The 56,539-nt window shown below is 70.0% G+C and carries 53 protein-coding genes (2 of these 53 only partly in view); 28 read left to right on the plus strand and 25 right to left on the minus strand.

Annotated features, from left to right (window positions below; translation table 11 throughout):
• The 5 genes from ACMGFI_RS07360 to ACMGFI_RS07380 form a co-directional block, all read right to left on the minus strand.
• A protein-coding gene (locus tag ACMGFI_RS07360) for a hypothetical protein (protein WP_436908525.1) crosses the window boundary here: on the minus strand, positions 1–187 show its 5' end (the start). 1,220 nt of this gene lie to the left of the window's left edge; only the first 187 of its 1,407 coding nucleotides appear in the window; it begins with the start codon at positions 185–187; the stop codon falls past the left edge of the window.
• A gap of 140 nt (positions 188–327) precedes the next feature.
• Positions 328–1,518, minus strand: coding sequence for a mandelate racemase/muconate lactonizing enzyme family protein (locus ACMGFI_RS07365; RefSeq protein ID WP_436908526.1), 1,191 nt, complete (start codon positions 1,516–1,518; stop codon positions 328–330).
• Between the two features lie 167 nt (positions 1,519–1,685).
• Positions 1,686–2,639, minus strand: coding sequence for an electron transfer flavoprotein subunit alpha/FixB family protein (locus tag ACMGFI_RS07370; protein WP_436908527.1), 954 nt, complete (start codon positions 2,637–2,639; stop codon positions 1,686–1,688).
• Positions 2,636–3,472, minus strand: a complete 837-nt coding sequence (locus ACMGFI_RS07375) for an electron transfer flavoprotein subunit beta/FixA family protein (protein WP_436908528.1) — start codon at positions 3,470–3,472, stop codon at positions 2,636–2,638. Before ACMGFI_RS07375 ends, ACMGFI_RS07370 begins: the two co-directional genes overlap by 4 nt.
• A gap of 102 nt (positions 3,473–3,574) precedes the next feature.
• Positions 3,575–4,945, minus strand: coding sequence for a helix-turn-helix transcriptional regulator (locus ACMGFI_RS07380; RefSeq protein ID WP_436908529.1), 1,371 nt, complete (start codon positions 4,943–4,945; stop codon positions 3,575–3,577).
• A 144-nt stretch (positions 4,946–5,089) separates the two neighbouring features.
• Here ACMGFI_RS07380 and ACMGFI_RS07385 point away from each other — a divergent pair, with 144 nt between their 5' ends.
• Complete coding sequence (locus ACMGFI_RS07385; RefSeq protein ID WP_436908530.1) at positions 5,090–6,391, plus strand: DUF7096 domain-containing protein; 1,302 nt, start codon at positions 5,090–5,092, stop codon at positions 6,389–6,391.
• 42 nt (positions 6,392–6,433) lie between these two features.
• Here ACMGFI_RS07385 and ACMGFI_RS07390 read toward each other — a convergent pair whose 3' ends face one another.
• Positions 6,434–7,051 carry a methyltransferase domain-containing protein gene (locus tag ACMGFI_RS07390; protein ID WP_436908532.1) on the minus strand — a complete coding sequence of 206 codons (618 nt, stop codon included), beginning with the start codon at positions 7,049–7,051 and terminating at the stop codon, positions 6,434–6,436.
• 213 nt (positions 7,052–7,264) lie between these two features.
• Between ACMGFI_RS07390 and ahaH the strand changes: the two genes are divergently transcribed.
• Both ahaH and ACMGFI_RS07400 read left to right on the plus strand, forming a co-directional pair.
• A complete protein-coding gene (gene ahaH, locus ACMGFI_RS07395; RefSeq protein WP_436908533.1) occupies positions 7,265–7,597 on the plus strand; it encodes an ATP synthase archaeal subunit H in 333 nt (110 codons plus the stop codon).
• Positions 7,584–9,857: a V-type ATP synthase subunit I gene (locus ACMGFI_RS07400; RefSeq protein WP_436908534.1), complete on the plus strand. Its 2,274-nt coding sequence runs from the start codon at positions 7,584–7,586 to the stop codon at positions 9,855–9,857. The genes ahaH and ACMGFI_RS07400 overlap by 14 nt, the downstream gene beginning before the upstream one ends.
• Before the next feature lie 153 nt (positions 9,858–10,010).
• On the opposite strand, the gene ACMGFI_RS07405 is transcribed toward ACMGFI_RS07400, so the two are convergent.
• The 7 genes from ACMGFI_RS07405 to ACMGFI_RS07435 form a co-directional block, all read right to left on the minus strand.
• Positions 10,011–10,757 (minus strand): hypothetical protein, encoded by a 747-nt coding sequence (locus tag ACMGFI_RS07405; protein WP_436908535.1) that lies wholly within the window; start codon positions 10,755–10,757, stop codon positions 10,011–10,013.
• Positions 10,754–12,619, minus strand: a complete 1,866-nt coding sequence (locus ACMGFI_RS07410; protein WP_436908536.1) for a zinc-ribbon domain-containing protein — start codon at positions 12,617–12,619, stop codon at positions 10,754–10,756. Before ACMGFI_RS07410 ends, ACMGFI_RS07405 begins: the two co-directional genes overlap by 4 nt.
• A gap of 31 nt (positions 12,620–12,650) precedes the next feature.
• Positions 12,651–13,178, minus strand: a complete 528-nt coding sequence (locus ACMGFI_RS07415) for a hypothetical protein (RefSeq protein WP_436908537.1) — start codon at positions 13,176–13,178, stop codon at positions 12,651–12,653.
• 52 nt (positions 13,179–13,230) lie between these two features.
• Complete coding sequence (locus ACMGFI_RS07420; protein WP_436908538.1) at positions 13,231–14,400, minus strand: ATP-binding protein; 1,170 nt, start codon at positions 14,398–14,400, stop codon at positions 13,231–13,233.
• 18 nt (positions 14,401–14,418) lie between these two features.
• Entirely contained in the window at positions 14,419–15,090 is a 672-nt protein-coding gene (locus ACMGFI_RS07425) for a hypothetical protein (RefSeq protein WP_436908540.1), read from the minus strand.
• Between the two features lie 50 nt (positions 15,091–15,140).
• On the minus strand, positions 15,141–15,395 hold the full coding sequence (locus ACMGFI_RS07430) for a hypothetical protein (protein ID WP_436908542.1): 255 nt from the start codon (positions 15,393–15,395) through the stop codon (positions 15,141–15,143).
• A 295-nt stretch (positions 15,396–15,690) separates the two neighbouring features.
• Positions 15,691–15,846, minus strand: coding sequence for a hypothetical protein (locus ACMGFI_RS07435; RefSeq protein WP_436908543.1), 156 nt, complete (start codon positions 15,844–15,846; stop codon positions 15,691–15,693).
• A gap of 251 nt (positions 15,847–16,097) precedes the next feature.
• Here ACMGFI_RS07435 and ACMGFI_RS07440 point away from each other — a divergent pair, with 251 nt between their 5' ends.
• The 4 genes from ACMGFI_RS07440 to ACMGFI_RS07455 are packed head-to-tail and all read left to right on the plus strand — an operon-like array spanning position 16,098 to position 20,658.
• Positions 16,098–17,648 carry a hypothetical protein gene (locus tag ACMGFI_RS07440; protein ID WP_436908545.1) on the plus strand — a complete coding sequence of 517 codons (1,551 nt, stop codon included), beginning with the start codon at positions 16,098–16,100 and terminating at the stop codon, positions 17,646–17,648.
• Position 17,649: 1 nt separating this feature from the next.
• Positions 17,650–18,693, plus strand: coding sequence for an ATP synthase subunit B family protein (locus tag ACMGFI_RS07445; protein WP_436908546.1), 1,044 nt, complete (start codon positions 17,650–17,652; stop codon positions 18,691–18,693).
• The gene (locus tag ACMGFI_RS07450) at positions 18,686–19,930 is read left to right on the plus strand and encodes a hypothetical protein (protein ID WP_436908547.1); all 1,245 of its coding nucleotides are present in this window, start codon (positions 18,686–18,688) and stop codon (positions 19,928–19,930) included. The genes ACMGFI_RS07445 and ACMGFI_RS07450 overlap by 8 nt, the downstream gene beginning before the upstream one ends.
• Before the next feature lie 2 nt (positions 19,931–19,932).
• On the plus strand, positions 19,933–20,658 hold the full coding sequence (locus tag ACMGFI_RS07455; protein ID WP_436908548.1) for a hypothetical protein: 726 nt from the start codon (positions 19,933–19,935) through the stop codon (positions 20,656–20,658).
• Between the two features lies 1 nt (position 20,659).
• Here ACMGFI_RS07455 and ACMGFI_RS07460 read toward each other — a convergent pair whose 3' ends face one another.
• Together ACMGFI_RS07460 and ACMGFI_RS07465 are read right to left on the minus strand one after the other, a co-directional pair.
• Positions 20,660–20,941 (minus strand): hypothetical protein, encoded by a 282-nt coding sequence (locus ACMGFI_RS07460; protein WP_436908550.1) that lies wholly within the window; start codon positions 20,939–20,941, stop codon positions 20,660–20,662.
• 6 nt (positions 20,942–20,947) lie between these two features.
• Entirely contained in the window at positions 20,948–22,939 is a 1,992-nt protein-coding gene (locus ACMGFI_RS07465; RefSeq protein WP_436908552.1) for a hypothetical protein, read from the minus strand.
• A 464-nt stretch (positions 22,940–23,403) separates the two neighbouring features.
• Between ACMGFI_RS07465 and ACMGFI_RS07470 the strand changes: the two genes are divergently transcribed.
• From ACMGFI_RS07470 to hepT, 10 genes are all read left to right on the plus strand, one after another.
• Positions 23,404–23,550, plus strand: a complete 147-nt coding sequence (locus ACMGFI_RS07470; RefSeq protein WP_436908554.1) for a hypothetical protein — start codon at positions 23,404–23,406, stop codon at positions 23,548–23,550.
• The gene (locus ACMGFI_RS07475) at positions 23,547–24,053 is read left to right on the plus strand and encodes a hypothetical protein (protein WP_436908556.1); all 507 of its coding nucleotides are present in this window, start codon (positions 23,547–23,549) and stop codon (positions 24,051–24,053) included. Before ACMGFI_RS07470 ends, ACMGFI_RS07475 begins: the two co-directional genes overlap by 4 nt.
• 406 nt (positions 24,054–24,459) lie before the next feature.
• Positions 24,460–24,723 (plus strand): ATP synthase subunit C-like protein, encoded by a 264-nt coding sequence (locus ACMGFI_RS07480; RefSeq protein ID WP_436908853.1) that lies wholly within the window; start codon positions 24,460–24,462, stop codon positions 24,721–24,723.
• A gap of 25 nt (positions 24,724–24,748) precedes the next feature.
• Entirely contained in the window at positions 24,749–25,330 is a 582-nt protein-coding gene (locus tag ACMGFI_RS07485) for a V-type ATP synthase subunit E (RefSeq protein ID WP_436908558.1), read from the plus strand.
• A complete protein-coding gene (locus ACMGFI_RS07490; protein WP_436908559.1) occupies positions 25,327–26,385 on the plus strand; it encodes a V-type ATP synthase subunit C in 1,059 nt (352 codons plus the stop codon). The genes ACMGFI_RS07485 and ACMGFI_RS07490 overlap by 4 nt, the downstream gene beginning before the upstream one ends.
• A complete protein-coding gene (locus ACMGFI_RS07495; protein ID WP_436908561.1) occupies positions 26,382–26,705 on the plus strand; it encodes a V-type ATP synthase subunit F in 324 nt (107 codons plus the stop codon). Before ACMGFI_RS07490 ends, ACMGFI_RS07495 begins: the two co-directional genes overlap by 4 nt.
• A gap of 1 nt (position 26,706) precedes the next feature.
• Complete coding sequence (locus tag ACMGFI_RS07500; protein ID WP_436908563.1) at positions 26,707–28,485, plus strand: ATP synthase subunit A; 1,779 nt, start codon at positions 26,707–26,709, stop codon at positions 28,483–28,485.
• Positions 28,486–28,487: 2 nt separating this feature from the next.
• On the plus strand, positions 28,488–29,900 hold the full coding sequence (locus ACMGFI_RS07505; protein WP_436908565.1) for an ATP synthase subunit B: 1,413 nt from the start codon (positions 28,488–28,490) through the stop codon (positions 29,898–29,900).
• Positions 29,901–29,998: 98 nt separating this feature from the next.
• Positions 29,999–30,433 carry a type VII toxin-antitoxin system MntA family adenylyltransferase antitoxin gene (mntA, locus tag ACMGFI_RS07510; RefSeq protein ID WP_436908568.1) on the plus strand — a complete coding sequence of 145 codons (435 nt, stop codon included), beginning with the start codon at positions 29,999–30,001 and terminating at the stop codon, positions 30,431–30,433.
• The gene (gene hepT / locus ACMGFI_RS07515) at positions 30,434–30,856 is read left to right on the plus strand and encodes a type VII toxin-antitoxin system HepT family RNase toxin (RefSeq protein WP_436908571.1); all 423 of its coding nucleotides are present in this window, start codon (positions 30,434–30,436) and stop codon (positions 30,854–30,856) included.
• Positions 30,857–31,005: 149 nt separating this feature from the next.
• Here the strand turns inward: hepT and ACMGFI_RS07520 are convergent, their stop codons facing one another.
• Positions 31,006–32,490 (minus strand): 5'-nucleotidase C-terminal domain-containing protein, encoded by a 1,485-nt coding sequence (locus ACMGFI_RS07520; protein WP_436908572.1) that lies wholly within the window; start codon positions 32,488–32,490, stop codon positions 31,006–31,008.
• 218 nt (positions 32,491–32,708) lie between these two features.
• Here ACMGFI_RS07520 and ACMGFI_RS07525 point away from each other — a divergent pair, with 218 nt between their 5' ends.
• The 3 genes from ACMGFI_RS07525 (at position 32,709) to ACMGFI_RS07535 (ending at position 35,986) form a co-directional block, all read left to right on the plus strand.
• Positions 32,709–34,700 (plus strand): bacterio-opsin activator domain-containing protein, encoded by a 1,992-nt coding sequence (locus ACMGFI_RS07525; protein ID WP_436908575.1) that lies wholly within the window; start codon positions 32,709–32,711, stop codon positions 34,698–34,700.
• An 87-nt stretch (positions 34,701–34,787) separates the two neighbouring features.
• Positions 34,788–35,486 carry a V-type ATP synthase subunit D gene (locus ACMGFI_RS07530; RefSeq protein WP_436908577.1) on the plus strand — a complete coding sequence of 233 codons (699 nt, stop codon included), beginning with the start codon at positions 34,788–34,790 and terminating at the stop codon, positions 35,484–35,486.
• A 107-nt stretch (positions 35,487–35,593) separates the two neighbouring features.
• A complete protein-coding gene (locus tag ACMGFI_RS07535) occupies positions 35,594–35,986 on the plus strand; it encodes a DUF6276 family protein (RefSeq protein WP_436908578.1) in 393 nt (130 codons plus the stop codon).
• Between the two features lie 379 nt (positions 35,987–36,365).
• Here ACMGFI_RS07535 and prf1 read toward each other — a convergent pair whose 3' ends face one another.
• The gene (prf1, locus tag ACMGFI_RS07540; RefSeq protein WP_436908580.1) at positions 36,366–37,610 is read right to left on the minus strand and encodes a peptide chain release factor aRF-1; all 1,245 of its coding nucleotides are present in this window, start codon (positions 37,608–37,610) and stop codon (positions 36,366–36,368) included.
• 222 nt (positions 37,611–37,832) lie between these two features.
• On the opposite strand from prf1, the gene ACMGFI_RS07545 reads away from it, so the two are divergent.
• From ACMGFI_RS07545 to ACMGFI_RS07555, 3 genes are all read left to right on the plus strand, one after another.
• Positions 37,833–38,639 (plus strand): MinD/ParA family ATP-binding protein, encoded by an 807-nt coding sequence (locus tag ACMGFI_RS07545; protein WP_436908582.1) that lies wholly within the window; start codon positions 37,833–37,835, stop codon positions 38,637–38,639.
• Between the two features lie 309 nt (positions 38,640–38,948).
• On the plus strand, positions 38,949–40,742 hold the full coding sequence (locus tag ACMGFI_RS07550; RefSeq protein ID WP_436908584.1) for a sensor histidine kinase: 1,794 nt from the start codon (positions 38,949–38,951) through the stop codon (positions 40,740–40,742).
• Positions 40,743–40,868: 126 nt separating this feature from the next.
• Positions 40,869–41,993: a halo transducer protein gene (locus ACMGFI_RS07555; RefSeq protein WP_436908586.1), complete on the plus strand. Its 1,125-nt coding sequence runs from the start codon at positions 40,869–40,871 to the stop codon at positions 41,991–41,993.
• Between the two features lie 109 nt (positions 41,994–42,102).
• Here ACMGFI_RS07555 and ACMGFI_RS07560 read toward each other — a convergent pair whose 3' ends face one another.
• The 8 genes from ACMGFI_RS07560 to ACMGFI_RS07595 form a co-directional block, all read right to left on the minus strand.
• Positions 42,103–43,131 carry an AbrB/MazE/SpoVT family DNA-binding domain-containing protein gene (locus ACMGFI_RS07560; protein WP_436908588.1) on the minus strand — a complete coding sequence of 343 codons (1,029 nt, stop codon included), beginning with the start codon at positions 43,129–43,131 and terminating at the stop codon, positions 42,103–42,105.
• A complete protein-coding gene (gene phoU, locus ACMGFI_RS07565) occupies positions 43,131–43,802 on the minus strand; it encodes a phosphate signaling complex protein PhoU (protein WP_436908590.1) in 672 nt (223 codons plus the stop codon). The genes ACMGFI_RS07560 and phoU overlap by 1 nt, the downstream gene beginning before the upstream one ends.
• A 5-nt stretch (positions 43,803–43,807) precedes the next feature.
• Entirely contained in the window at positions 43,808–44,710 is a 903-nt protein-coding gene (gene pstB / locus ACMGFI_RS07570; RefSeq protein WP_436908591.1) for a phosphate ABC transporter ATP-binding protein PstB, read from the minus strand.
• On the minus strand, positions 44,703–46,352 hold the full coding sequence (gene pstA / locus ACMGFI_RS07575; RefSeq protein ID WP_436908593.1) for a phosphate ABC transporter permease PstA: 1,650 nt from the start codon (positions 46,350–46,352) through the stop codon (positions 44,703–44,705). Before pstA ends, pstB begins: the two co-directional genes overlap by 8 nt.
• Positions 46,352–47,485 carry a phosphate ABC transporter permease subunit PstC gene (gene pstC / locus ACMGFI_RS07580; protein ID WP_436908594.1) on the minus strand — a complete coding sequence of 378 codons (1,134 nt, stop codon included), beginning with the start codon at positions 47,483–47,485 and terminating at the stop codon, positions 46,352–46,354. The genes pstA and pstC overlap by 1 nt, the downstream gene beginning before the upstream one ends.
• 63 nt (positions 47,486–47,548) lie before the next feature.
• Positions 47,549–48,790, minus strand: a complete 1,242-nt coding sequence (locus ACMGFI_RS07585) for a PstS family phosphate ABC transporter substrate-binding protein (RefSeq protein WP_436908596.1) — start codon at positions 48,788–48,790, stop codon at positions 47,549–47,551.
• A gap of 161 nt (positions 48,791–48,951) precedes the next feature.
• Positions 48,952–49,929, minus strand: a complete 978-nt coding sequence (locus tag ACMGFI_RS07590; RefSeq protein WP_436908598.1) for a metallophosphoesterase family protein — start codon at positions 49,927–49,929, stop codon at positions 48,952–48,954.
• Positions 49,926–50,408, minus strand: coding sequence for a DUF7529 family protein (locus tag ACMGFI_RS07595; RefSeq protein ID WP_436908600.1), 483 nt, complete (start codon positions 50,406–50,408; stop codon positions 49,926–49,928). The genes ACMGFI_RS07590 and ACMGFI_RS07595 overlap by 4 nt, the downstream gene beginning before the upstream one ends.
• 146 nt (positions 50,409–50,554) lie before the next feature.
• Here ACMGFI_RS07595 and ACMGFI_RS07600 point away from each other — a divergent pair, with 146 nt between their 5' ends.
• From ACMGFI_RS07600 to ACMGFI_RS07620, 5 genes are all read left to right on the plus strand, one after another.
• Positions 50,555–52,507, plus strand: coding sequence for an ABC transporter substrate-binding protein (locus ACMGFI_RS07600; RefSeq protein WP_436908601.1), 1,953 nt, complete (start codon positions 50,555–50,557; stop codon positions 52,505–52,507).
• A 159-nt stretch (positions 52,508–52,666) separates the two neighbouring features.
• Positions 52,667–53,686: an ABC transporter permease gene (locus tag ACMGFI_RS07605; protein WP_436908603.1), complete on the plus strand. Its 1,020-nt coding sequence runs from the start codon at positions 52,667–52,669 to the stop codon at positions 53,684–53,686.
• Between the two features lies 1 nt (position 53,687).
• On the plus strand, positions 53,688–55,148 hold the full coding sequence (locus ACMGFI_RS07610; RefSeq protein WP_436908604.1) for an ABC transporter permease: 1,461 nt from the start codon (positions 53,688–53,690) through the stop codon (positions 55,146–55,148).
• On the plus strand, positions 55,145–56,326 hold the full coding sequence (locus tag ACMGFI_RS07615) for an ABC transporter ATP-binding protein (RefSeq protein ID WP_436908605.1): 1,182 nt from the start codon (positions 55,145–55,147) through the stop codon (positions 56,324–56,326). The genes ACMGFI_RS07610 and ACMGFI_RS07615 overlap by 4 nt, the downstream gene beginning before the upstream one ends.
• A protein-coding gene (locus tag ACMGFI_RS07620) for an ABC transporter ATP-binding protein (protein ID WP_436908607.1) crosses the window boundary here: on the plus strand, positions 56,323–56,539 show its 5' end (the start). It continues 1,427 nt past the right edge of the window; the window shows 217 of its 1,644 coding nt (coding positions 1–217); its start codon is at positions 56,323–56,325; its stop codon lies beyond the right edge, outside the window. The genes ACMGFI_RS07615 and ACMGFI_RS07620 overlap by 4 nt, the downstream gene beginning before the upstream one ends.

Consider the following 56,539-nt stretch of genomic DNA (forward strand, 5'->3'; position numbering starts at 1 on the left):
CGTGGACCCGGACCGTCGCCGTGCTGTTGGTCACGGCCACGTCGTAGCCCCGGTCGGCGGCCACGTCGGCGAAGCTCGACCCGCAGGCCCGACAGACCGGGTCGGGCTGGGGGCTGGCGACCGCACCAGCGGCGGTCACGGCCGCTAGCACCGCCAGCAAGCCGAGGGCGACGAGGCGCCGGGACATATCGGCCCGGTGGCCCACCGGCGGTAAGTATCTTCTGCGCACCACGCGCTGGAGGCGCGGTCGTCGCCCCGCTCGCCGCTCCGCCTGCCGGTCAGCCCTCGTCGAACTCCGCTGAGCGGATCTCAGCGGGCTCGACGAAGCTACGCCTCGTCGAACACTGTCTCGCCGTCGACCGTGTACTCGGCGACGGTGTCCAGATCGACCGTCACGCCCAGCCCAGGCTCGTCGGGTAGTTCGATCCGGCCCTCGTGGAGGATGTCCTCCTCGATCACGTCGTCCCACCACTCGACGTCGCGGGCGTGGTACTCCAGCGCCAGGAAGTTCGAGGCTGCGGCGCCGACGTGGGCGCTGGCCATCGTCCCGACCGGCGAGGCGACGTTGTGCAGCGCCAGCGGGATGTGGTAGGCCTTCGCCATGTTGGCCATCTTCTTCACCTCGTGCATCCCGCCGTTTTTCGGCACGTCCGGGTGGAAGACGTCGACGCCCTGGTCCTCGATCAGCCGCCGGGCGCCCTCGACGCGGTAGACGTTCTCCCCGGCGGCGATCGTCACCGCCGACTCGTCGGCGGCCTTGATCTGCATGTCGTCGTTCTCCGGCGGGACGGTGTCCTCCAGCCACCACACGTCCGTCGGGTCCAGCTGGTCGGCCAGCCGGCGGACGGTGTCGGTCGTCCAGCTCCAGTGGCAGTCGAAGGCCACGTCCGCGCGGTCGCCGATGCGGTCGGTCACCGTCTCGACGATCTCCGCGCGGTACTCGATGGCCCGCCCGTTGAGGTGTTTGTTCCGCGGGTCCTGGACGTGCTTGCCGGGGCTGTCGAGGTCGAACTTGACGGCGTCCCACCCCTCGTCGAGGACCTCCTCGGCCGCGTCGGCGTAGGCCTCCGGGCGGTAGGCGTCCTCGTCGCCGCCCTCCATCGCGTCGTGGAGGTGCTCGCCGGCGTGGACGTCGCAGTACACTCGCACCTCGTCGCGGTGTTTCCCGCCGAGCAGCTGGTGGGCCGGCACCTCCAGCAGCTTGCCGGCCAGGTCGTGCAGCGCGATATCGATACCCGACAGCGCCGTGACGCCGACGCCGTTCATCCCGCCGAGATACGAGGTCCGCTCGTACAGCTCGGTCAGCCGCGCGTCGATGTCGACCGGGTTCTTCCCGACGAGGTACTCCGTCGCGAAGTCGATGTACGCGTCGGCCGCCGGCCCCAGCACGGCCTCGCCGGTGCCCGTCACCCCCGCGTCGGTGTACACCCGGACCAGCGTCCACTCGAAGGTGGTCCCGATCTTCGTCGTCTGTACGTCCGTGATCGATACGTCCCGCGGGTCCGACGGCGTTGTCATGTCTCCCCATCGCGAACCGCGGTATAAAATGGTCCGTATCGAGGAAGCGTCGACCGTCTCTGCCCCCGCCCGCGGTCCGCGGGGCGCCCGAGCCTCCGTCCGGGATCGGCCGCGGCCGCACCGCTAGCGCGGTGAACCGGCGCCTGCGGCGCCTGCGACGCCGGACGCTACCCGCCGAACTGTTCGGTCAGCGCCGGCACCACGTCGAACAGGTCGTCGACGATGCCGTAGTCGGCGATGTCGAAGATGGGCGCGTTGGGGTCCTTGTTGATCGCGATTATCGTGTCCGCGCCCTTCATCCCGGCCACGTGCTGGACGGCCCCGGAGATCCCGACGGCGATGTACACGTCCGGCGTCACCACCTTCCCGCTCTGACCGACCTGGCGATTTTTGGGGAGCCAGCCGTTGTCGACGACGGGGCGGGAGGCCGAGACGGTGGCGTCCAGCGCCTCCGCGAGGTCGAAGATGATGTCGAGGTTGTCCTCCTCCTCGATGCCCCGGCCCACGGAGACGAGCACGTCGGCCTCCGAGATGTCCACGTCGCCGCCCGCCGCCTCCTCGAAGCCCGTCACCGTCGAGCGCACGGCCGACTCGTCGATGCTCACGTCGAACGGCTCGACCGCCGCGTCGCCGCCCTTCGGCGCCTTGGGCCACTCGGCGGGCCGGAGCGTCACGGCCGCGCGGTCGGCGTCGACCGCGACGGTCGTCTCGACCTTCGAGCCGTACATCTCGCGGGTGACGACCAGGTTCCCGTCGACCGCCAGGTCGACGGCGTCGGTCACCAGCGGCAGGCCCAGCCGCTCGGCGACCGCCGGCGCGTAGTCCAGGCCGTTGACGGTGTGGGGGACGAGGAGGTAGTCCGGGTCGAGTTCGCCCGCCAGTTGCTCGACGGCCTGGACGTACACGTCGTGGTTGAACTCCTCGCCGTGGTCGACGGTGTGGACCCGATCGACGCCCTCGCGGACGAGTTTCTCGCCGAACGACTCAACGTCGCCGCCGACGACCGCCAGGTGCAGTTCCGAATCGGTCGCCTCGGCCACCTCGCGGCCGGCACCGGCGAGTTCGTGGCTCACGTCGCGCAGTTCGCCGCGGCGGTGCTCGGCGACGGCCAGCACCGTCATTGACCGACCCCCCGTTCGCGGAGGACGCCGGCGAGTTCACCCGCCGTCTCGTCGGGGCCGCCCTCGAAGACGGTCGCCTCGCCCTCCGACTCGGGCTCGTAGGTGGCCGTCCGCCGCAGCGGCGTCTCCAGCGCCGTCTCGTCGAGGCCCAGGTCCGCGAGGCCCTTCACGTCCAGCGGCTTGTTCTGGGCCTGGCGGATGCCCCGCAGGCTGGCGTAGCGGGGCTCGTTGATCCCCGTCTGGATCGTCAGCACGGCGGGCAGCTCCACGTCGGTCAGCTCCTCGACGCCGCCCTCCAGTTCGCGGTGGACCGAGACGACGCCGCCGTCGGCGTCCAGATCGAGCTGGTTGACCACGGCGGCCCACTCCGTCCCGAGCTTCTCGGCGAGCGTCACCCCCGTGGCGGCGAAGCTGTCGTCGCCGCTCTGGACGCCCGACAGTATCAGGTCGGGCTCCTCCTCGCGGGCGACGGCCGCCAGCAGGTCGGCCTTCGTCTCGGCGTCGAGCAGGTCGCGCTCGGCGATCGCGTCGTCCCAGACCCGGACGGCCCGGTCGGCGCCCTTCGCCAGCGCCTTCCGGACCGTCTCCTCCGAGCGCTCGGGGCCGACCGTGACGGTGACGACCTCCACGTCGTCATCAGGTTCCACCTGATTGCCCGCCGAGCTCTGCTCGGCGCTGTCGCCCGCCTCGGCGATCTGGACCGCCTCCTCGACGGCGTAGTCGTCCCACTCGTTGAGCTCGTAGGTGAGATACCGTTCGTCCACGTCGAGCCCGTCGATCTCGAACTCGTCGTCGACGACCGCCACGTCCGTGACCGTGACGAGGACTTTCATATCCCGACGGTTGGCCCGGTCGGCGGTTAAACGTTTCCGAGGGGCGGACCGTTGTTCGGCGTTTTCGCCGCGAAAACCCGCCTTACCGGGAGAACGGTCGTCCTACTCGGAGTCGAGGTCGGTCACGTCCTCGTCGGGGAACGAGATGAGGTTCTCCCGGCCGATCCGGAGCTTGTCGATCCGGCCCTCCTCGTCCATCGCGGAGAGCAACTGCGACACCTTCGCGTTCGACCAGCCGGTCTCCTGGACGATGGCCGCCTGCTTCATCCGCCCGCCGTTGGCCTCGATCAGCTGTTCGACGCGCTCCTCGTCGCTGAGCAGTTCCTCGTCGATCCCGTCGTCGCCCTCGTCCTCGTCGCCCTCGGCGGTGTCGTCCGCCGCCGCGTCGGCCCCGGCGGCCGCGGCACCGCCCGCCGCGGCGCCCTCGGCGGCCGCGTCGGCCGACGGCGACGCGTCGCCGGAATCGGCGGCCGCCCCGCCGCCCGTGTCGGTCTCGGCCGCCGCGCTCTCGGCGGCCGTCGCGCCGTCGTCGCGGCCGCCCCCTGCGCCGATGAGTCCGCCGAGGCCCTCGTCGTCGCGCCGCATGTACGCGACGAGGACGGCGGCGCTCGCGCCGCCGAGGACGACGACGACCACGAACGGCAGCGCGGCCGCGATCCCGTCGTCGCCGTCCGGTCCGCCGACGGACGTTCCCGGGCCCGTCGTGGGGCCGTCGGGGGACTGTGTCGCCGTCCCGGTGGGCGGTCGGGCGGTCGTGGCCGTCGGCGTCGGGGTCGGCGCGTCGCCGGAGTAGACGATCCACGGGCCCCGCTGGCCGAAGTCCTGGGGCCCCTCCCACCTGGCGGTGCCGGCCGAGAGGTCCGACGCCGCGGCGGGTCCGCTCGTGGGCGCGCTGCTGATGCCGTACCCGCTCGGCGGGACGACGACGAGCGTCTCGCTCGCCGCCAGCGAGGAGAGCCACGGGCCCGAAGTGGTGTTGAACGCGTCGTCGATGGCGAGCCGGTCGCCGCTCGTCTCCCCGAAGTTCGTCCACGTGAACGTGATCCAGACGGCCCCGGTCCCGTTGTGCAGCGCGTGGTGGCGGCCGACGCTCCGGACGGTCATCTCCCGGCCGGTCGCGCGGCTGGCGTTGTCCGCGGCCGCCCTGAACGAGTCCAGCCGCAGCGGGGACTCGCTTTCGTTGAACCGATCCACCAGGTCGCGGAAGGCCGCTCGCTCGTCCGCGGTCGTGATCGAGTCCGAGACGACGGTCTTCACGCGCCAGCGCGCGTCGCCGTCCGGTGCCACGTCGACCCGCATCTCGATCTCCCCCTCGTCGATCGAGCCGTTGTGCGGGGCGGCGCTCGCGTCGAGTGCCCCGGGCTGGGCGGCGGGACTCGCGACCGCGTCGCCTCCGAACGCCGCGGCCGGGGCGACCCCGACCGGGAGGAGGAGAACGACGGCGACGACGACGGCGAACGACCGCGGGGACATACTCGTCTCATTTCGGCCGGAGCGGAAAACGCTTTTCATTAAAACGTCTCCGGCCCTTTTGAAACGTCTCCGGCCCTCTCCACCTCTCGCGGCGATATCGAGAGTAGATGGGTTTTTGTAACCGGCGACGAAAGTGGACACTCGATGGCTTCGAACCGCCCTGTCCTCCTCGCGGTGATCGCTCTCGCCCTCGTCGTCGCCCCGGCGACACAGGCGGTCGCGGCCGGCCCGCTCGGGGCCGGGTCGGCCGCCCTCGCCGGGGACGCGACCCCGTTCGCCGACGACCGGTCCCCGTCGGGGTCGTCCGTCACGGGCGACGACACCGCCGCGCGGGCCGTCGTCGCGGGGGAGAACACGTCCAGCTACCTCGGGATCAACGACGAGTCGGTCGCGGCTACCGGCTACGACCGGGCCGGACTGAACCTCGGGGGCGCGCTCCAGCGCGACGTGGCCGACCTCCGCAACGAGTACGCGTCGCTCACGTTCGTGCAGCGCTACGAGAACACGACCGGCGACCGCGCGCGTGCGGCGTTGCTCCGCGAGGAGGTCGCCGGGCTCGAGGACCGCGTCCAGGACCTCGAGATCCGGCGCAACCGACTCGTCGACGAGTACAACGCCGGCGACGTCGGCACCCGGGAGTACTTCAGGGAACTCGCGGCGATCGACGCCACCGCCCGCGCCGTCGGCGACCGGCTCGCCCGGATCCGGAGCGCGGCCGGGCTGGAGCTGCCTTCGGACCTGGACACGAAGATGACCAACCTCGAAGGGGACCTGCTCACGCTGCGGGGGCCCGTCCGCGGACAGATCGGGGCCGCCATGGCCGGCGAGCGCGCGCCCGTGCCCGTCTACGCCGTCACGTCCCAGACCGGGATCGTCCTCTCGTCGATCGACGGGTCGCAGTTCCACCGCGAGGCCTACCTCGGACAGAACCGCGAACAGGTCGGTCGCGACCGGTTCATCACCGACGAGTCGCCCAACGGCGTCAGAGCCGCGGTCCAGCGGACGACCCAGCTCTACCCCTGGGCGAGCGCCAACACCCGCACGGGTCCGAACGTCCAGGGAATCGGCAACACCACCATCTACTTCGTCCAGATTCGCCACCCACACGGCACGCTGGGCACGTACCTCGACGGCCGGACGGAGTCGCCGTTCCGCGAGTACCAGGTCCAGTCCCTCGAAGACGCCCCCCGGACGGCCACCACCAACGCCAGCGGGGGCGTCGCCCTGACGGTCAACCGCACGCACGCGACCGGACCGATGCAGATCACCGTCACCGACAACCTGACGGCCGAACCGCTGGCCGCCGACGTGACGATCAACGGCGCCGACGTGGGGTCGACCGGCGCCGACGGCGAACTGTGGACGCTCACGCCCAAGCAGGCCGTCCGCATCGAGGTCACGACCAGCGACGGCCGCACCGTCCGCGAGCGATTCTTCGCGCGCTGAGGCCGCCGGACCCGCGCCCGTCGGAAAGCGCTCGCGACCTCGCTACTCCGGAACCTCGGCGACGGTCGTGATCGCCACCTCGGGGCTGTACGAGGGTCCCATCGTCACGTGGCGGAACTGCTCGAAGCCGGCCTCGCGGAACATCCGGTCGGCCTCCTCGGCGCCGTAGAACAGCATGAACGCGTCGGCGAGCTTCCGGAAGACGGTGTTGGAGGGGTAGTTCGGGCCGACGATGAGGACCTGTCCGCCCGGTTTCGCGATCCGGCGACACTCCGCCAGCGCGGCGACGGGGTCGGGCCAGTACTCGATCGATCCCGACGACCACACCACGTCGAAGGTGTCGTCCTTGAACGGCAGGCGCTCGGCGTCGCCGCGGTAGAAACTGACGGGGTCGCGCTTGCCGAGTTTCGCCCAGGCCTTCTCCATCTGGTGGACGCTCTGGTCCAGGCCGTGGACGTCGTCGGTGTGTTCGAGGATGCCCTCGGTGGCGAAGCCGGTGCCACAGCCCACGTCGAGCACGCGGTCGTCGGGACCGATGTCCAGCAGTCCCAGCGCCTCCGTCCGCATCTCCTCGGTCCAGATGAACGGGTTGACCTGGTCGTACACCTTCGAGAGGTACTTGTAGAAGATCCGGGCGCGCGTCTTGTCCTGGACGGCCATTGGCGGGGGTTGGACCCAGATCGGCATAGTTCCCCCGTTTTCCGACGCCTCGCGGGCGGGTGCCGGTCGAGGCGGCCGCGGGATCGCCGTCCCGTGGGCTGTCGGCGCCGTCGGCGTCCCGCCGTAGCCGGCTGAGCCAGTTTCGCGGCCCTCGACCGGGGACACTTCGCAACTACCAAATAGGCCCTGAACGGATCTCCCCACGATTAGCAAATGCCAAGGCCAGAGGTTCTCGACCGAGTCAAAGACGCCGAACGGGAGGCGGACGAGATCGTCGCCGAGGCCGAGGAGGACGCCGAGGAGACGGTCGCCGAGGCCCGCGAGGAGGCCGAGGAGATCCGCGAGAACGCCCGCGAAGAGGCCGACGCCGAGGCCGAGGAGCGCCTCGAAGCGGCGCGCGAGGAGATCGAGGCCGAGCGCGAACGCATCCTCGAGGAGGGTGCCGAGGAGCGTGAGGCGCTCGAGGCGCGCGCCGAGGAACGCCGGGAGGAGGTCGTCGAGTACGTGGTGACACAGTTCGAGGAGGCGGTGCATGCTCAGACCTAAGCGAATGAGCAAGCTGTCCGTGACGGGCTCGAAGGCCGTCATGGACGACGTCATCGAGACGGTCCACGACCTGCACCTGGTCCACTTCACCGACTACGACGGCCGCTGGGAGGGCTTCGACAACGGCGACCCGATGGAGGGCGGCGACGAGGCCTCCGAGATGCTCGTCACCGTTCGCTCGCTCAAGAGCATCCTCGGCGTCGAGCCCGAGGACGCCGGCCCCAGCCGGATCGTCACCGACGAGACCCTCGAGACGGAGCTCGAGGAGGTCCGCGTCGAGGCCAACGAGCTCGACGACGAGCGGACCGACCTGGAGAGCGAGCTCCGCGAGGTCGAGGAGGAGCTCGACGCGATGGACCCGTTCGCGACGCTGGGCATCGACCTCGACCTCCTGTGGGGCTACGACTCGCTGTCCGTCGCGGTCGGCGAGGGGGACGCCGACAGCGTCGAGCGGGCGCTGGCCGACCTCGACGCGGCGACGGAGACGTTCGCCGAGGGCGGCGTCGTCGCCGCCTTCGCGCACACCGACGAGGACGCCCTCCAGAGCGCGCTCGTCGAGGCCGACTTCACCGCCGTCGAGGTGCCCCGCGAGGAGGGCGACCCCCAGGACGTGCTCGCCGAGCTCGAACACCGCAAGCAGCAACTGGAGTCGAAGCTCGACACGGTCGAAGACCGGCTCGAGGACCTGCGCTACGACGTGGCGGGGTTCCTGCTGGCCGCCGAGGAGAAGCTCGCGATCCGCGCCCGGAAGGCGGAGGCGCCGCTCTCCTTCGCGACGACGGACAACGCCTTCGTCGCGGAGGGGTGGATCCCGACCGAGCGCGTCGAGGAGTTCCGGATCGCCCTCGACGACGCCGTCGGCGACCACGTCGACGTCGAGGAGCTTGAGGTCGCCGAGTACGACCGCCACGGCCACGCCGCGACGACCGAGGGGGTCGACCACACGCCCGAGAAGACCGGCGCCGGCACCGGCGGCGTCGAGGAGGAGCGGGCGGCCGCCGAGACGATCGGCGACGACGACGAGGAGGCCGAACCCCAGGAGGCCCGCGCCGACGGCGGGACGGTCACGATGCGTGACGACGACGACCCGCCCGTCATCCAGGACAACGGGGTGAGCCAGCCGTTCGAACTGCTGACCCAGGCCGTCGGCCGCCCCAACTACTCGGAGTTCGACCCGACGGTCATCCTCTTCCTGACCTTCCCGCTGATGTTCGGGTTCATCATCGGCGACGTCGGGTACGGGCTGATCTACACCGGGATCGGCTACTACATGGTCCGGAACTTCGACTCCGAGGCGTTCAAGAACTTCGGCGTCATCACCGCGATCTGCGGCGTCTCGACGGCGATATTCGGCTTCCTCTACGGCGAGATATTCGGCCTGCATCTGGTCGCCTCGCAGTTCTGGGACGGCGTCGTCGGGCTGAACCACGCGCCCATCGAGAAGGGCCTCTCGCCGGCGACGAGCTACTGGGCCAACACCTGGTTCCTCGTCACCGCCCTGTTCGGCCTGCTGCATCTCAACACGGCGTACGTCCTGGAGTTCGTCGAGAACGTGAGCCTCCACGGCGTCAAGGAGGCCGTCCTCGAGACGGGGTCGTGGATACTGGCGCTGAACGGGCTGTGGATCTTCATCTTCAGCCGCCTGTTCAACGGCGCCAAGCCCGACCTGCTGTTCGAGACGTTCGACGAGGGACACGCGGCGGCCTTCGAACTGGGCTTCGCCGGGTTCCCCGCCGAGATCGGCTGGGTCGGCCTCGGCATGGTCGGCCTGGGCATGGCCCTGCTGGCCGTCGGGCCGGTCCACGAACTCATCGAGATCCACGTCGTGCTGGCCCACACGCTGTCGTACCTGCGGATCGCCGCGGTGCTGCTGGCGAAGGCCGGGATGGCCTTCGCGGTGAACCTCCTGTTCTGGGGGGCCTACGCCAGCCCGACCGAGCACGGCGCCGCGTGGCACTTTGGCCTCACCGGTATGCCGGCCGACCCGGCCGAGACGACCGGCACGGTCATGTTCCACGGCTACGAGGTCTCGCAGATCCTCTTCCCCGGGATGGTCCACATGGGTCCGGCGATGACCGTCTTCGGCGTCTTCGTCCTGATCGCCGGGAACCTCGTCGTGCTACTCCTCGGCGTGACCTCCTCGGGCATCCAGTCGATCCGCCTGGAGTTCTTCGAGTTCTTCGAGAAGTTCTACGAGGGCAACGGCACGCCCTACGAGCCGTTCGGGACCGAGCGGACCTACACCGCCGACGACAGTTAGGCCGTTCGGCTCTCTTCCTGACTTCCGCCTTCGCACCTCCCGTCCGGAACCGTTTCCGCTGTCGACCGCTCGGAGACGTCACTGACCGATAGATCGTCAGGCTACCGCTACCGGCTGTCACGGCGGATCACCCGGTGCTCGCGGCTTTCCCGGTCAGTGGCGTCGGTACAGCTGTTTCGCCCGCTCGGCGATCCGGTCGACCCGCTCGCGCCGCTGGTCGTCCAGTTCGTCACCGGTCGGGGCGACGTCGAGCTGCTCGACCAGCGCGTCGATGTCGTCCCGCACCGTCCCGTACGCGTCGTCGTCGACCGGGTGGTTCGCGACGAAATCCCGGAGCTCGACGGCGCGTCGCCGGCACGACTCGGGCGAGTCGCCGGCCGCGCGCTGGAGGTGCTCGGCCAGCGACACCGCGAGGTATCCCGAGTCGTCGCCGCTCACGTCGCCGTCCCGCGTCTCGATGTCGGTGAGTCGCCGCCGTGCCCTGTCCCGGAGGTCTTCGCTCGTCGCCTCCGCCGAGAGGTCCGACAGCGTCTCCGTGATGGGTTCGACGTGGTCGGTCGGGGCGTCCCGGGCCACGCGCCGGAGCGTGTCGACGGCCGCCAGCCGTTCGTCCGTGAACTTGCCGTCCCGGGCCAGCCGGCAGAACGCCGGTACCACGACGGGGGCGGCGGTCTCGGGGTCCGCCTCGAAGCAGTCGAGCAGCTTCTCGCGCGCGAGCTCCCGCTCGGCCGAACCGGTGGCGTCGAGCCCGACCTCCCGCAGCGTCTCGAGGACCTCGCGTTTCCCCTCCTCGCTCGCGGACGGGAACGACCGGGCGAGCTCCTCGACCGCCGCCTCGCGGTCCCGCGAGTACGGGGAGTCGAGCGCCGTCTCGCGGTGCGTCGCTATCGACTCGTTCATAGCTGGGTCCCGCAGTCGGTACAGAACTGCTGTCCGGCCGGGAGATCCGACCCGCACTCGGGGCAGGCGACGACGTCGTCCGGCCGGCCGCGGTCGCCGCCGCGCCGCCGGTCGTCGTCCTGACCGCCGCCGCGCCGCCCGTCGTCGCCCTGACCGCCGTCGCCCTGGCCGCTCCCGCCCTGAACGATGGTGGTGTCGCCGCCGTCGCTGGCGCCGCTGTCGGGGACGATGACGTTGTCGGAGGTGTCCTCGGCGGCGGCCTCGGCGGTGTCCCCCATGTTGTCCATGGCCGATTCGGTGGTGTCCTGAACCCGGTCCATCGACTCGTCCATCATCTCCCGCATCTCCTCGCGGAACTCCTTCTGGTCCTCGACGCGTTCGCGCTCCGCTTCGGCCTTGTTGGCTTCCTGGCGCGCCTTCGCGAGCTCGTCGCTGTCCTGGGCGCCCAGCGAGTCGAGCTGGTCGGCGCTCAGGTCCTCGGCCTTGTCCATCTTCGCGAGGTCGGTCATGTCCCCGTCGGTCTCGTCCATGCTCGCGAGCGTCTGGGCGTCGACCTCGTCGCGGGCGTCGAGGCGCTCTTTCTCTATCTCGACGTCGTGTTCGTCCCGACGCATCTCGATGTCCTGCTCGCGCTCCTCGACGTCGAGACCGTCCATGTCCTTGCGTTTCTTGATGTCCATCAGGTCCTCCATCTCGGACATGTCCTGGTCGTGCTCTATCTCGCGGCGCTCGACCTCGCTCTCGGTCCGGACGGTCTCTTTCCCCTCCTGGTGTTCGACGTTCTCGCGCTCGGCCCGGTGGCGGTGCCGGCGCTGCATATCGTCCCGTTCGTGGTCGTGTTCGATCTCCTGGGTCTCGAGTTCGTGGTCGGCGGTCTGTTCGGCGGACTCGCGGCGGACCCGCTGGCGCTGGCCGTGGACCTCGCGCTCGGTCTCGCGCTCCGTGTCCTGTTTCTCGACCTCCAGCCGTTCGTCGTCGACGTCGGCCCGCTCGCGCTCGATGGCGACCTCCGTGCGCTCGCTCCGGACCTCGTCGAGGTCGTCGACGTAGTCGAACGACAGCAGTTCGACGAGCTCGAGCCCGTTGCGTTCGAGCGTCCGCCGGAGCCGGTGTTCGATGTCCTGCTGCAGGTCCCGTTTCAGCTCCCGGTTCCCGTAGAGGTCGTCGCGCTCGTACTGGTTGACCGTGGCCTCGAGCTCGTCGCGGATCGCGTCGCCGAGCATCCGGTCGAACGTCTCGCTCGTGACCGCGTCGCGGTCGCTCATGGCCTCGGCGAAGAACAGCTGTGGGTCCGCCACTCCGACCACGAGGTCGACCGTGACGTCGACCAGGAAGTCCGTCGCAGTCCGGAGGTCCGTGACGCCGATGGAGACGGTCGTCGTCCCCTCCTCGACGACGAACACCGCGAGGTCCTGCCCGCGACGGAGGTCGGCGATCTTCTTGCCGAGCGAGTCGAGCGTGTGTTTCCCGGGGCCGAGCGTCGTCTTCAGCTCCCCGTTCTCCAGCAGGAGGGCCTGGTTACCGGTCTCGACTTTCACCTGTCGCTTCTGCCGGAGCCGGTCGAGCAGCCCGTCGCCGCCGAGCGCGTCGCCGCTGACCCGGCGCGCGAACTCGTGGTCGCGCAGTCGCAACACGCCGTCCGAGTCGGTCTTCGCGGCGTCGGCGCCGCCGCCGGTCAGCGAGCTACCGCACTCCGGACAGAAGTCCGCTTCGGCGACGGTACTGGCCCCGCAGCTCGGGCAGACCTCGTCGAGGGCCGTCCCGCAGTCCCCGCAGAAGTTCGCGCCGTCGGGGACGGTCGCCCCGCAGCTCGGACAGGTCACGGCGACCACCCCGTCGCTCGTCGTCGGGCGGTCGAACACTGTACACCGGTCGAACGCGCGGTCTGTGCCGTCATGCTTCGAGTCCCTCCATGTGGTCCCGGCGCCGCGTGAACGCCCTGTCGAGGTCGGCGACCGCCGCTTCGCACTCCCGAAGCCGCGACGCGACGGCGCCGCCGGCCTCGGCGACTTCGGCCCGGAGGTCGTCGGTCGCGTCGTCGACGCGCTCCAGTTCGGCCACCAGCGACGCGTCGTGCTCGACCAGCGCGACGAGGCTCTCCTCTTCCTCGACCGCCAGGTCGCGCACCGACCCGCCTCCGGTCGGCGCCGTCGCGGCACGCTGTCGAACGCGCTCGACGTCCGCCTTCAGGTCGTCGACGGCGGCGACGAGGTCGCGCTCACCCCGCCGGTAGAGCCGCTCGGAAACGTCGTCGAGCGAGCCCTTCGTCTCGCCCAGGTCGCGCCGGATCTTGTCCCGGAGCTTCCGGTCGGTTTCGACGCTCGCCTCCCGGACTCGGTAGTCGTACCCCGGGACCGTCTCCCGGAGGAGCGCCGCCTTCGCCGAGAGGTCGCCATCGTCGATGTCGTCCAGCAGCGTCATGCGTCCGGTTCCGTGTATGTCTCGTGTTCTGTCACATAAATTCTGGGACGGGTCACCCCTCCCAGTCGGTCAGGCTCGACTCCGTCTGTTCGACGGCCGTCCGCAGGTGCGACTGGCGAACCGGCTGGATGTCGCCGCTCTCGCGGGCCTCCGTGAGCGCCTGACGGGCCGCGTTGGCCGCGATCAGTTCCATGTCGCTCGCCGAGTACCCCTCGGTCAGTCCCTCGATGACGTCCCAGTCGATCTCCTCGGTCAACACGGGGCGGTCGCGCAGGTGGACCCGGAGGATGGCGATGCGAGCCGTCCCGTCGGGCGGGGGGACCTCGATGCGCTCGTCGAACCGGCCCGACCGCCGGACCGCGTCGTCGACGGACTCGAGGAGGTTCGTCGCGCCGAAGACGACGACGTCCTCGCCCTGGATCTCGCTCAGTTCGGTGAGGAGCTGGTTGACCATCTGCCGTTCGCTCTGGGACTTTCGGGCGCCCCCCGAGCGGTCGGCGGCGATGGCGTCGATCTCGTCGATAAACACCAGGCAGGGCTGGTTGTCGCGAGCGACCGCGAACAGGTCCGCAACGTTGTCGGCCGCTTCGCCGACGAGCGAGGACGTCAGCTGTGAGGGCGTGACGTCGACGAAGTTGTACCCCAGCTTTCCCGCGAGCGCCCGGGTGATGTACGTCTTGCCCGTGCCGGGCGGACCGTAGAGTAACACCCCGTTGACGACGCCGAGGTCGTACTCCTCGTAGAGCTGGGGCCGTTCGAGCGGGTCGACGACCTTCTCGACGAGCGTCCGCTTGAGCTCCGCCATCCCGCCGACGTCGTCGAAATCGAGGTCCGGCGGCTCCTCGAGATAGGCGCTCGCGTCGACCGCGTCGTCGTCCGCTCGTCCGTCCGGCACCCCCTCCTCGGCGGTGACGGCGGCGCCGGACTCCGGGCGGTCACCGCCGGTCGGGGCGTCGGCACCGGAAGGCGGCGCGTCGCCGGACGCCGCGCGCGCCGAGAGCGCTTCGGCGGCCTCCCGGAGGTTGCCCGCGAGGCGCCGCCGCTCGGTCGCGACCCGCTCGCTGTCCTCCAGCGAGGCCATCTCCTCGAGGAGGTCGGCGCACTGCTCGTAGTAGTCGGCCGCCTCGCCCGCGTTGTCACGCTCGCGGGCCTTCTCTGCGAGTTCGCGGTACCGGTCGTAGTCGTCTTTCAGGATCTCCCTGTGAGTGTCGTCTCCCAACATCAGTCACCGGGCACCGGCTCAGAGGTCCTCGATCGACACTTCTTCCGTCTCGATGTCTCCCAGGTCCTCCTCGATCTCGACGTCGCGCTCGACGCTGATCTGGGACTCGGCCTCGATGTCTATCTGGTCGGTCGACATCTCCGAGGCCCGGATCTCGGCCATGAGGTCCTCCTCCTCGCTGACGTCCATCTCGAGGTCGTCCTCCATCATCGGGATGTCCAGCGCATCCTGGATCTCCTGCATGTCCTCCATCTCGATGCCGAAGGCCGCCATTCGCTCCATGACTTCGCTCTGGATCTCCTGGGCGTCGGCCTCGTCCATCGCCTCGTCGAGGGCGATGTCCTCGCCGTCGTGCATGTCCATGATGTCGCGCATCCCCTGGATGCTGAGGACGGTCCCCAGTTTGATGCTGTTGGCCCGGAACTTCTTCTTCTTGATGGCGTACTTCTTCTTCTCGAACTTGGCCTTCTGGGCGAACTTCTTGCGCTTGAGTTCGCCGACCTCCGCGCCTTCCTGGAGGAGTTTCTTGTACTTGCGCCGGTGTTTGTCCATCTCCTTCTCGAGTTTCTTCGAGCGGTGTTCGAGCTTGGAGATGTCCTTCCGGAGTTCCTTGTCGCTGTACGCGCTCTCGTCGAGCAGCGTCTCGCCCGTGCCGTTGTACCGTTCCCGGATCCAGCTTCGTAGTTCCATGGTCGTGTAGATGTTACCGCGTAGTTATTATGGTTTGGACCGTTTCGATGCTACTCCAGCTCCGGCCTGACCACCGAGAGCGCGCCGACGAGCCCGAGCGCCGCGCCGACGCCCGCCACGACGACGAGCAGCCGTTTCTCGTGGAAGGTCAGATCGAACAGCCGCGCCCCGACCGTCGCCTCCGCGTACACGACCGCCCCGCCCAACAGCAGGCCGCCGACCGACCCGTACGCGACCCGTCGCTCCATCAACCGGTAGCCGACGAGTACCAGCCCGACGCCGACGGCGACGTTCGCCGCAGCCACTACGCCTATCGCCCAGAGTTCGAGCGTCATCTGTCTTTCAGGTCTACCTCTGAACTGACGGTTCTCGGGCGACAACATAAATTTTGGGCCATCGAGAGGAAGGATATTGCCTCCATTGTGGAGATATATCTGTGAGATATGGTCGTATCGTTCACGGCGACCGGTGGAAGCAGAGGCACGCCGAACACGGGGAGTTCGGAGGTGTCAAAGAAAGCGCCTGGGGCGCTGTTCCGGTCGGTCGGGGCGGGGCGTGTCGGCGCCCGGTGACAGGCCCGGAGGTAAACGGTTCGGGGCCTCAGTCCTCACAGAACAGGAACACGAGGATCTGACTCTCCCACTGGGTGACCTCCACGTCTCGGACGGTGTAGTGTTCGTGGAAGCTATCGAGTTGCGACTGGATCTCCTCGACGTTGTTCGCCTCGTAGTCGAATTCGAGTACCTGCGTGTGCATACAGGCGACGACAGGTGCGGACGTGAAGGGTTTTGGGGCGAGCGCGGGCACCGCGACACCGGACGAGCCGGTCGGCCGCTCGCGTGCTTCTGCCCGACTCCGACCACCCCGGCGGGCGTAGCAGTTGGGATCCGGGGAGCACAAGCGGCCGGTGAGGTCGGGGTTCAGTCACGAGCGCGCCCGCGGTGCCGTTTTCATATAGTGAATACACGACCCAGTTCTTTTCAAGGATAAACAATATTTGGTTGCACATGGCGAAACGGGCACCGGGGTTCATCGCAGATGGGTCCCCAGTGGGCGAACAACGGGCACGAACGGAGCTTCTGGCCGGTGCGTTCAACGAAGCGGCCGGCGATTTCTTCGAGCGCGAGGTCGAGTACGAGGAGGCCATCGAAGCGGCGGCCGAGGACCGGGACGACGCCCGGCGCCAGGGAATCGCTGGCGCGGTCGTCGGCGTCCTGATCTGCGTCCTCGGGCTGGTGATGCAGAACACGGCGCTGCTGGTCGGCGGCGTCGTCGTCGCCGCCGCGGTCGGCTGGCTGAAATACAGGGAGTACCAGGACGCCGTCGGGCGCATCGAGTCCAACCGGGCGTCGCTCGAGCAGAACAGTCCCGACGGGACGGTCTCGTTCGTCTCACAGGTGGCGGTCCCGGCCTACCTCGTTCAGTACGGGGCCGAACACATGATCTTCGACGGGCTCAACGCCGCGCCGGAGACGCGGCTCGAACTCGCGCTCATCGACGGCGACGAGCTGATCTCGGCGCGCAACGACTTCGAGGAGGTGACCGCGGTCCTGGAGGACAACCTGTCGGGCGAACAGGTGCTCGACCCGGACGTCGCGCGGAAGATCTCGCCGGGGATCGAGGACCACAAGCGGCTCGAGAAGCCGATCACCGACCAGATCGACCGGATGACGGAGATCGCCCGGGACGTGCAGACCGAGTCCATCCCGGTCAACGTCCACGCCAACGACGACACGGCCCGGAGCATCCGGACGATGGGCCGGGAGGGGCTCTTCCGGTCGAACGGGACGGTCCCGCTCGTCGAGACGAGCCAGTCGATGGCCGAGAGCAGACAGGTCCTCGACGACATCAGGGGCGTCGAGGAGCAGGCGGTCAGCGGCGATATGCTCGACCAGGCCCGGGAGAACCGGGACGCCGTCGTCGAGGCCACCGACGACATCCTCGCGCGGCTCGAGTCCAACGTCGAGACGGTGACCGACCACTTCGACAGGCACGCGACGAGGGTCGACGACAGCACGAAGAAGTACGTCTGCGAGACGTGCCTCGCCGAGGAGATCGAATCGATCGACGGGGAGCTCGACCTCGCCGACGAGATACTCAGCGCGGAGAGCGGGAGCTTCGGCGTCGCGCTGAGCGACGGCGACCTCGACGACGTGCCGGTCGAGGGCGACGGCGAGTTCACCGACCAGGTGCGGGACGACATCGAGGCCGAGATCCCGGTGCTCCAGGAACACCTCCGCAGGGCGTACAACACGCTCCCGGACCTGGGCGTCGGCGGCGACTACTGTGCGACCCACGGGACGGTCGAGACGACCGCCGTTTCGCGGGACGGGCAGCTGTTCGGCGAGGTCTGGCGGAGCCTCTACTACCAGTTCCGCGACCCCATCATGGACAGCGTCGACGACCTCGAGCGCGAGGCCGAGGAGGCGCGTCAGAACAAGGAACAGAAGATGATCGACCTCGCGCAGTACGAGCAGATCAAAGACTCCGTCGAACGGGACTACCAGTCGGTCAAGGCGGACTACCAGGCCGCGAAGGCGATCGAGGAGACCCTCTAAGATGTCGAACAACAGTCAGAACGTGAAGGTCTCGGTCAGCGAATCGAAGATCGGACGCGCTGCGGGCGACGCGGTCGCCAAGGAACTGGACGGCCGGCTCCGGCGTATCGAGAACAACACGGACTCGATCCAGGAGGTGTCCAGCGAGGTCAGGACGCTCCAGCGGAAGGTCGAGCAGCTCGAGGAGCAGATGGCGACCATCGAGCGGACGAAAGCCAGGGCCGAGCGGGAGGCCACCGAGTCGATCCGCGACAAGCTCGAGAGCCAGTACGAGGAGAAACGCCGGAAGTTCGAGGAGAAAAAGCGCAGCATCCTCGAGGACTACCAGTCGAGTATCAAGCGGCTGAAAGACCGGTTCATCAACAGTATCCCGGGGCAGAGCGAGGGGTTCGACCAGGTGAACGAGGAGTTCGAGACGGCGACGGAGCGCCGGGACGCGGTCGTCGAGGAGGCCCGGCGCCTCGGCACGCACGGCGCCGGGGCGGTCCACGAGTACAGGCGCCGACGGCTGTCGGAGTCGCGGTCGGCGTTCACCGACGCTATCGACGATTTCCTGGCCGACCGCCGCGAGACCGCCGACACCATCGACTCCTTGCAGACGCAGATACCCGGCATCAACGGGGACGTACAGGTGAACGTCCCGTTCTGGGTCGTCGGGATCGAACGCAACGGGCAGGAGGAGATCCACGCGCTGCCGATCCAGACGTGGACCGACTCGAACCAGTCGACCACCGAACGGTCGCCGTACGCGGCCCGCCACCGTCCCCACGGCACCCACGACTTCAGCGAGTGGACCGACGCGGTCGAGCGATACGCCAGCCGGGACGAGGTCCGGGACGCGCTCGCCGACCGGGACGCCGTCTTCGAGGACCCGAGCTACCTCCGGAACCAGCCCGGCGTGCGAACGCGGTTCGTGGACGCGCTCGAGAACTACGAGTTCGGCGGGAGGCAGACCGCCGGGTCCGGCCGCGGGGGGGCGTCGCAGTCCGCCCGGGCGGGGGGCGAGCGGTCGGCGGAGACCGCGGAGGTGGTGACCGATGACTGACGAGATACTCGGGGCGATCACGTCGGACAAGGTCGAGACGGACAACACGAACTTCGCGACCCTGAAGGCGGACCAGACCTGCGAGGAGGCGCTGATCCCGCGCGACAACCCGGTCCGCCAGCGCAACTGGCAGGTCACCCTGGAGAAGGGGTCGGTGTACAACCCCCAGGAGGACATCGGCATCTACGCGCAGGAGGTCGACTGCAAGTACGGCGTCCAGGTCGACGGCACCGTCTTCGGGCGCGACACGGTCTCGGTCGAACACGGCGGGGCGGTCCACGGCGCCGCCGGCGACGGGGACGACGAGCCGCCGGTCATCGGCGCTCGGATCCTCGGGTCGGTCGTCGCCGAGGGGTCGATCGAGGTCGTCTCCCCCGACTCGAAACTCGACGACTGGGAGCCGCGGCCGGTGAGCGTCTACGGCGACGTCGTCGGCGGCCACGTCTCCTTCGAGGAGCCGACGGTCGTCTACGGGAACGTCACGGCCGAGCAGATGCTCTGGGTCGACGCCCCGACGGTCGTCTTCGGTGACGTCCGCTCCGAGGGGTCCATCGAGGCGACCGACCTCTTCGCGTTCTCCGTGACCGCCCGCGACGACGTCAACCTCGGCGAGCGCGTCGTCACCGTCAACCCCGTCGTCAGGTCCGCGGAGGGGTCGATCTCGATGGCCGACGACGTCGCGGTCTTCGATTCGGCGACGCTGGCCCGGACGCGGGACGCCCACGGGATCGACGAGGTCGCGCTCGGGCTCTGGGTGCTCGACGACGACGCCGTCTGGGAGGGAGGGCGGCTGGTCCCCGACGACGTCTTCGACCACGGCGACGGCGAGATCGCGACCAGGGCCTGGCGGACCGTCTCCGAACCGGACAGCGAGTACCGGTACATCGAGTCGCTGTTCACCCGTTCGGTCGACCAGTACCGCCGCGACCCGCCGGACATCGACCAGTTCCGCTACGGCGGCCTCGCGAGCATGGCCGACAGCGGTCCGGACGAGGGCGGCGTCACCGTCGAACACAGCGGCGAGGGCGACGTCGTGCTGGGCGACCAGGACAAGGAGATCGACAGCGAGGACCTGACGAAGATCGACAACAGCGTCACCGACGTCACCGAGCGCACGACCGTCCACGACGAGCGCACGACCATCGAGGACAGCGTCCTCAAGGACACCGAGGTCGCCGGCGCCGGGGCGGACGACCCGTCGGACGACGAGGCGACGGAGGCGAAGCGGGGGGACTGACCGTGGGCTACTGCGAGGAACACGACCGCGTGTACCGCGCCGCCGAGTGCCCGGACTGCGCCGACGACGCCGGCCCGACTCACGACCCCGCTACCGGACGAGCGGACGACCGCCGGGCGGACGCCGGCGAGGGGGACGAGTCGTCGAGCGCCGCGGACGCGGGGAACGCCGCCGACGCCGTCAGCGAGGCGCTCGACGACGCGCTCGGCGACGTGGAGATCGACGTGGACGACGCCGACGTCGTGGTGGGCGACCAGACGAAGACGACCGAGCGGACGAGCCGAACCCGCATCGACAACAGCACGCGGGACGTCGACCGGGAGACGACGACCCGCGACGAGCGGACGACCGTCGAGGACAGCGTCCTCAACCGTTCGGAGGTCGAGGGCGCCAGCGTCGAGGACAGCGAACTCAACCGCTCGGAGGTCGAAGACGCGAGCGTCGAGGGCAGCACGCTCAACCGCTCGACCGTCGGCGGGGACGCCGAACGAAACGTCCGGCCCGGCTCGGATCCCGACGGGGAGCCGGCGAGCGACGAGCGCGCGGCGACCGGGAGGGAGTCGCCCGGCGAACGGCGGTCCCGGAGCGAGCGCGGTTCGACGGGCGAGGCCGGTACGGAACGGGAAGCGTCCCGGTCGGGCGACGAGACCCAGTTCTGTATCCACTGTGGCGCCGAACTCCCGGCCGGCCTGGACCACTGCACGAACTGCGGGGACGCCCTGCAGTGACTCACCACTCCCGGTCGTAAGTCGACCCGCGGTCGTCGTCCTCGCCGTGGCGGGTCAGGTGGAACACGGCGCCCCACACGAACGACAGACCGACGACCACCACGAGCGATCCGGTCTGCCGGTGGGAGAGGTGGACGCCGACCGCGGCGAGCGCGTCGCCGACCGCCGCGCCGACCGCCGCCAGCGGCGGGGTGTACGCCCAGATGTACTTCGAGAGGACGGTCCCGACGACCGTGCTCACGAACGCGGCCAGCGCGTGTGACCCTCCGGTTTTCGCCGGCATCGGTATTCAGGTCCCACACTCCAGGGACAGGCCGAGTTCGTCCAGGTACAGTTGCTCGCCCGCGCCCGCCGCCTCCAGTTCGTTGAACGCGCGCTTGACGACCGGCTCGTCGTAGCCGTGTCGCTCGGCCACCTCGGTGAGCAGGACCGACTCGTGGGCGACGTCCTCGACGTACTCCCGGCGCACGGTGGCGACGCAGTCGTCGACGCGCTCGGCGTCGACCGGCGGCGCGAACAGGTCGGCGTTCTCCCGGGCGACGGGGTCGGACTCGTCGTAGACGAGCGAGCCGTCCTGCAGGTCGACCAGGCAGACGCTCACGTACTTGCTGTAGCGCGACCGGGCGACGTCGGCGGTTTCGACCTGCTCGCGCACCCGCTCGCTCCACCCCGTCGGGGAGGCGACCGCGAGCAGATACCCGTGTTCGCCTCTCTCGGCCTCGTAGACGGCCTCGTTGACCACCGAGAGCAGGTCGTCGAGCGTGGCCGGACTCGCGTCGAACCCGTTGGTCGCGTGCGCTCGCAGGTCCGCCAGGACACGCGCCGCGACCACCGTCTCGGTCGCGGTCGCCAGTCCCAGGTACCGCTCGTCCGTGATCTCGTAGCGAGCGACCGCGTTCGTCGGGTAGCGCTTCGGGTCCTCCCCCTCGTCGAGCCACGAACTGAGCCGCGACCGCTCGCTCCGGCGCTCGCTTCGCCCCTCCCAGTAACCGTCCGGTATCTCGACGGTCCCGTCCCGCGTTCGTATCGAGTCCGCCTCGGCCATCGAGATGTCGAACCGCCCCAGGTAATCCATCTCGAGCATCCTGGCCATCGCGGCGGTGACGGCGTGGTCCCCGTCGACCCCTCCGCCGTCGTCCCCGACGGACCGCTCGATCTCGTCGACGCGGGACTCCAGGTCCGCCTGCCTGTCCTCGAGCGCTTCGCGGGCGGTCTCCACCCGTTCACACTCGCGCTCGAGCCTGGCGACCTGCTCGCTGACCGCCGCGCGCTGGTCGCGGAGCTCGTCCAGTTCGTTCTCCACCAGAGCGACCGCCTCCGGACGCGCCTGCTCGGTCGCCTGGTCGCGCGCGCGCTCCTCGACGGCTTCGAGGTCGGCGATCCGCTCCTCGATCCGCTCCCCGAGCTCGCTCGTCCGCTCGATCCGGTCGCGTAGCTCCGCCGGGACCGCCGTCCCGTCCGCACCCCCCGACGCCACCGTCTCGAGTCGCGCGCGGACCGCCTCCGGGTCCGCCTGCCCGCTCGCGAGTTCGCCCTCCAGCTCCCTGAGCTCCGACTCGGCCTCGCGGTAGCGGCCCCGGACCCGGCTGTCGAGCGTCTCGGAGAACCCCTCGACCTCGGATCTCAGCTCGTCCGCGACGCGCTCGCGCTCGTCTTCCGCCTCGGCGACGGCCGTCACCGCCTCCTCGATGGCCGCGACCATGTGTTCGAGGCCGTGGGTCTCGACGTAGACGAAGAAGCCGTGCCGGATCTTCTCGCGGCGTTCCTCGTAGCGGGCGACGAGCCGCTCGACGAGGTCCTGCTGAACGTCCTGGTTCTCGATGAGGGCGTCCATGTCCGCGATCTGCGTGGACGTGTACTCGTCGACGAGTTCGTACACCTCCCCCTCCATGCGGCGGATCCGCTCCTCGATCTGCGACTCGGTGAGCGCGTCGAACTGCTTGTAGCGGTCGAAGTCGACGACCGCCTGCAGTTCGGCCTCGACGAAGTCGTCGGCCATCGCGGGGGGGACGGTCGCGCCGTCGTCGGCGTAGAAACTCGCCGCGATCAGCAGGCGCGCGAGCCGGAAGTTCCCGCGAACGCGCGCCGTCTCCTCGTCGGTCAGGAACTCCGGGCAGTCCTCGCTGAACTCCCAGACGAACGACTCCTCGCTCCGCTTGATGCCGTCGTAGCGTTCGATCCGCGTCGGTTCGGACAGGCGCTGCAGCGCCGCCAGGTCCTCCGCGAGCACGGTGTCGGTCTCGCGTGTCAACTCCTCGAATCGCGTTGCACAGTCACTCATTGTATCACCCGGTCTCCCGCCGTGCGAGCGCCGAGTCGCCGAACAGACTCCGCCCGCTCGCGCTCCGCGTCGCTGTCGTCGGAGGCGACGAACAGGCGCCTGTCGTCACGTGGCCGCTGTTCCGTGTCATGGTGGGGCGTGTCGGGGCCATCGCACCGGTCCCGTCGCGTCCGGGCCACTCGCCCGGCCTCGTCCCCGTCGAGCGCCTCGATTGACAAAAGCTTTTCCACAATGGAGACTTCCGCGATAGGTCGGAACAACCAATCATGACGCGGCCCGGCCGGGCGCTCCGCTCGGGACGGAACCGCGCCCCGGTCGAACCGCCACGTCCGACCGGTGTGTCCACGGTCCGGGACGGAATCGGGCGCGCGTCGGCGGGAAGCCGACCGCTGCTGACGGCTGCCCGATCCGCACCTTTTTGTGGCGGGTGCGCGGATCCCCACGTCATCGACGGACTGGAGACCATGATCGTCACTGCGTACCGGATCGCGCCGGCCCAGCAGACGGTGACGCGGGGGATCGACTTCGAACTCGCGGTCGTCGTCTGGGCGCTCGTCGTCGGCGTCGGACTGCTCTCCGGATACCTCCTCGGACAATGGTACGGCGAGTGACCCTCGCGTTCGGCGGACCCGCGACGGCCGCCCGCGTGGCGTCGGAACGGGTGTCGCTCGAGGCGATGCCCCCGACCGCCGTGCTCCAGCAGGCGGTAACGCGGGTCGGTCCCGACGCGAGCACGGTCCTGTTCAACGGCGTCGTGTTCGCTCTCGTGAGCCTCGCCCTGGGGTTCCTCGTCGGCGTCTACCGCGGGCGTGCCGCGGGGGACGCCGCCGACCGGGGGAACCCCGGGACGCCCGGAGCCGCTCCGGGACCCGACGAGCCGGGCCGAACGACGGAGCGCGACCCCGACCGGTCGGGTGAGGGGTCGTCGGACGCCACCGGGGACGACTCGGCGCGACAGCCCCTGAACCAGTTCGCGAGTCCGCGGGCGGACCCCGACGAGGGAAGCGCGGACGGACCGGTCGGAGAGCGGGCGGACGGGGAGGGACGCGGGGAAGACGCGACGGCCGGCCGGGACGGTGCGACGCCGGACGGGGAGCGACGGGAGCCCCGATAGGTCCCGGCTGGGGCGGTCAGATCACCCCACGCACGTTTCGAGCACGAGTATCCCGGGCAGGTACGCGACCGACGACAGAACCCGGACGAGAGTGAACTGGACCCGCTCCGGGACGGTTCGCACCTGTCGCTCCGGTACCGACCGTGGGATACAGAACCGACATCACGTGAACGGCTCGGCGGCAGATGTCGAGAAGACGGGGATACGAACGCGGTTCGTCAGCTCGGAGGCGACGGCCCCGGGGCGTCGCGGAACCCCGCGCGGCGTCGTGGGGTAACGCGTCGTCGGACCGCCCTCTCCACAGTTCAGCTATTCGAGACAACTGGCGGATTTGGGAAGCTTTATGCCCACGATAGAGCAATTCGACCGTGTACGGAAACGAACCGTCGCGATACACTCTGTAACAATGAACGCAATCATTCCGCAGCTGGCCGAAGTCGCACTGCAAGTCGAGAACACCTCACTCACACCGAAGGCGGCCGCCGCCATCGCCGTCGGCCTCGGCGCGCTCGCGACCGGTTACGCCCAGCGTGGTATCGGGTCCGCGGCCGTCGGGGCCGTCGCCGAGGACGACGACATGTTCGTTCAGGCGCTGATCTTCACGGCGCTGCCGGAGACCCTGATCATCATCGCGTTCGTCACGATCTTCATCGTGCCGTCGGCCTACTGAACGCCCCCCGACTTTACTACTACACATGAGCCTCGATACAGTCGTAGAGGACATTCGAGACGAGGCCCGCGCGCGTGCGGAGGAGATTCGCGCCGACGCCGAGGCACAGCGAGACGAACTCATCTCGGAGGCCGAGGCCGACGCCGAGGCCATCCGCGAGGAGCGCGCCCAGGAGGTCGAGGCCACGCTCGAGCAGGAACGCGAGCAGAAGCTCTCGAGCGCGAAGCTCGAGGCCAAGCAGGAGCGCCTGAGCGCTCGCCGCGACGTGCTCCAGGAGGTCCGGTCGGCCGTCGAGGACGAGCTGGCCGGTCTGGAGGGCGAGCGCCGCGAGGAGCTGACGCGGACTCTGCTGGACGCCGCCAGCGAGGAGTTCGACGACGACAGCGACGTGCGCGTCTACGGTCGCGCCGACGACGAGGAGCTGCTGACCGACTTGGCCGACGAGTACGGCTACGAGTTCGCCGGCGAGCGGGAGTGTCTCGGCGGCGTCGTCGTCGAGAGCGAGCGCTCGCGCGTCCGGGTGAACAACACCTTCGACTCGGTGCTGGAGGACGTCTGGGAGGACGAACTCCGGGAGATCAGCACGCGCCTGTTCGAAGACCAATGAGCGCGCCCGACTACGAGACCAGCAACTACGAGTACGTTAACGCCCGGGTCCGGTCCCGGCGAGCGTCGCTGTTCGACGACGACGACTACCGGAAGCTGGTCCGCATGGGGCCCGGCGAGATCGCCCGCTTCATGGAGGAGTCGGAGTACGAGACCGAGATGAACCGGCTGGGCGCGCGCCACTCCGGCGTCGACCTCATCGAGTACGCGCTGAACCAGAACCTCGCCAAGCACTTCGAGGACCTGCTGCGCTGGTCGGAGGGGCGGCTCTACGACTACGTCGTCCGCTATCTCCGGAAGTTCGACGCCTGGAACGTCAAGACGGTGCTGCGCGGCGTCTACTCCGAGGCCGACGCGGCCGACGTAGAGGACGACCTCATCAGGGCCGGCGAGTTCTCCGAGGACCTGCTCGGGCAGTTGCTCGAGGCCGAGTCCGTCGAGGACGTCGTCGCGGCCCTGGAGGGGACCATCTTCGGCGACGCCCTCGAGGCGGCGATGGAGGACTACGAGGAGACGGGGCTGCTCGTGCCGCTGGAGAACGCGGTCGACCGGACGTTCTACGAGACGCTCATCGAGGGACTCCCCGAGAACCCCAACCGGCCGACGGAGCTGTACATCGAGTTCCTGCGGGCGGAGATCGACTTCCGGAACGTCCGGAACGTGCTTCGGCTCGCGCGGACGAACACGGACATGGACCCGGCGGAGTACTTCATCGACGGCGGGCGGCTGTTCGACGCCGAGGAGCTGCGCCAGCTGGTCGACGACGAGGCGGCGCTGGTCGAGCGTATTCGGGAGAGCACCTACGGCGACGACCTGGACGAGGCGCTGCGCGTGCTCGACGAGGCAGACAGCCTCATCGAGTTCGAGCACGCCCTCGACGCGGCGCTGCTGGCGTACGCCGACACGCTTTCCAACCGCTATCCCCTATCCGTGTGTCCGGTGCTGTCGTACGTGCTCGCCAAGGAACGGGAGACCAACAACATCCGCGCGGTCGCGCGCGGCCGCGAAGCGGGTCTCTCGCCGGAGCAGATCCGGGACGAGCTGGTGGTACAATGAGCCAGGAGATCGCCGTCGTCGGCAGTCCCGACTTCACGACCGGCTTCCGACTCGCCGGCGTGCGGGAGTTCGCGGACGTGCCCGACGACGAGAAGGAGGAACAGCTCGACGACGCGGTCCGGGAGATGCTCGAGGACGACAACGTCGGCATCCTCGTGATGCACGACGAGGACCTCGACCATCTCTCCCGGGGCGTCCGTTCGGACGTCGAAACGAGCGTGGAGCCGGTGCTGGTCACCCTCGGTGGCGACGCCGGCTCCAGCGGACTGCGCGAGCAGATCAAACGCGCCATCGGCATCGACCTGATGGAGGAAGACTAACATGAGCCAAGCAACAGACACGACCGTTCGCGAGGACGGCGTCATCGAGAGCGTCTCTGGGCCGGTCGTCACGGCCAGGGACCTCGACGCGAAGATGAACGACGTCGTCTACGTCGGCGAAGAGGGACTGATGGGCGAGGTCATCGAGATCGAGGGCGACCTGACGACGATCCAGGTCTACGAGGAGACCTCCGCGGTCGCCCCGGGCGAACCCGTCGAGGGGACCGGGGCGCCGCTGTCGGTCGACCTCGGCCCGGGGATGCTGGACTCCATCTACGACGGCGTCCAGCGCCCGCTCGACGTGCTCGAAGACAAGATGGGGTCGGCCTTTCTCGACCGCGGGGTCGACGCCCCCGGCATCGACCTGGAGAAGACCTGGGAGTTCACCCCAGAGGTCTCCGAGGGCGACGAGGTCGGTCGCGGCGACATCGTCGGGAGCGTCCCCGAGACGGCCAGCATCGACCACAAGGTGATGGTCCCGCCGGGCGCCCTCGACGAGGGCGAGACCGCCGAGGTCGTCTCGATCGAGTCGGGCAACTTCACCGTCGAGGACGCCGTCGCCGAACTCGACGACGGCACCGAGATCCAGATGCGCCAGGAGTGGCCGGTCCGCGAGCCGCGCCCGACCGAGGACAAGCAGACCCCGACCGAGCCGCTCACGTCGGGCCAGCGCATCCTCGACGGCCTGTTCCCGCTCGCGAAGGGCGGGACGGCCGCGATCCCGGGTCCGTTCGGGTCCGGCAAGACCGTCACCCAGCAGAGCCTCGCCAAGTTCGCCGACGCCGACATCGTCGTCTACATCGGTTGCGGCGAGCGGGGCAACGAGATGACGGAGGTCATCGACGACTTCCCGGAGCTGCCCGACCCCCAGACCGGCAACGCGCTGATGGCCCGGACCTGCCTCATCGCCAACACCTCGAACATGCCCGTCGCCGCCCGGGAGTCCTGCGTCTACACCGGGATCACCATCGCGGAGCACTACCGCGACATGGGCTACGACGTGGCGCTGATGGCCGACTCCACCTCGCGGTGGGCCGAGGCCATGCGGGAGATCTCCTCGCGGCTGGAGGAGATGCCCGGCGAGGAGGGCTACCCCGCCTACCTGGCCGCCCGGCTCTCGGAGTTCTACGAGCGGGCCGGCTACTTCGACAACATCAACGGCACCGAGGGCTCCATCTCCGCCATCGGCGCGGTCTCGCCGCCCGGCGGTGACTTCTCCGAACCCGTGACCCAGAACACGCTGCGCATCGTCAAGACGTTCTGGGCGCTGGACTCCGACCTCGCGGAACGGCGGCACTTCCCGGCGATCAACTGGAACGAGTCCTATTCGCTGTACCGCGACCAGCTCGACGAGTGGTTCGAGAACAACGTCGCCGAGGACTGGCCCGAGCAGCGCCAGTGGGCCATCGACGTCCTCGACGAGGACGACGAACTGCAGGAGGTCGTCCAGCTCGTCGGCAAGGACGCCCTGCCGGAGGACCAGCAGCTGACGCTGGAGGTCGCCCGCTACATCAAGGAGGCGTGGCTCCAGCAGAACGCCCTGCACGACGTCGACCGCTACTGCCCGCCGGAGAAGACCTACCGGATCCTCGGCGCGATCCGGACGTTCAACGACGAGGCGTTCGACGCGCTCGACGCGGGCGTCCCGATCGACGAGATCACGGACATCGACGCCGTCCCGCGGCTCAACCGCATCGGCACGACGCCCGACGACGAGGTCGACGAGTTCGTCGACGACCTCGAGGACGACATGACCGAACAACTGCGTTCCCTGTACTAACGATGAAAGAATACCAGACAATCACGGAGATCAGCGGTCCGCTGGTCCACGTCGAGACCGACGAACCGATCGGCTACGACGAGATCGTCGAGATCGAGACCAGCGACGGCGAGACGCGCCGCGGTCAGGTGCTCGACTCCTCGTCGGACCACGTCGCCATCCAGGTGTTCGAGGGCACCGAGGGCATCGACACCGACTCGTCGGTCCGGTTCCTCGGCGAGACGATGAAGATGCCCGTCACCGAGGACCTGCTCGGCCGCGTCCTCGACGGCTCCGGGAACCCGATCGACGGCGGCCCCGACATCGTCCCCGACGAGCGACGGGACATCGTCGGCGCCGCGATCAACCCCTACTCCCGGGAGTACCCCGAGGACTTCATCCAGACCGGCGTCTCGGCCATCGACGGCATGAACACCCTCGTCCGCGGTCAGAAGCTCCCCATCTTCTCGGGGTCGGGCCTGCCGCACAACGATCTGGCCCTGCAGATCGCCCGCCAGGCCTCCGTCCCGGAGGAAGAGGGCGACGACGACGACGAGGACACCGAGTTCGCGGTGATCTTCGGCGCGATGGGGATCACCGCCGAGGAGGCCAACGAGTTCATGGACGACTTCGAACGCACCGGCGCCCTGGAGCGGTCGGTCGTCTTCATGAACCTCGCGGACGACCCCGCCGTCGAGCGGACGGTCACGCCGCGGCTGGCCCTGACCACCGCCGAGTACCTCGCCTTCGACAAGGGGTACCACGTGCTGGTCATCCTCACGGACATGACCAACTACTGCGAGGCGCTGCGCGAGATCGGCGCGGCGCGCGAGGAGGTCCCGGGCCGCCGTGGCTACCCGGGGTACATGTACACCGACCTCGCCCAGCTGTACGAACGCGCGGGCCGCATCAAGGGCGAGGAGGGGTCGATCACGCAGATCCCCATCCTGACGATGCCGTCCGACGACATCACCCACCCGATCCCGGACCTGACGGGGTACATCACGGAGGGACAGATCCTCGTCGACCGCGACCTCAACAGCCAGGGCATCCAGCCGCCGATCGACCCGCTGCCGTCGCTGTCGCGGCTGATGGACGACGGCATCGGCGAGGGGCTGACCCGCGGCGACCACGGCGGCGTCTCCGACCAGCTCTACGCCGCCTACGCCGAGGGTGAGGACCTGCGCGACCTCGTGAACATCGTCGGTCGCGAGGCGCTCTCGGAGCGCGACAACAAGTACCTCGACTTCGCCGAGGCCTTCGAGGAGGAGTTCATCGAGCAGGGCTACGACACCGACCGCGACATCGAGCAGACGCTCGACATCGGCTGGGACCTGCTCTCGATGCTCCCCGAGGAGGAGCTCAACCGCATCGACGAGGAGAACATCGAGGAGTACTACCGCGAGGACGTCGAGGCCGAAGTCGCCGCCGACTGACGACGCGTCTCTCTCTTTCGTCGTTCGAGTCTCGGGCAGGGTGCTCGCCGTGTAGCCGTGGACAAGACGTATTACCGGCGGCGACAGTACAGTTCGATATGGCGAGCGCGGACGTTCCCGATACGGACGCCGTCGACTTCGAGGGGATCCGCGACTACCTGGAAACGACGGCCGTCGAGTTCGCGGTCGTGTTCGGCTCCCACGTCCGCGGGACGGCGGAGGTGGATTCGGACCTGGACATCCTGCTTCGCTTCCCCGAGGACTTCGACGACGGGGAGCGGTTCCGGGCGCGAAACCGGATCGACGCCGCGCTCCAGCAGTACGCCAGCGGGTTCGTCGACGTCAGCGACGCCGAGTCGCTCCCGACGCGCGTCCTGTACGCCGCGCTCGGTGACGGGGCCGTACTCGTCGGCGACGACGCGTCGGTCGAACGGTACCGCGAACGGGTCGAACGGGAGTACGAGGAGACGGCGGACGAACGCGAACGCGAGCGGCGGGCGGTCATCGACCGACTCGCCGGCGGGGAGACGTGAATGGTCGACGGAGACGTGGTCGCGGACAAACTCCGCCACATCGAATCGTACACCGACGATCTGAAAGAGATGCGCGAACTACCGAAGGGAGACTACGTCGACGACACCGTGACCCAGCGCGCGGTCGAACGGACGTTCGAGATGCTGGTGCAGGCCTGCATCGATCTCGCACAGCACATCAGGAGATCCGAGGATCTGGAACCGAGCGGCACCGCCAAACAGGAGATCCAGGCCCTCGGTGACGCCGACGTGATCTCGACCGAGACACGGCGGAAGATGGAGGAAGCCGTCGGATTCCGCAACGTCATCGCACACCAGTACGGCGACATCGACCACGAGGTCGTGTACGAAACCCTGCACGAGGACCTGCTGTGGTTCGAACGGTTCCAGCGGGAAGTCGCGACCTGGTTTCGGGGCCGGTGACGGAGTCGTCGGACCTCGGCTGGGTGCCCCTCCTCGACGCTCCCCAGCGAGGAGTTCGACCGCACCGACGAGGAGGACACCGAGGAGTACTACCGCGAGGACGTCGAGGCGGAAGCCACTGCCGACTATCGGCGACCGTCCGGCGTCGCTCAGGCGGGGACGCGCCGGATCCGCCCGTCCAGTCCCACGTCCAGCCCGCCGTCGCGGGCGTGGTCGACCAGCGCCCGCCACTGCGGGGCGTGTTCGGCGACGACGGCTGCTCGGTCGATCGGTCCGAAATCGTCGATCCCAGCCACGTACTCGGAGGTCGCGACGCGGTAGGTCCGGTCGGGGTCGACCGGCTCGTCCCCGACGGTCGCCTCGGCGACCTCGTTGTCGTCGGTCCAGACGACGCGCGCGCCCCCGACGTGGAACTGGACCCACCCGCGGTCGCCGGGGTGGGGGTGCGCGGCGTCGGCCAGCACCCGGGCGAACTCGTCGCCGTCGAGTTCGACCTCGAGGACGCGGCCGTCGAACGGGCAGCAGGCCGCGAGGTCGCCGACGGTCACGTCGCCCGACAGCGGCGGCCCGGTCCGGAGCGCCCCGGCGGGGAACAGCCCGACCTCGGCGTCGGCGGCCGCGCGGAACGCGTCGGCGGCGAAGTTCCCGGCGCGGCTCTCGCCGCCGAAGCGCTCGCGCTCGGTGCGGGCGACGGGGTCGTCCACGCGCGCGACGACCTCGTCGAGGCCGAGCGCCGCCCGTCGCTCCCGGTAGGTCTCGGCGAGATCGTCGTCGGTCGGCGAGCCGTCCGCGTCGGGGTCGATCTCGTGGAACTCGACGGACGGCTCGCCGCCGAGGCGGACCTCCGACAGTTCGGCGCCGCCCCCGGCGGTCCGGACGACGAGCGTGCCGCCGACCCGTTCGACGTGGCGCTCGTGGAGGTGGCCGCCGAGGACGGCGTCGGCGTCGACGCTCGCGGCGATCTCGCGGTCGCCGGCGCCGCAGTGGGAGACGACGACCCGGTAGTCGACCGGCGGCAGGTCCGCGAACGCGTCAGAGGCGGCCGCGACGGGGTCGGTGAACCGGAGATCCTCGACGGCACCGCCGAGGTCGGCGGTGTTCGGGTGGGCGACGCCGGCGAGGCCGACGCGGACACTCGCCCGGTCGCCCGTTTCGCGGCTGGTCCCGTCGGCCGCGCCCGCGCGCAATTCGCGGTCGGTCCCGCCGGTCGCGCCCGCGCGTGATCCGCGGTCGGTCCCGCCCGCGCACTCGACGACCGTCGCGTCGGGGACCCGGTCGGCGCCGGGGCCGTCGAGGTTCGCACAGAGGTACGTCGCCGGCACCGACTCGGCCCACTCGAAGGCCCACTCGCGTCCGTAGTCGAAGTCGTGGTTCCCGAAGGTATCGGCCGCCGGCGAGACGGCCTCGAAGAGGGGACGGGCCTGCGCTCGCCCCGAGTCGGTCAGGAGCGCGAGGACCCCCAGAGCGGTGTCGTCGCCGGCGCCGACGACGAGGGCGTCGTCGCCGCGGAGTCGCTCCAGCCGCCCGGCGAGAGCGCCGATCCGGGCGGGGTCGTCGTAGGCGGCTTCGAGGTCGGCGTAGTGACAGAGGCGGACGGCCGGTGGGCCGCCCGCCGCGTCCGTGTCGTCTGGCATGGATCTGATAGGGGCGCCGTCCCGGGCGGGACGGCGCGGTGACGGCCGACCGTGCGAGCGGGGCATGGAAAAGGTTTGTCGACGGGCTGGCGCGCGCCGTGGGCGGGGTCGCCGGCGGTGTCTCGCGTCCTTCGGCCTACCGCCGTCGCCCGGTCAGACCCCGTTCGGGGATTCGCGCGAGGACAACGCTCTTGGCGGGTCGACCGGTATGTCGGTGCATGACTCGCTCCACTGCGGGGGCGGGGCCGCGGGTGCTGTACGTCGACTCCGACGACGAGCGCGCGGCGCCGGTCGCCGACACGCTCCGCGAGGCGGGGTACGTCCTCGAACGGGCGCGGGGCGCGGCGGCGGCGCTGGACGCGGTCGCCACCGACCCCCCGGCCGCCGTCGTCAGCGAACGGCGGTTGCCCGACGGCTCGGGGCTGGACCTGCTGAAGGACGTCCGCGAGCGGACCGACGACCTGCCCTTCCTGATCTTCACCGCGGTCGGCGACGAACACCTGGCCAGCGAGGCCATCGCGGCCGGCGTGACCGACTACGTGCCCAGGGACCCGCGCGAGAAGCAACTGGGCGCGCTGGTCGACGCCATCGATGCGGCGATCGCGGCGGGCGACCGCCGGTTCGCCGAGGTCACGGAGGAACTGAAAGACCGGGCGATGGACGAGGCGCCGGTGGGGATCACCATCGCCGACGGGCGGCGACGGGACACGCCGCTCATCTACATCAACGAGGCCTTCGAGGAGCTGACCGGGTACGACGAGGCCGACGTGCTGGGTCGCAACTGCAACTTCATGCAGGGCGGCGACTCCGACGAGGCGAAGATCGCCGAGATGGCGACGGCCATCGACGCCGGCGAGCCCGTCTCGGTCGAGCTCGTCAACTACACCGACGACGGCGAGCGGTTCTGGAACCGGGTCCACATCGCGCCGGTCCACGCCGACGACGGCGAACTGACCCACTACGTCGGCTTCCAGGAGGACGTGACTGACCGCGTCGAGGCCGAGCGGGAGGCCCAGCGCCAGGCCGAGAAGGCCAGGGCCGAACGCGAGAAAGTCGAGGCGCTGCTCGACCGGCTCGACGGGCTGGTGACCGACGTGACGAGCGAGCTGCTGAGCGCCGAGACCCGGTCGGCGGTCGAGCGGGCGGTGGCCGACCGGCTGGTCGAGACCGACGAGTACGCGCTGGCGTGGGTCGGCGAGGCCGAGCCCGCGACGGACACCATCCGTCCGGCGACGTGGGCGGGCGTCGCGGACCCGCCGTCGCTGGAGATTCCGGTCGACGGCGCGGACCCGGCGGCGCGGGCCGTCCGGACCGGCGACGCGCAGTTCGTCGACGCCGACGCCGTGCCGGCCGTCTACGACGGGGTGGTCGAGGGCGGCGCCGGCGGGCTGGCCGCCCTGCCGCTACAGTACGGCGACGTGGGCTACGGCGTGCTCGTGGTGGCGCTGCGGCCCGAGGCCGACCTGCCCGAGCCCGAACAGCGGGTGCTCGCGGCGGTCGCCCAGTCGACCGCGATGGCGCTGCACGCGCTGACCTCCCAGCGGCTGCTCGGCTCCGACGACGTGACGGAGCTGGCCTTCTCGCTGACCGGCGATGACCCCTTTTTCGTCGGCCTCTCCGGGGAACTCGGCGCGGAGTTCGTCCACACGGGGACGGTCACGCGCGACGCCGGGCCGACGACCTTCTTCTTCGAGACGGACGCCGACCCCGAGGCGGTCGCCGAGGCCGCGGCCCGTCGGGAGGCGGTGACCGACTGCACCTCGGTGACGGCGGGCGACGGGCGCGCGGTCGTGGAGTTCTCGGTCGGCGAGTCGCCGCTGGTCGACCTCCTGCTCGACCGGGGCGGCCGGATCGCGGCGATGTCGGCGAGCGGCGGCACCGGCGAGCTGACCGTCGAGATCCCCCCGGAGGCACAGCCGCGGGCGGTCGTCGAGGCCGTCGAGGACCGCGTCGACGGCGCCGACCTCTCGGCCTACCGCGAACACGAGCGGCCGGCCGACAGCCGCCAGGACGTGCGCGCCCGCATCGACGACCGGCTGACCGACCGCCAGTCGACGGCGCTGCGGACGGCTATCGTCGGCGGCTTCTTCGAGTGGCCCCGCGAGACCAACGGCGAGGATCTCGCCACCGCCATGGACATCGGTCGCTCTACCTTCCACCAGCACCTCCGGGCCGCCCAGCGGAAGGTCTTCGAGGAACTGTACGGGTGAGGAGAGTCCGTGCCAGCGGGGTCGGCGGGCGCGCCCGTCGGCGAGACTGAAAACGGTTAACTGCCTACGCCGACAACCCGGGATCAAATGGCCGAGGACGTCAAACCCACTCGCAAGGAGCTCATGCAGATCGAGGAGCGCATCGAGCTCTCCGAGCGCGGGCACGACACGCTGGAGCAGAAGCGCGACGGCCTCATCATGGAGTTCATGGATATCCTCGACGAGGCCCAGGACGTTCGCGCCGACCTCGACGAGAAGTACGAGGAGGCCCAGAACGCCATCAACATGGCCCGCGCGCTGGACGGCGACGTGGCCGTCCGCGGCGCGGCCGCCGCGCTCAAGGAACACCCCGAGATCACCACCGAGTCCAAGAGCGTCATGGGCGTCTACATCCCCCAGATCGACGCCACGAAGGTCGAAAAGAGCCTCGACGAACGCGGCTACGGCGTCCTCGGGACCAGCGCCCGCATCGACGAGGCCGCCGAGGCCTACGAGGAACTGCTCGACCAGATCATCCTCGCCGCCGAGGTCGAGACGGCCATGAAGAAGATGCTCGACGAGATCGAGACGACCAAGCGCCGCGTCAACGCCCTGGAGTTCAAGCTCCTGCCCGAACTGCGCTCCAACCAGGAGTACATCGAGCAGAAACTCGAGGAGCAGGAGCGCGAGGAGATCTTCCGCATGAAGAAGATCAAGGACAAGAAGGAGGCCGAGGAGGCCGCCGAGCGGGAAGCGGAAGAGGAAGACGAAGACGAAGAGGAACAGACCGTCCCGGCCGACGACTGAGACTCCCGGTTTCCGTTTTCACGTCCGCTCGTCCCGCAGCATCGGTTCGTCCCGTCGGCTCCGGCGTCCCCGGCACCGTTTAGTCCGTCCCGCGCGCACGCACGACCATGACCTGCCCCGACTGCGGCGCGCCGACGCTGGCCTTCCCGGTCCCCGAGCAGTACCGCGACGCGCTCCCGGGCGAGCACGCGGGCGCCGAGGTCTGCACTCGCTGTCTCACTCTCCGGCCGGTCGCGGACCCGCCGGACGATGTCCCCGACTTCACCGCTATCAGCGACGCCGTCCCGTCGAGCGGCGAGGCGGCCGTCCCGTTCGTGCTCATGGTCGGCCTGCTCCCGTCGCTGGCGACCAACCGCGCCGAGGTCTCGGAGCTGCTGGCGAGCGTGGAACGGGCGGGGACCGACCCGCTGCTCGCGCTCGACCGGCTCGCCGACGACCCGACCGTCGACGCCGCGGCCGACCTGCGGGGCCGCCGCCGCCAGCTCGAACAGCTGCTGTGACCGCCCCGTCCGCCGGTTCCGACCCTGGTACCCCATGCTCTCCGGCCGTGCTCGATACCACCCTACTCTGTTAGGTACACCACATTTACATCAGCGGGTAGTAGGCATTCACGCGGCATCGATGCCAGGTGCCGCCGCGACGACACTTAGGACCCGTCGTCGTCTCCCCCCAATCCCCCCTTACCACCAGCACCCATTTCGCGTCGCCGGTGGTGGCCCGGCGGAGGCACTCTCCCCCCCGCCTCCCGGGTACGCCGGCGACACTCTCTGCCTTTGACGCCCCGTTACTCGCGAGTCCCTCGACCGTCGGCGGTGACGGCGTCGGGACTGTTCGGTCGGTTCGACCGGTAGAATCGGACGGCACCGGCGGCGTCGGTCGTCAGACGCCGGTGGAGTACCGCAGGATGCCGGCGATGCCGCCGAACGCCGAGAGCAGTTGCTCGCCCTTCTCGAAGTCCGTCGAGACGAAGTACGTCTCGGTGCCCCGCTGCTCGGCCAGCTCCATGAGGTGGTCGATGGCGTCCTCGCGGTCGCCCTCCATCTCCTCGCCGCAGCGGTCGCAGGCCCGGTCGTCGTCCAGCCCCTCCGACTGTCCGAGCAGTTCCCGCTCGGTGTGGCCGCTGGGGCAGTCGTAGACGGCCACGTCCTGGCGGAGGTCCTCGCTGAGCAGGAGCGTCTCGACGGCGCCCATGTTGAGGTTCTCGCGGGTGGGGCCGAACCCGTAGGTCGCCAGGTCGCCGTCGTGGAGCTCGTCGAAGAACTGCTCCATGTACTTCTTGTCCTGGAGCATCTCGTGCTCGTCGAGCACGTCCTGGGCGGCGTCGACCAGATCGTGGAGCCCGGACTCGTCGGTGTAGGCCACGTCGAACTTCCCGAGAACCATGTCACCGAGTTCGTGGTGGAGGTAGTCGCCGTCGAGGAACTCGTCTTTGGTCGGCGAGGGACCGCCGACGAGGATGCCGTCCATCTCGTGGCGCTCGTCGACGAAGAGGTCGTTGGCCATCCCCGCGACCTCCTGGTAGAAGTTGTCGATCGCCTCCAGACGCAGGCGGGCGAACCGCTGGGCGGACTGGCCACCTTTGCGCTGCTTGCCCGGCACCAGCGAGGAAGCTGACTTGACTGGCTCGACGCGCTTGCCGCGCAGCCAGCCGACGTTGGCCTCGCGCCGGTCGAGGACGATCAGGCCGAACAGGCCCTTGTCGGCGAGCATCTCCTCCAGCGGCTCGGTGAGGAAATCCGAGTCGCAGTGATACCTGAAGGACTCGATGGGCTGGGGCGGACTTTCGAGGGTGCGGGTGACCATCTCCGAGCGGCCGCCGCCGGTGTCGATCGACCCGGAGAAGACGACCATTCCGTTCTCCGGCGGGTAGGTGTCGTAGTAGCGCAGGCGGTCCTTGATGGAGGTCAGCGCGTCCTGGACGGCCGTGCGGGTGTCCTTGGACTTGATGTTGGAGGCCTCGCTGTGCTCCTGGGTGACGTGCTGGACGACGCTGCTGACCTGACGGTCCTCCGGGATGTAGATGGAGACCAGCTGCGTCCCCGAGCCGCTGTAGCCCTTGAGCTCCTCGATGACCTTGCGGAACTCGTATTTCTGTTTGTCCGACTGTTCCTGTTGCTCACTCATTGTCCAATGGTGGGGCGCTCGGGGCTAAGTAAGTGTTGACCTCCCCGGACGAGCGTGTTCGGGACGAGATCACGCGGGCGCGCCACCGCCGACACGCCGGCCCCGGCCGGTCGCGATCCGCCTCTCGAACGTCCGCGTGCCGGCCTGACCGACCGACGGGCGTCCGCCGGGCGTCGGAACGGACGGCGGCTTTATGTGGTCCCCGTGATTTGGAGTAACACAATGGCGGGCTACGTCTGCACAGTCGCCGGTGGGAAAGGCGGTGTCGGCAAGACGACGACGGCGGTCAACGTCGCCGCGGCCATGGAGGAGGAGGGCTACGACGTGGTCGTCGTCGACGCCGACCTCGGCATGGCGAACCTCGGCGCGATGCTGGGCGTCGACCCCGAGACCAGCATCCACCAGGTCCTCGCCGGCGGCCGCGCCGTCAGCGACGCGCTGACGGACGTGCAGGGCGGGATCACCATCGTCCCCGGCGAGCAGAGCCTGGAGGCGTTCGCCGACGCCGACCCCGCGAAGCTCAAGAAGGTCATCAGGACGCTGCGCAACGCCTACGATGTGGTCCTCATCGACACCGGCGCCGGCCTCAGCCACGAGACGACCGTCCCCCTGGGGCTGGCCGACGGCGTCGTCCTCATCACCACGCCCGACGACGTGGCCGTCGGCGACGCGATCAAGACCGCCGAACTCGCCGAGCGGGTCGACGGCGAGGTCATCGGCACCGTCCTCAACCGGACGACCACCGAGACGGACGTGGAGGCCATCGCCGACCGCTTCGACTCGAAGCTGCTGGCGGTGATCCCCGACGACATCGAGGCGACCGCCGACGAGCCGCTCGTGCTCAACGCCCCCGCCAGCCCCGCCGCCGACGCCTACGTGCGGCTGACGGAGCATCTGATCGGCATCTTCTTCCAGGGCACCGAGATCGACGAGATCGAGACCGCCGTCGACCGCGAGTGGTTCGTCGACGAGGACGAGGAGGAGGACGACGGGGACGATTCCGGCGGCCGGTTCGGCCTGTTCGGCTGACCGGGCGGCCGAATCGACGCCGGACCGCGGCCGCTCACAGCCCGCCGAGCGCGACCAGGACGCCGGCCAGCGTCGCCAGCGCGAGCACCACGAACACGAACACCCACCAGCCGGGCACGTCCCCGTCGCCGTCGCGCGCGCTCATCGCCCGATCACCACGGCGCCGACGCTCGCGCGAGTCCGTCCAGTCGTTGCCATCGCCCGATCGATTCACGGCGTATCGCCTAATACCTGCTGGCCGGCCCGACCCGAGAGGATACCTACCTGGTTAGGTACGTCGCTGAGGCCGGACCGGTCCGACGAACGGGTGTGAGCGGACTCGCTGCACTCTCGTCGTGGCTGGCGGTCGGGTCGCTGGCCGCCGCGGCCGGATCGTTCGCCCTGGTCGCCTACCTGCGGCGCCACCTTGGCGAGCCGGGGGCGGGCTGGTTCGTCGCGACGCTGGCCGCACAGGGGCTGTTCTGTCTGCTGGCGGGCGTGTCGCTGACCGTCGCCGACCCGGGGCGCCGGCTCGTCGCCGAGTCGCTGACCTGGGCGGCGCTGACGTGGGTCGGGCCGCTCTTTCTCGCGTTCGCGCTGGAGTACACGGGCCGCAGCGGCCTGCTCGACGGGTGGACGGTGGTGCCGGTCGCGGCGCTGTCCTCGCTGGTCGTCGCGACGGCGCCGGTCAACGGCGTGGTCCTGGGTGGCTTCCAGGTGACTGCCACTGAACCCGCGGTGACGGTCGCCTACGCGCTCGAACCGTGGGGGCTGTTCGCGGTCGCGTTCGGCACGGGGACGGCCGGGGTCGGGGTAGCCCTGCTGGTCGACACGGTGTTGAGCTACGGTCCCCTCTACCGGCGGGAGGCCGCCGCCGTCGCGCTCAGCACCGTCGCGCCGACGGTCGGGGTCGCGATGTGGGTCCTCGGCCTGAGCCCGACCGCCTCCCTCGCGTTCGTCGCGGTCACGTTCGTCCCGCACGTCCTGCTGGACGCCTACGCGTTCGTCGGCAGCGGGATGTTCGAGACGAACCCGACGACCCGCCGGGCCGCCGACCGCACCGCCATCGACGACATCGGCACGCCGGTGCTCGTGGTCGACCCCGACGGCCGCGTCGTCGACTACAACGACGCCGCCGACCCGCTGCTGGAGGCCGGCCGCGACGGGGCGACGCTGCTGGGGACCGCCGTCTCCGAGCTGGTCGACCTCGACGCCGACCCGGTCCCCGACGGGGGCGCCGCCGACGGCCTGGCCGCCGGCGGGGCCGACCCGGGCGCGCCGACCGGCGACGGGCCGGGCGAGGCAGACGAACTCGTCACCGTCCGCTCGGCCGGGCGCCGCCGGGAGTTTCTCGTCTCGCGGTCGACGCTGACCGATCCGAAGGGCGCGACCGTCGGTACGACGCTCGTCTTCCAGGACGTGACCCGCGAGCGGCGCCGCGAGCAGCGGCTCGACGTGCTCAACCGCGTCCTCCGGCACAACCTGCGCAACAAGATGACCGCCGTCGCCGGCAACGCCGAGCTCATCGCCGACCGGAGCGACGACGACCGGCTGGTCGACATCGCGGAGGTCATCGACAGCAGCGCCCGCGAGCTCGTCGACATCGGCGAGAAGGCCCGCGCGTTCGAGCAGTGTCGCCGCGACGGCCCCCGCTATCGGTCGGTCTCCATCGAGGGAGTTCTCGCCGACGCGGTCGCCGACTACCGCGAGGCGGCCGCCCGGCTCGACGTGACCGTTGACGACGACGCGACCGCCGCGACCGACCCGCAACTGCTCCGGCTCGTCGTCGCCAACCTCGTGGAGAACGCAGTCGAGCACGTCGACCAGCCGGCCGTCTCCGTGACGGCGACGGTCGACGGTGGTGAGCTCCGGGTGACCGTTGCCGACGACGGTCCCGGCATCCCCGAGTCCGAGCTTGCGCCGCTGGACGCCGGGGTCGAGACCCCGCTGAACCACGCCACCGGCATCGGCCTCTGGGTCGTCCAGTGGAGCGTCGACTCTCTCGGCGGGACCGTCTCCTTCGACACCGACGACGGCACCACCGTCACGGTCCGGCTCCCGGACGGCCCCGGCGGCTTCGACGGGACCGACCCCGAGTCCGCGGCGGACGACCCGGATATATAGTTCTCGGTAGCGCCCCGTACCTCTCGCCGGATCGCTATAGCGAACTTAGTCACGGTCTTGTCCGTCGCTCCGGTAGCGACGGACAACTGACGCGGCCGAACGGGAGTCGGCGCGTCGACAGCTATCATGAGCGACACCACGAACGACACCGACGCGGCGGGCGACGGGTCGGGAGCGAGCGGCGAAAGTGACGCGACCGCCGACGAAACTGACGCAGGTAGCGACGGGAGCGACGCTGGCGCGGCGGGAGCCGCCGAGGAACGGACGGAACTCGACGGGCTCGCGGTCGACGAGGCGGTCGAGCGCGTCCGCGCCCGCGAGCCCGACCGCGACCCGGAGACCGTCCGGGCCGCGCTCGAGTTCGTCGCCGAGGACGGCGTCGTCAGCCGCGACGCCCTCCGCGAGTCGCTGAAGCTCACCTCGAAGGTGCTCACGACCGCGGAGACGCGAGTGGAACTCGCCGGAATCGCGCTGGACGACGCCCGCGAGGCCGCCGAGTCGGCTCCGGACCTCCCGACCGTCGAGGCCCGTCTGGAGGGCTTCGAAGCCGAGGTGGCCGCCGTCGAGGACCGCGCCGCCGACCTGGGTTCGGCCCTCCAGTCGGTCGTCGACGACCGGGAGGACCCCGCCGCCCGGTTCGCCGTCGCCGACGGCCTCCGGCAGGTCGACGACCGGGCGCGCGAGGTCCAGCGGACCGCCGACGAGATCCAGTTCGATCTGGAGGAGTTCGAACGGTGGCTCGACAGCCACGCCGTCCGCGTCCGCGAACTCGGCGAGGACGTAGACGCGCTCGCCGATTCGCTCGACGACCTGGCGAGCGCGGTCGACGCTATCGAATCGGTGGCCGCCGACGGGGTGGGCGGTGCCGACGGCGAGGCGGCCATCGGCGACGAGGACCCCGCCCGGGCCTGGTTCGACGCCACGCTCAGCCACCGGGCGACCGGCCTCACCGTCGCGGACTTGCGGGCGGAACTCGCGGACCTGCGAACCTGGGCCGACCGCGAGGGCGCCGATCCCGTCGACGAGGGCGGGCTGGACGACCTGGCGGCCCGGATCGGCGGCCTCGACGGCCGCCACGGGGCGCTGGGCGAGCGGCTGGACGCGGCCGCCGAACCCGAGTGGACCGACCGGTTCGGCGAGGCGGTCGCCGCCGTCGAGTCGGACCTGGCAGACTGCACTCCGCCGGTCGACTGGGGGGTCGTGCAGTCGACCATCGAGGAGCACCGCGACGGCCTCGCGTCGGACGCGTAGGCCGAGGGGCCCTGTCGCCGGGAACTGCGGACCGCCGTTCTTCGCGGCTTTCACCGTCGAGCCCGACGAACCTGCGGAAAACGATCGGAGGACCGGGGTGGAGCGCCAGTCAGCGGTTCCGCTCGCGGACGGCGGCGCGGGCGGCCACGTCGGCGACGGCGGCGCCGCGGTCGGCGGTCCGCCCGATGCGGTCGAGCGCGCGGGCCAGCGCGACGGTCGCGGCGGTCGAACCGTCGAAGGGGTCGGTCGCCTCGTCGAACAGCGCCGCGTCGACGGCCTCGACCTCGGCGACGGCCCGCTCGTGGCCGTCCAGCGCGACCGCGGTCAGGTCCTCGTCGGCGTCGTCGAGGACGGCGGTCGTCGCGTCGTCGACGACCGCCCGGGCGGCCTCGGCGGCCTCGCGGACGTTGTCGGCGACCGGGTCGGGCAGGGGCTCGGGGAGCCGCCGGGCGGCGTCTGCGAGGCCGACCCCCTGACGAGCCACCCTCTCCAGCGCCCGGGCGGTGACGTAGTAGTCGAACAGCGTCGGGCGGGCGAGGCCGAGGCGGTCGATCTCCTCCAGGGAGACGAGCGACCGCGAGAGGTGGCGGGCGACCATCCGGAACAGGCGGTCGGCCTCGTCGGCGCGCCCGCGGAGCCGCTCGTGGGCCTCGCCGTCGGCGTCGACCAGGGCGTCCGTCGCCGAGCGGTGGATCGACAGCGCGGTGAACTGCAGCTGGACGACCGACTGCCGGACGGAGACGTTCGCCGCGTCGAGCAGGTGCTGGACGGTGATCTCCCCCGCCGTCTCGACGAGGAGGTCCGTGCCGACGAGGTTGCGGACCACCGAGCGGGCGGCCCGGCGCTGCTCGTCGGTGAACCCCCCGGCCGGTTCGAGCGTGACCGTCTCGAAGCCGGCGGCGTGGGCCGCCCGGAGCGCGCGCCGGACCAGCGCGGGATCCGCCCCGTCGACGGCGACGGTCGCCGTGGCGAGCTCGTCCACGTCCTTCTCGGCGGCGCGGAGGACGATCGAGTCGTCGCTGTGGGTGGTGAGATACAGCTCCATCCCGGCTTCGAGCTGGTGGTCGTTCGCCCACTCTTTCGGGATCGACACCGTGTACGTCCCGCCGCCGACCTGCTGGAGTTTGCGCGTCTGCATCAGTAGAGCAACTCGGGGTCGCTTTCGAGCATGTACAGCGTCCGCGCGGCGACGTTGACCCCGTGGTCGCCGACGCGTTCGAGGTCCCGGACCGTCAGCAGCAGTCGGGACACGTCGTCCAGTACCCGCTCGACCGCCCACGAGTCGTCGCCGGCCTCCCGTTCCAGCAGGTCGCGGACGACCCGCTCGCTGGCGCGCTGGCAGTGGGCGTCGAGGTCGTCGTCGCGGGCCGCGACCGCGCGGCAGGCGTCGGCGTCGCCCGCCTCGTAGGCGTCCAGCGCCGCGGCCACCTGGTCGCGGGCGTCGTCGCCGATGGCCCGCACGTCCACCTCGTCGGCCGGCCGGTCGGCCGCCAGCGCGTAGCGGCCGAGGTTGGTCGCCAGGTCGGCCACCCGTTCCAGATCCGTGAGGATCTTGAACGAGGCGGCGACAAAGCGCAGGTCCGACGCGACCGGCTGCTGGAGCGCCAGCAGGTCCACGCAGTCGCCCTCCAGCGCGAGATAGCGGTCGTTGATCGCGGCGTCGCCGTCGATCACTTCCTCGGCGAGGTCGTCGTCGCCGGTCGCCAGCGCGGTCAGCCCGTCGTCCAGCTGGGCGAGCGCGTCGTCGCCCAGCGCGCGCACGTCCGCCCGGAGGTCGTCGAGCGCCGCCCGGTATGTCTCGCGCGTCACGGCGATCACCCGAACTTCCCGGTGACGTAGTCCTCGACGCGCTGGCTCTCGGGGTTCTCGAAGATCTTCTCGGTGTCGTCGTACTCGACGAGCTGCCCGCCCGTGAGGAACACGGCGGTCTGGTCGGAGATGCGCGCCGCCTGCTGCATGTTGTGCGTGACGACGACGACCGTGTACTCCTCGGCCAGCTCCTCGATGAGGTCCTCGATCTTCGAGGTGGCGACCGGGTCCAGCGCGGAGGCCGGTTCGTCCATGAGGATCACGTCGGGGTCGACCGCGAGACAGCGGGCGATACAGAGCCGCTGTTGCTGGCCGCCCGACAGTCCCATGGCGTTGTCGTCCAATCGGTCGTTGACCTCGTCCCACAGCGCCGCCTGTTCGAGCGCCCGGCGGACGAGATTCTCGGCCTCCTCGCTGTCGTCGCGGCCGGTCAGCCGCGCGAGCAGCCCCGTGTCCAGGTCGCCGTGCTTGCGCGGCCCGTAGGTGATGTTGTCGCGGATGGACTTGGGGAAGGGGTTCGGGGCCTGGAACACCATGCCGACCGTCTTGCGGAGTTCGACCAGATCGACGCCGTCCTGGTAGATCTCCTCGCCGTCGAGCTCGACCGAGCCGTCGACGCTGGCCGCCTTGATGCGGTCGTTCATCCGGTTGAGCGAGCGCAGGAACGTCGACTTGCCGCAACCGGAGGGGCCGATGAGCGCGGTGACGCTCTCCTCGGGGATGTCCATCGAGACGCCCTGCAGCGCGTGGTCGTCGCCGTAATGCACGTCCAGGTCGGAGACGCTGAGTTTCGCCTCGCCGGCGAAGGAGTACTCGCGCCACGCCTCGCGGATCCGCTCGTCGGTCTCGCCCGTCGTCGTCTCCGACGAGCGCGCTGTGCCCTCGGCCTTCGGTTCTGTCTCACTCATAGCTCAGTTTGCTCCGGAAGTACTGTCGCGTGGCGATACCGACCGCGTAGAAGGCGAGGACGACGCCCAGCAGGACCAGGGCGGTCCCCCAGCCGAAGGCGGTGATGTCGTTGACGCCGGCGGTCTCGCCGGTGCCGGTCAGCACCACCTGGTAGAGCTGGTAGGGCAGGGCCGTCGTCGCCTGGGTGAGTTCGGGGTTGGTGACGAAGGGGGGCGACAGCGACAGCTCGAAGCTGTTCAGCACCTTCGCCCGCTGGCCCGCGCCGACGAACGAGCCGCCGCCCATCGTCAACAGCAGCGGCGCCGTCTCGCCGGCGATGCGGCCGACCCCGAGGATGACGCCGGTGACGACGCCCGGCATCGCCGCCGGGAGGACGACGCTGCGGATCGTCCCCCACTTCGAGACGCCCAGCGCCGCGCTGGCGTCGCGGTACTCGTCGGGCACCGCGATCATCGCCTCGCGGGCCGTGATGACCACCAGCGGTAGCAGCATGAACCCCAGCGTGATCATCCCCGCGAGCAGCGACTTCTGTGGCTGGGGGGTAAAGCGGGGCACCAGGAACGCGGCGCCGAACAGGCCGAAGACGATGCTGGGCGTCGACCACAGCGCGTTCGTGGCGACCTCGACGACGTTGGTGAACCGGCCCTGCTCGGCGTACTCCGTGAGGAATATCGCCGCGCCGACGCCCAGCGGCACCGAGAGGACGACCGCGCCGACCACCAGCCAGGCGGTCCCGACGATGGCCGGGAACACGCCCGTGATGTCGGTGAACAGCGAGGCGCCGTTCATCAGGAACGGCCAGTAGACCGGCCAGGCCACGTCGAATCCGAACCCGAACAGCCCGACGGTCGTCGCCGGGCCGACGCCGAGGCCGACCTCGATCCCCTCGGTGACCGGCCCGAAGCCCTTGAACACGACGAAGGCGACGAGCGCGACCAGCACCGCGATGATGGCGAGGGCGTTGAGGTAGACGAGCAGGTACGCGCCGAGGTGGCGGCCGCGGGCGCCGAAGCCGCCGTAGGCTTTGGCGGCCGACCAGCCGACGACCAGCGACGACGCCATGACCGCGAACGGCGCCACCGTGCGCGCGAAGAACGTCACGGACTGGGCGTCCGGGAAGTTCGCCGGCGACCACGACCAGTCGGGACCGATGATGCCGAGCAGGAAGACCAGCCCGAAAAAGCCCGCGAGCGCGCCGGCCGGCAGCGTCGAGCCGACGTCCTCCCGAGGGAGGGCGGTCGCGAAGAAGGCGACGGCGGCGAGGCCGAGGCCCCCGACGGCGCCGCCGACGGGGCCGAGCCCGAGCGTCTCGGCGGCGACGAGCGCGCCGACCAGGCCCCACAGCGCCGAGAACAGCCCCGCGGCGACGAAGCCGGCGCTCGCGCGCGGGTCGGTCGGGAAGATCCCCCGGTAGGAGACCAGACCGAATCCGGTCACTGCAGCGCCCATGAGGACCAAAAGCAGGCCGAGCGTGGTCAGCGTCGGGAGCCCGGCGAGCGTGCCGGTGATCGAGACGAGTTCGACGGTGGCCGCCAGCCCGAGGAAGAAGAGGACGGCGGCCAGCCCGACGGTCAGCGCGGCGACCGTCTCGTAGGTCGAGGTGTCGCCGCGGACGACCGACGACTCGGCGGCGCCCGCCATCACTCGACACCCCCGACCTTCCGGTCCATGCGGCGCTCGATCAGCTGCGAGCCGATGCTGAGGGCGAGGACGGAGACGAAGAGGATACAGCCGGCGACGAACAGCGCGTCCTTCTGGAGGCCGCTGGAGGAGCCGTAGTTGGCCGCGATGAGGCTGGTGAGCGTGTCGAAGCCGTAGAAGACGTTGTACAGCGGCTCGGCGATCTTCGGGGTGTTGCGCAGCATGACGGTCGCGGCCATCGTCTCGCCGATGGCGCGGCCGACGCCGAGCAACACGGCCGCCGACACGCCGGAGAAAGCGGTCGGGATGGTGACCGTCGTCATCGTCTGCCAGTCGGTCGTCCCCAGGGCGAGCGAGCCGCTTTTCATCGACTCCGGGACGCTGTTGATTGCGTCCTCGGCGACCGAGACGACCGTCGGCAGCGCCATCAGCCCGACGACGATGCCGACGAACAGGTACGTGCCCTGGCCGACGAGGGCGAACGCGTCGGAGGCCCACGGGCTCAAGACGGTGAACCCGAGAAAGCCGTAGACGATCGAGGGGATGCCGGCGAGGATCTCGACGCCGGGCTTGACGACCTCGCGGACCGCCGGCGGGGCGATCTCCGAGATGAACAGCGCGGCCGCGACGCCGAGCGGGCCGGCGACCGCCGTCGCGATGAGGGTCACGAGGACGGTCCCCTGGATCATCGGGAGCATCGAGTAGCGGGGCGTCCCCTGGGCGGGGCTCCAGTCCGTGGTGGTGAACATCTCGAGGCCGGGCACGGTGACCCCGAAGACCGTCCCGCTCCGCTCTGCCAGGATCGGCCAGGCCTCGTAGAAGATGAAGACGGTGATCAGCGCGAGGATGACGACCGTCGAGACGGTCATCGCGAGCGTGACGCCGCGGGCCGCCAGCTCCCGGTGGCGAACCCAGCCGTACGCCACCGCTGCCAGGAAGCCGACGATGCACACCGCGGTGTACGGCGAGGTCGCGAGGAAGCCGGCGAACGCGCCCGCCAGCGACAGCGCCCCGAGCGCGCCCGCGGCGACCGCGTCGTTGTCTGTACTCCGTACGAACTCCGCGAACCGAGCGAACCGAGACGCCAGCCGGGACTGCCACCCGTCGGAGTCTCTCTGTTGGTTTGTAGCCATGGTTGTATGCGAAAGCTGGACCGCGGCCGGGAGCACCCGGCCGGCCGGGTCCGGGGACGGCCCTCAGGCGGTGTCGGGGAGCTTCTCCAGCTCGGCTTCGAGGTCGGCGGTCGGCAGCGGGATGTAGTTGTTGTCCTCGACGAACACCCGCTGGCCGAACTGCGTCAGGAACATCCGCATGAACGCGCCCTCGCGGTTGTCCGTGCCGCTGGGGGTGTCCTCGGTGATCTTCGTGTACATGTGCAGGTCGCGGTTCAGCGGGTAGGAGCTGTCGAAGATGGTGTTCTCGGCGTCCTTGCTGGTCTGGTAGACCGTCCCGTCGAACTCCAGCGCGATGGGCTGGACCTGCTCGCCGGTAAAGGCCAGCGCCATGTACGCGATGGCGCCCTCGTTCTGACGGACGAGCTGGGCGACGCCCTGGTTCTGCCCCTGGCGGGTATCGACGCCCGGCATCTCGGCCTCGGCGTCGCCGAGCATGTTGAGACGGAAGGAGGTGTCCGTACCCGACCCGACCGCGCGGCCGATGCAGAAGATCTCCTGGTCGGGGCCGCCGATCTCCGACCAGTTGGTGATCTCGTCCTGGTAGATCTTGCGGACCTGCTCGGCGGTGAGCTGGTCGATGCCGGCGTCGTAGATGTCCTTGCTCACGACGATCGGCTGGCCGTCGCGGCCGAGGACGTGGTCGACGACCTCCTCGTCGCGCTTCTCCTCGCTCCAGTCGAGCTCGGCCGTGATGGGGCCGGAGGAGTTACCGATGTCGACGAGGCCGTCGGTGACCGCCTCGCAGCCGGTCCCGGAGTGGCTCAGGCCGATGGTCGCGCGGTAGGGCGGGTTCGAGCGCTCGCCGGTCGGCTCGAAGCCGTACTGGCTCGCGAAGTAGTCCGCGAGGTGCTGGTCGGTCTCGATCTCCGACCAGCCGGGGACCGAGGACGAGTCGTTGGCGCCCCAGTACTCGCCGTCGCTCGGCGGGGCGTTGCCGTTCCAGTAGGAGGCGCCCTTGTTCGCGATGGGGTAGACCGTCGACGACCCCTCGCCGGTCAAAAGCGACGGCTCGTTCGGGCTGCTCGAAGCTCCGTCCGAGCCGTCCGAGGAGTCGGAGCCGTCGCCCGAGGAGCCGTCCGACCCGTCGCCCGAGGAGCCGTCGGAGGACCCGCTGTCGGGTTCGTTCTCCGGCTCCGGCGTGTCCGTCTCGTCGTCGCCCCCGCCCGCACACCCTGCGAGGCCGGCCGCGCCGATGGCGCCGGATGTCAGCAGGAACTTGCGCCGCGTTACCCTGTCCGCCGGACGCTCCGAATCGTGCGTCATCACCCGAGACCAGTCGGGACCCAAGTAAACGGGTTTATAATAGGGGTACCCCCCGGTACGAGACCCCTCTGAGCGGTATTTTCGGGTAGCTGTGGGAACAGTTTGCAGGGGTCGGTACGTATCGATATATAGTCGACGTGGGTGCGAAGCGGGGCGGCCGCTCAGCGCTCGTCGACCAGCGGGGCGGCGGCGAGGCGGGCGGCGGCGATCCCCGTCAGGCCGCGCGCGGTCGCCGAGTCGGCGACCCGGCGCGCGTGGGCGGTTTCCAGCCCGAGGCTGTCGGCGACCGGCACCAGCCTGACGGTCGTCCCCTCCGGGGTCACGTCACAGAGGAGATACGACTGCGGGAACGAGCAGGTCGTCGGCGCGGCGATCTCGCGGACGCCGCCCGTCTCCGCGGTCGCCGGGAGGTGGTAGTGGCCCGAGAGGAACAGGTCCGCGTCGCCCTCGGCGAGCGTCTCCACGAGCGGCGCGGGGTCGCGCATCGCGGGGATCTCGGCGAGGTCGGGCTCGACCGCCTCGCGGTGGGCGTCCAGCTGGTCGGTGATCCCCGGGAGGTTGTGGTGGACGAGCACCACGGTCGGCCCCGCCGTCGCGAGCTGGTCGGCCAGCCACTCGCGCTGGGCCTCCGGGACGTGGCCCTCGTGGCTGTCGGTCAGCCGCTCGGCCGTCCCCGCGCTGTTCAGCCCGACCACGTCGAGGTCGCCCGCACGGACGCGATAGGAGAGCCCGTCCGGCCCGCGAGCGGCCGGGTCCGCCGGCGTGTATCGGTCGGCGAACCGCCCGAGACCGGGGGCCTCGTGGTCGTCGCCGTCCTTGGGGACGTCGTGGTTGCCGGGCACGGCGAACAGCGGCGCCGCGAGGTCGGCCAGCGCCGCGTCGACCGCCTCGTAGTTCCACGGCTCGCCGTCCTTGGTCAGGTCGCCCGGCGAGAGCACCGCGTCGACGTCGCGGTCGGCGATGTCCGCGACGGCGGCCTCGAAGTGCTCCAGCGTGTGCTCGAACAGCTTCGAGGTGCCCTCGGACCGGGTCGAGACGTGGGGGTCGGCGACGACCGCGAGCCGGGTCCGCTCGCCGGCCGGCCGCGCCAGCCGCGCCAGCACCGTTCCGGGACCGCCGGCGTCGCCCGCCGGGCTCACGGGTCCTCCGGGAGGAAGTCGGCCGGGTGGTCGTGGGCGAACGTGGCGAGGTGCGTCCCGTCGAGCAGTTCGACGTGCGAGTGGAGGCGTCCGCGCTCGCGGGCCGCGGCCGCGAGGTCGGCCGCCGCCGGCTGGTCGAGGTCGACCCCGCCGACCAGCAGCACGGCCAGCCGGCGCTCGGGGTCGCTCACCCGCGTCACGAGGAAGAGGTCCGTCCCCAGCCGGCGGCGGAACGCCCTCGATCGGTCGAACTCGCCGCGCTCGGCCACCGCGGGCAGCGACTCGGCCACCCCGTCCGGCGCGAGATACACCAGCCCGGAGCGGTCTGTCTCGCTCGCCTCGGGCGACAGCGGCGCGACGTGGCCCGCGCGGACGACCACCACCTCCCAGCCGTCCGCGCGCAGCTCCGCCGCCATCTCGTTGGCTTCCCGTACGGTCTCGCCCCAGGGGGACGTGTCGTCGTCCGTCTCGGCCGACATACCCGTACCTCTCCCTGCTGGGACATGGGCGTTACGAACGGGTGAATAAATAGACTATATTGGTGTATGGTCCTATAACTCTGGCCCATATCCAAACGTATCACGAGCCAAAACCTATTTGATTGCGCAATCGGACACTCCTCTCGATGCCAGAGAAACAGACTCGGCGTCGGTTCCTCACGGCAGCGGGCGCGGGCGCCGCGTCCCTGCTGGCCGGTTGTGGGAGTGACACGTCGACGCCGACCGACGGTTCGGGCGGCGGTTCGGACGGTTCCGCAGGTGACGGATCGGACGATTCCTCGGGCGACGGGTCGGACGGCTCCTCGGGCGACGGGTCGGACGACTCCGACGGAACATCGGGCGGCTCCGCCGGGGGCGTCCTCAACATGATGGCCACCGGAAACGTCCAGACGCTGGACCCGATCAACGCGAAGGGCTCGGGCGCGGGGTACAACCAGTACAACAAGTCGCTGATGAACTTCCCCGACGGGCAGTACCCGCCCGAGCCGGCGCTCGTGAACGGGTACGAGCTGTCGGAGGACGGGCTGACCTACACGTTCGACCTGAAGGAGGGTGTGACCTTCCACGACGGGTCGGAGATGACCGCCGAGGACGTGGTCTACTCCTACCGGCGACTCGCCGAGTCCGAGAACTCGCGCAACCAGGACGACATCATCGGCGAGACGATGCGCATCCAGCACGAACGGGACGCCGGCCTGACGACCCCCGCGGACGAGGCGACGGCCGACGACATCGTCCCCGGGTCGCTGGCGGTCGAGGCGGTCGACGACTACACCTTCGAGATGACGCTCGCCTCGCCGTTCCAGTACACTCTCTTCCAGATCGCCGGCGGCGCGTTCGCGATCCTCCCGGCGAACTCGGTCGGTGACGTCGAGAGCTACGACGGCGAGTACAGCTACAACGAGTTCTTCAGCACCGAGGGCGACGGCCCCACCTTCTCCGCGCTGGGCCCCTTCCAGGTCGACTCCTGGACGAAGGGCAGCCAGATCCAGCTGTCGGCGTTCGACGACTTCTACGGCGAGGGCCCCGAACTCGACGGGATCACCTACACCGTCGTCTCGGACGGACAGACGCGGCTGAACCGCTTCCGAAACGGGAGCGCGCACATCCTCGAGGGGATACCGACCGCGTCGTTCAACCCGGAGAACGTCTCCATCGAGGAGCAGATGGGCAACCGCTCGGTCGGCACCTACACCTTCGGGAACGGCACGGAGGTCAACTACGGCGAGATCCCCGCGCTGACGACCGAGTATCTCGTGTTCAACACGCTGGAGGTGCCGCTGGCGGTCCGGCGAGCGTTCGCCTACGCCATGAACCAGCACGACATCGCCGAGAGCGTCTACAAGGGCACCGGCAAGCCGGCCTACCACATCACGCCGCCGGCGCCGTACCCCACCTTCGAGGAGGGCCAGTCCGGCGAGGCGTCCTACGACGCCCACGCCGAGAACGGCGCCCACTCCAACACCGACTTCGGCGCGGACGGCTACCCCTACGGCTACGGCGAGACGCTCCTCGACGAGGCCCGCGCGGTCATGGAAGAGGCCGGCTACGGGCCGGACAACCGCTTCTCGATCACGGCGACGACCATCTCCGGCGACAGCGGCTACCGGCAGGTGTTCACCCGCCTCCAGCCGAAGCTCAACTCCGCGTACATCGACATGGAGATCACCGAGGCGAGCTTCGGGACGATCATCAGCAACGCCATCAACGGCTCGATGGAGGTGTTCGGCCTGGGTGACGGCATGGAGTACCCCGGCCCGCAGAACTTCCTGCGGTTCCTCCACGGTTCCAACCCGAGCACGCAGTTCACCCGCTGGGGCGCCGAGGACAGCTACTACACGGAGGAGTACCGCCAGATCGCCCGCGAGGCGTGGGACGAGAACTACGCCGCGGAGGGCACCACGGCGGAGGACCACGCCGAGGCCTTCCAGACGGTCGAGGAGATAAACTGGGCGTCCATGCAGGAGCTCCCCTTCCTGCACCCCATCAGCCAGCGCCTGTGGCACGACTCCGTCGACGTCGAGATGTACGGCGTCATGGAGAACCAGACCTTTAATCAGGTCACGCTCGACGAGTAACTGACAAGCGCCGGCCGGGTCCCGCCGGGAACCCCGTCGGGCGGCGGACCCGGTAGCGGTCGATACCGAGATATCAATGCATTCGCGACACCGCGCGCGGACGGGCCCGGGGTGCAGCCAGGACAGACAGCGACCGCCGGCCGGCGGAGGTGACGGCCGGTGAGCAGGCTGAAGTACCTCGGCAAGCGGTTCCTGCTCGCGATCCCGGTCGTCTGGCTGGGCACGTCGATGACGTGGTTCATCATCTTCATGGGGCCGATCGACCCGGCGTCCAGGCTGCTCAGCCAGGGCCAGACGCGCAACCCCGCGGCCTACCGGGCGGCACAGCAGGAGCTCGGGCTCAACCAGCCGCCGCTCCAGCATTACGTCGACTACATGGTCGACCTGTACACCTTCGACCTGGGACAGACGTTCCTGCTCTACCAGGGGTCGAGCGTGAACGCGCTGATCCTCGATTTCCTGCCGCGGACGCTGTGGCTCGGCTTCTGGTCGGTGCTCATCGCGATCCTGATCGGCGTGCCGCTGGGCTTCTACGCGGGGATGCGCTCGAACACGGCCGCCGACTACCTCGCGTCGTTCGGCGGCATCATCTGGCGCGCCATGCCGAACTTCTGGCTCGCGATCATGCTGCTGGCGCTTTTGGGCAGCCTCCAGGGCATGATCGGGGTCAGCTGGCAGCAGTTCCTCGTCCCCATCGACGCCATCTCCGGGAGCCCGGATATGTCCCGGATCGGGACCGTCGACGGCTTCCTCGCAGCGACGAAGAAGGTGTTGCCCGCGGCGCTCGTGCTCGGGTCGGCGTCGATGGGCAACGAGATGCGGATCGGGCGGACGGCGGTCCTCGAAGTGCGCAACGAGGACTTCGTCGACATGGCGAAGGCGAAGGGCGTCTCCGACCGCGCCCTCGTCTGGAAGCACATCCTGCGCAACGCCCTGGTGCCGCTGGTCCCGATCATCACCAGCGAGGCGTTCCTGCTCATCGGCGGGTCGGTCCTCGTCGAGACCGTCTTCGGGATCAACGGCATCGGGTGGCTGTTCTACCGGGCGGCCATCCAGGGCGACCTGCCGCTGGTCGGCACGCTGATGTACATCTTCATCCTCATGATCGTCGGAATCAACCTGATCCAGGACCTGTTGTACACCGTCATCGACCCCCGCGTCGGACTGGAGGGAGCCTGAGATGGCCGGCGCGACGACCGACCGGGAGCGTGCCTCGACGGCCCTCCCGACCTCGTCGCCGGCGCTCGTCTGGGCCGCCGCCGGGGTCGCGCTGTTCGCGGTGGAGGCCGGCGCGCTCGCCACCTTCCTCACCGGCATGGCCGCGGACCTCCTGCTGTTCGTCCCGTCGCTCGGTCCCTCACAGCCGGCCGTCGAATGGCTGACAGGGCTGTTCAACGCCGCCCAGTCGACCGCCCAGGAGGTGCCGACACTGCTCTCGCGGGAGACGATCCCCAACGAGGGGTACTGGAACGGGGAGCGGTGGGTCGGGACGTTCCTCGGGCTGGAGCCCGCGCTCGCCTGGGCGGTGCGGGTGGCGCTGGTCTACGGGTACGCCTTCGCCTGCGCCGGCTGGGCGATGCTCGGCTACCGCCTCTACCGGCGGGAGATCCGCCCGACCGACTGGAGCCCCCGCGACGACATCGTCGACCGCTTCCGCTCGCACACCTGGGGGAAGTTCGGGCTCCTCGTCGTGTTCATGTTCGTCGTCATGGCCGTCTTCGCGCCCGCGCTCGGGCCGACGACGGTCGAACAGAACATGCGCCAGTCGTACTCCCACGAGTTCAGCTACTGGAACAGCGACGCCGGGGAGGTCCAGACGACGCTCGTCGGCCAGGCGAACCTCGAATCGCAGTCGACCGGCACCGACTCGCGGGTGATGCCGTTCACCTACGACGACTACAACCGCTATCACCCGTTCGGGACGCTCCCCACGGGGCGGGATCTGTTCACCTTCATCGCCACCGGGTCCCGCATCTCGCTGATCATCGGCGTGCTCTCGGTCGGGCTGAGCGCGCTGCTGGCCGCGTCGCTCGCGCTGGTCGCCGCCTACTACCGCGGCCGGGTCGACCTCGGCATGGTACTGGTCTCCGACGCGGTGATGGCGATGCCGCAACTGCTCCTGCTCATCATGCTCACCAAGGTGCTCGCGGGGACGTGGATCGGTGGGATCTACAGCGGCGCGTTCGTCCTCGCGCTCATCTTCGCCGGCACCGGCTGGACGTACATGTGGCGGTCGGTGCGGGGCCCCGCCCTTCAGGTCGCCCAGCGCCAGTGGGTCGACGCCGCCCGCAGCTTCGGGCAGAAACCGCGCGTGATCATGCGCCGGCACATGCTCCCGTACATCACCGGCTACCTGCTGATCTACGGGTCGATGACGCTCGGCGGCGCGATCATCGCCATCGCCGGCCTGTCGTTCCTGGGGCTGGGCGTCTCCCCGCCGACCCCGGAGTGGGGCCGGGCGATCAACCTCGGCCAGGACTACGTGACCACGGGCTCGTGGCACATCTCGCTCATCCCCGGGATCCTGATCACGATCGTCGTGACCGGGTTCAACGCGCTGGGCGACGGCATCCGCGACGCCATCGACCCGCAGTCCGACAGCGCCGGCGGCGCCGCGGCCGGGCGGGGTGGTGGCGCGTGAGCGACGCCGAGCCCCTGCTGGCCGTGGAGAACCTGCGGACCGTCTTCCACACCGACCGCGAGGAGATCCACGCCGTCGACGGCGTCTCCTTCGAGATCAGCGCGGGCGAGACCGTCGGACTCGTCGGTGAGTCGGGCTCGGGCAAGTCCGTCACCGCGCGGTCGATCCTCGGGCTCGTCGACCGGCCCGGCGCGATCGAGGAGGGGTCGATCCGCTTCCGCGGCGAGGACCTGACCGACGACAGCTGGGAGGCCCACCGCGGCGACATCGCCATCGTCTTCCAGGACCCCGGCAGCGCACTGAACCCCGTCTACACCGTCGGCAACCAGATCCGGGAAGCGCTGAAGATCCACCAGGACCTCCGCGGGCGCGAGGCCCGCGCCCGGGCGGTCGAACTGCTCGAAGACGTGGGCATCCCCGACGCGGCGGACCGGGTCGGCGAGTACCCCCACCAGCTCTCGGGCGGGATGCAACAGCGGGCGGTCATCGCGATGGCGCTGGCCTGCGACCCCGACCTGCTGGTCTGCGACGAGCCGACGACGGCTCTCGACGTCACCATCCAGGCGCAGATCCTCGACCTGCTCGCCGAGCTGCAGCGCGAGGAGGACCTGGCGATCCTCTTCATCACCCACGACATGGGGGTCATCGAGGACGCCACCGACCGGGTGAACGTCATCTACGCCGGCGAGATCGTCGAGCGCGCCCCGACCGAGGCGCTGTTCGACGACCCCCAGCACCCCTACACGCGGGCGCTGTTGCGGTCGATCCCCGGGCGAACCCCGCCCGACGAACAGCTCCCCACCATCGAGGGGGAGGTGCCGACGCCGACCGGCCCGGCCACCGTCTGTCGGTTCGCACCGCGGTGTCCCGACGCCTTCGGCGCCTGCATCGAGGTCCACCCCGAGCACCACGACGTGGGCGAGGCGGGCGTCGACCGGAGCGCCGCCTGCCTGTTGCACGACGACCGCTACCCGAGCGAGACAGGCCTCGACGGCGGAGCGGGCGGCGACGGCGCGCTCGACGAGCGCACGGTCGCCGCGGCGAGCGACAACACCAACTTCGGGGCCGTCGACCACGGCGGCGGCGCACCCCCCGAGGCGGGGGTCGGCGGGAACACGGGTGGCACGGGGACGGCCGGCGACGTCGACGTCGGCGACGAAGGGGGTGGTGAGCTGTGACCGACCCCGCGACGGGCGTGGCGGGCCACGGCGACGCGGCGGGCGCCGCACGGGGCGACCCGTTGCTGTCGGTCCGGGACCTGCGGACCTACTACGACGAGCGGACGTTGCTGTCGCGGTCGCCGCCGGTCAAGGCCGTCGACGGCGTCTCCTTCGACCTGTTCGAGGGGGAGACGCTGGGGCTGGTCGGCGAGTCCGGCTGCGGCAAGACGA

Origin of the sequence: Halosimplex marinum (assembly GCF_051414075.1) — an archaeon.
In the GTDB taxonomy this organism is placed as follows: domain Archaea; phylum Halobacteriota; class Halobacteria; order Halobacteriales; family Haloarculaceae; genus Halosimplex; species Halosimplex marinum.

Bases quoted from the DNA above. Each gene is read 5' to 3' on its own strand.
- ACMGFI_RS07365 (WP_436908526.1), bottom strand. From the start codon at position 1,518: ATGACAACGCCGTCGGACCCGCGGGACGTATCGATCACGGACGTACAG.
- ACMGFI_RS07370 (WP_436908527.1), bottom strand. From the start codon at position 2,639: ATGACGGTGCTGGCCGTCGCCGAGCACCGCCGCGGCGAACTGCGCGAC.
- ACMGFI_RS07375 (WP_436908528.1), bottom strand. From the start codon at position 3,472: ATGAAAGTCCTCGTCACGGTCACGGACGTGGCGGTCGTCGACGACGAG.
- ACMGFI_RS07380 (WP_436908529.1), bottom strand. From the start codon at position 4,945: ATGTCCCCGCGGTCGTTCGCCGTCGTCGTCGCCGTCGTTCTCCTCCTC.
- ACMGFI_RS07385 (WP_436908530.1), top strand. From the start codon at position 5,090: ATGGCTTCGAACCGCCCTGTCCTCCTCGCGGTGATCGCTCTCGCCCTC.
- ACMGFI_RS07390 (WP_436908532.1), bottom strand. From the start codon at position 7,051: ATGGCCGTCCAGGACAAGACGCGCGCCCGGATCTTCTACAAGTACCTC.
- ahaH (WP_436908533.1), top strand. From the start codon at position 7,265: ATGCCAAGGCCAGAGGTTCTCGACCGAGTCAAAGACGCCGAACGGGAG.
- ACMGFI_RS07400 (WP_436908534.1), top strand. From the start codon at position 7,584: ATGCTCAGACCTAAGCGAATGAGCAAGCTGTCCGTGACGGGCTCGAAG.
- ACMGFI_RS07405 (WP_436908535.1), bottom strand. From the start codon at position 10,757: ATGAACGAGTCGATAGCGACGCACCGCGAGACGGCGCTCGACTCCCCG.
- ACMGFI_RS07415 (WP_436908537.1), bottom strand. From the start codon at position 13,178: ATGACGCTGCTGGACGACATCGACGATGGCGACCTCTCGGCGAAGGCG.
- ACMGFI_RS07420 (WP_436908538.1), bottom strand. From the start codon at position 14,400: ATGTTGGGAGACGACACTCACAGGGAGATCCTGAAAGACGACTACGAC.
- ACMGFI_RS07425 (WP_436908540.1), bottom strand. From the start codon at position 15,090: ATGGAACTACGAAGCTGGATCCGGGAACGGTACAACGGCACGGGCGAG.
- ACMGFI_RS07435 (WP_436908543.1), bottom strand. From the start codon at position 15,846: ATGCACACGCAGGTACTCGAATTCGACTACGAGGCGAACAACGTCGAG.
- ACMGFI_RS07440 (WP_436908545.1), top strand. From the start codon at position 16,098: ATGGCGAAACGGGCACCGGGGTTCATCGCAGATGGGTCCCCAGTGGGC.
- ACMGFI_RS07445 (WP_436908546.1), top strand. From the start codon at position 17,650: ATGTCGAACAACAGTCAGAACGTGAAGGTCTCGGTCAGCGAATCGAAG.
- ACMGFI_RS07450 (WP_436908547.1), top strand. From the start codon at position 18,686: ATGACTGACGAGATACTCGGGGCGATCACGTCGGACAAGGTCGAGACG.
- ACMGFI_RS07460 (WP_436908550.1), bottom strand. From the start codon at position 20,941: ATGCCGGCGAAAACCGGAGGGTCACACGCGCTGGCCGCGTTCGTGAGC.
- ACMGFI_RS07465 (WP_436908552.1), bottom strand. From the start codon at position 22,939: ATGAGTGACTGTGCAACGCGATTCGAGGAGTTGACACGCGAGACCGAC.
- ACMGFI_RS07470 (WP_436908554.1), top strand. From the start codon at position 23,404: ATGATCGTCACTGCGTACCGGATCGCGCCGGCCCAGCAGACGGTGACG.
- ACMGFI_RS07480 (WP_436908853.1), top strand. From the start codon at position 24,460: ATGAACGCAATCATTCCGCAGCTGGCCGAAGTCGCACTGCAAGTCGAG.
- ACMGFI_RS07485 (WP_436908558.1), top strand. From the start codon at position 24,749: ATGAGCCTCGATACAGTCGTAGAGGACATTCGAGACGAGGCCCGCGCG.
- ACMGFI_RS07490 (WP_436908559.1), top strand. From the start codon at position 25,327: ATGAGCGCGCCCGACTACGAGACCAGCAACTACGAGTACGTTAACGCC.
- ACMGFI_RS07495 (WP_436908561.1), top strand. From the start codon at position 26,382: ATGAGCCAGGAGATCGCCGTCGTCGGCAGTCCCGACTTCACGACCGGC.
- ACMGFI_RS07500 (WP_436908563.1), top strand. From the start codon at position 26,707: ATGAGCCAAGCAACAGACACGACCGTTCGCGAGGACGGCGTCATCGAG.
- ACMGFI_RS07505 (WP_436908565.1), top strand. From the start codon at position 28,488: ATGAAAGAATACCAGACAATCACGGAGATCAGCGGTCCGCTGGTCCAC.
- mntA (WP_436908568.1), top strand. From the start codon at position 29,999: ATGGCGAGCGCGGACGTTCCCGATACGGACGCCGTCGACTTCGAGGGG.
- hepT (WP_436908571.1), top strand. From the start codon at position 30,434: ATGGTCGACGGAGACGTGGTCGCGGACAAACTCCGCCACATCGAATCG.
- ACMGFI_RS07520 (WP_436908572.1), bottom strand. From the start codon at position 32,490: ATGCCAGACGACACGGACGCGGCGGGCGGCCCACCGGCCGTCCGCCTC.
- ACMGFI_RS07525 (WP_436908575.1), top strand. From the start codon at position 32,709: ATGACTCGCTCCACTGCGGGGGCGGGGCCGCGGGTGCTGTACGTCGAC.
- ACMGFI_RS07530 (WP_436908577.1), top strand. From the start codon at position 34,788: ATGGCCGAGGACGTCAAACCCACTCGCAAGGAGCTCATGCAGATCGAG.
- ACMGFI_RS07535 (WP_436908578.1), top strand. From the start codon at position 35,594: ATGACCTGCCCCGACTGCGGCGCGCCGACGCTGGCCTTCCCGGTCCCC.
- prf1 (WP_436908580.1), bottom strand. From the start codon at position 37,610: ATGAGTGAGCAACAGGAACAGTCGGACAAACAGAAATACGAGTTCCGC.
- ACMGFI_RS07545 (WP_436908582.1), top strand. From the start codon at position 37,833: ATGGCGGGCTACGTCTGCACAGTCGCCGGTGGGAAAGGCGGTGTCGGC.
- ACMGFI_RS07555 (WP_436908586.1), top strand. From the start codon at position 40,869: ATGAGCGACACCACGAACGACACCGACGCGGCGGGCGACGGGTCGGGA.
- ACMGFI_RS07560 (WP_436908588.1), bottom strand. From the start codon at position 43,131: ATGCAGACGCGCAAACTCCAGCAGGTCGGCGGCGGGACGTACACGGTG.
- pstB (WP_436908591.1), bottom strand. From the start codon at position 44,710: ATGAGTGAGACAGAACCGAAGGCCGAGGGCACAGCGCGCTCGTCGGAG.
- pstA (WP_436908593.1), bottom strand. From the start codon at position 46,352: ATGGCGGGCGCCGCCGAGTCGTCGGTCGTCCGCGGCGACACCTCGACC.
- pstC (WP_436908594.1), bottom strand. From the start codon at position 47,485: ATGGCTACAAACCAACAGAGAGACTCCGACGGGTGGCAGTCCCGGCTG.
- ACMGFI_RS07585 (WP_436908596.1), bottom strand. From the start codon at position 48,790: ATGACGCACGATTCGGAGCGTCCGGCGGACAGGGTAACGCGGCGCAAG.
- ACMGFI_RS07595 (WP_436908600.1), bottom strand. From the start codon at position 50,408: ATGTCGGCCGAGACGGACGACGACACGTCCCCCTGGGGCGAGACCGTA.
- ACMGFI_RS07600 (WP_436908601.1), top strand. From the start codon at position 50,555: ATGCCAGAGAAACAGACTCGGCGTCGGTTCCTCACGGCAGCGGGCGCG.
- ACMGFI_RS07610 (WP_436908604.1), top strand. From the start codon at position 53,688: ATGGCCGGCGCGACGACCGACCGGGAGCGTGCCTCGACGGCCCTCCCG.